The sequence below is a fragment of the Thiohalophilus thiocyanatoxydans genome, from assembly GCF_004366735.1.
GTDB lineage: Bacteria > Pseudomonadota > Gammaproteobacteria > UBA6429 > Thiohalophilaceae > Thiohalophilus > Thiohalophilus thiocyanatoxydans.
On record NZ_SOQX01000006.1, the window covers coordinates 114,351 to 172,021 of the forward strand.

Annotated in this window: 50 protein-coding genes and 2 tRNA genes (1 of these 52 only partly in view); 38 read left to right on the plus strand and 14 right to left on the minus strand. The window is 56.5% G+C overall.

What is annotated here, in order from left to right:
- The 3 genes from EDC23_RS11090 to EDC23_RS14425 form a co-directional block, all read left to right on the plus strand.
- Nucleotides 1–687, plus strand: partial view of an ABC transporter permease gene (locus EDC23_RS11090; RefSeq protein WP_134084529.1) — the final stretch only. 822 nt of this gene lie to the left of the window's left edge; the window shows 687 of its 1,509 coding nt (coding positions 823–1,509); the start codon falls outside the window, past its left edge; its stop codon occupies nt 685–687.
- Nucleotides 688–689: 2 nt separating this feature from the next.
- Nucleotides 690–2,741, plus strand: a complete 2,052-nt coding sequence (locus EDC23_RS11095) for an ABC transporter ATP-binding protein (protein ID WP_134084531.1) — start codon at nt 690–692, stop codon at nt 2,739–2,741.
- 251 nt (nt 2,742–2,992) lie between these two features.
- Entirely contained in the window at nt 2,993–3,109 is a 117-nt protein-coding gene (locus tag EDC23_RS14425) for an ABC transporter ATP-binding protein (RefSeq protein WP_134084533.1), read from the plus strand.
- Nucleotides 3,110–3,425: 316 nt separating this feature from the next.
- Here EDC23_RS14425 and EDC23_RS11105 read toward each other — a convergent pair whose 3' ends face one another.
- Nucleotides 3,426–5,054, minus strand: coding sequence for a LysM peptidoglycan-binding domain-containing protein (locus EDC23_RS11105; protein ID WP_134084535.1), 1,629 nt, complete (start codon nt 5,052–5,054; stop codon nt 3,426–3,428).
- Between the two features lie 165 nt (nt 5,055–5,219).
- Here EDC23_RS11105 and EDC23_RS11110 point away from each other — a divergent pair, with 165 nt between their 5' ends.
- The 3 genes from EDC23_RS11110 to dnaQ all read left to right on the plus strand — a co-directional run bounded on the left by EDC23_RS11110 (nt 5,220) and on the right by dnaQ (nt 7,358).
- Nucleotides 5,220–6,053, plus strand: a complete 834-nt coding sequence (locus tag EDC23_RS11110) for a class I SAM-dependent methyltransferase (RefSeq protein WP_134084537.1) — start codon at nt 5,220–5,222, stop codon at nt 6,051–6,053.
- Nucleotides 6,037–6,522: a ribonuclease HI gene (rnhA, locus tag EDC23_RS11115; RefSeq protein ID WP_134084540.1), complete on the plus strand. Its 486-nt coding sequence runs from the start codon at nt 6,037–6,039 to the stop codon at nt 6,520–6,522. The genes EDC23_RS11110 and rnhA overlap by 17 nt, the downstream gene beginning before the upstream one ends.
- A 119-nt stretch (nt 6,523–6,641) precedes the next feature.
- Entirely contained in the window at nt 6,642–7,358 is a 717-nt protein-coding gene (gene dnaQ, locus EDC23_RS11120; protein WP_134084542.1) for a DNA polymerase III subunit epsilon, read from the plus strand.
- Between the two features lie 212 nt (nt 7,359–7,570).
- Here dnaQ and crp read toward each other — a convergent pair whose 3' ends face one another.
- Nucleotides 7,571–8,251: a cAMP-activated global transcriptional regulator CRP gene (gene crp, locus EDC23_RS11125; protein ID WP_134084543.1), complete on the minus strand. Its 681-nt coding sequence runs from the start codon at nt 8,249–8,251 to the stop codon at nt 7,571–7,573.
- A gap of 414 nt (nt 8,252–8,665) precedes the next feature.
- Here crp and gltX point away from each other — a divergent pair, with 414 nt between their 5' ends.
- From gltX to EDC23_RS11165, 7 genes are all read left to right on the plus strand, one after another.
- On the plus strand, nt 8,666–10,075 hold the full coding sequence (gene gltX / locus EDC23_RS11130) for a glutamate--tRNA ligase (protein ID WP_134084544.1): 1,410 nt from the start codon (nt 8,666–8,668) through the stop codon (nt 10,073–10,075).
- Between the two features lie 27 nt (nt 10,076–10,102).
- Complete coding sequence (locus EDC23_RS11135) at nt 10,103–11,800, plus strand: glutamine--tRNA ligase/YqeY domain fusion protein (RefSeq protein ID WP_134084546.1); 1,698 nt, start codon at nt 10,103–10,105, stop codon at nt 11,798–11,800.
- Between the two features lie 154 nt (nt 11,801–11,954).
- A tRNA-Ala gene (locus EDC23_RS11140) sits at nt 11,955–12,030 on the plus strand.
- 227 nt (nt 12,031–12,257) lie between these two features.
- Nucleotides 12,258–12,334: transfer RNA gene (locus tag EDC23_RS11150), tRNA-Glu, on the plus strand.
- A gap of 406 nt (nt 12,335–12,740) precedes the next feature.
- Complete coding sequence (locus EDC23_RS11155; RefSeq protein WP_134084550.1) at nt 12,741–13,394, plus strand: TetR/AcrR family transcriptional regulator; 654 nt, start codon at nt 12,741–12,743, stop codon at nt 13,392–13,394.
- Entirely contained in the window at nt 13,391–14,824 is a 1,434-nt protein-coding gene (locus tag EDC23_RS11160) for a TolC family protein (RefSeq protein ID WP_134084552.1), read from the plus strand. The genes EDC23_RS11155 and EDC23_RS11160 overlap by 4 nt, the downstream gene beginning before the upstream one ends.
- Nucleotides 14,821–17,931, plus strand: a complete 3,111-nt coding sequence (locus tag EDC23_RS11165) for an efflux RND transporter permease subunit (RefSeq protein ID WP_134084554.1) — start codon at nt 14,821–14,823, stop codon at nt 17,929–17,931. Before EDC23_RS11160 ends, EDC23_RS11165 begins: the two co-directional genes overlap by 4 nt.
- 103 nt (nt 17,932–18,034) lie before the next feature.
- On the opposite strand, the gene EDC23_RS11170 is transcribed toward EDC23_RS11165, so the two are convergent.
- Nucleotides 18,035–18,526 (minus strand): C40 family peptidase, encoded by a 492-nt coding sequence (locus EDC23_RS11170; RefSeq protein ID WP_134084556.1) that lies wholly within the window; start codon nt 18,524–18,526, stop codon nt 18,035–18,037.
- 281 nt (nt 18,527–18,807) lie between these two features.
- Here EDC23_RS11170 and mrcB point away from each other — a divergent pair, with 281 nt between their 5' ends.
- The 5 genes from mrcB to EDC23_RS11195 all read left to right on the plus strand — a co-directional run bounded on the left by mrcB (nt 18,808) and on the right by EDC23_RS11195 (nt 25,030).
- The gene (mrcB, locus tag EDC23_RS11175; protein ID WP_134084558.1) at nt 18,808–21,168 is read left to right on the plus strand and encodes a penicillin-binding protein 1B; all 2,361 of its coding nucleotides are present in this window, start codon (nt 18,808–18,810) and stop codon (nt 21,166–21,168) included.
- Complete coding sequence (locus EDC23_RS11180) at nt 21,165–21,650, plus strand: tetratricopeptide repeat protein (protein ID WP_166668845.1); 486 nt, start codon at nt 21,165–21,167, stop codon at nt 21,648–21,650. Before mrcB ends, EDC23_RS11180 begins: the two co-directional genes overlap by 4 nt.
- A 225-nt stretch (nt 21,651–21,875) precedes the next feature.
- Nucleotides 21,876–23,807 carry an ATP-dependent DNA helicase gene (locus EDC23_RS11185; RefSeq protein WP_134084561.1) on the plus strand — a complete coding sequence of 644 codons (1,932 nt, stop codon included), beginning with the start codon at nt 21,876–21,878 and terminating at the stop codon, nt 23,805–23,807.
- Nucleotides 23,804–24,460, plus strand: coding sequence for a tRNA (adenosine(37)-N6)-threonylcarbamoyltransferase complex dimerization subunit type 1 TsaB (gene tsaB / locus EDC23_RS11190; RefSeq protein ID WP_134084563.1), 657 nt, complete (start codon nt 23,804–23,806; stop codon nt 24,458–24,460). Before EDC23_RS11185 ends, tsaB begins: the two co-directional genes overlap by 4 nt.
- 60 nt (nt 24,461–24,520) lie before the next feature.
- Nucleotides 24,521–25,030 carry a DUF302 domain-containing protein gene (locus tag EDC23_RS11195; RefSeq protein ID WP_134084565.1) on the plus strand — a complete coding sequence of 170 codons (510 nt, stop codon included), beginning with the start codon at nt 24,521–24,523 and terminating at the stop codon, nt 25,028–25,030.
- Between the two features lie 208 nt (nt 25,031–25,238).
- Here EDC23_RS11195 and dapE read toward each other — a convergent pair whose 3' ends face one another.
- The 4 genes from dapE to dapC all read right to left on the minus strand — a co-directional run bounded on the left by dapE (nt 25,239) and on the right by dapC (nt 28,839).
- Entirely contained in the window at nt 25,239–26,366 is a 1,128-nt protein-coding gene (gene dapE, locus EDC23_RS11200) for a succinyl-diaminopimelate desuccinylase (RefSeq protein ID WP_134084567.1), read from the minus strand.
- A 9-nt stretch (nt 26,367–26,375) separates the two neighbouring features.
- A complete protein-coding gene (locus tag EDC23_RS11205; protein ID WP_134084569.1) occupies nt 26,376–26,717 on the minus strand; it encodes an ArsC family reductase in 342 nt (113 codons plus the stop codon).
- 14 nt (nt 26,718–26,731) lie between these two features.
- Nucleotides 26,732–27,553 carry a 2,3,4,5-tetrahydropyridine-2,6-dicarboxylate N-succinyltransferase gene (gene dapD / locus EDC23_RS11210; protein ID WP_134084571.1) on the minus strand — a complete coding sequence of 274 codons (822 nt, stop codon included), beginning with the start codon at nt 27,551–27,553 and terminating at the stop codon, nt 26,732–26,734.
- A gap of 89 nt (nt 27,554–27,642) precedes the next feature.
- The gene (dapC, locus tag EDC23_RS11215; RefSeq protein ID WP_134084573.1) at nt 27,643–28,839 is read right to left on the minus strand and encodes a succinyldiaminopimelate transaminase; all 1,197 of its coding nucleotides are present in this window, start codon (nt 28,837–28,839) and stop codon (nt 27,643–27,645) included.
- A gap of 47 nt (nt 28,840–28,886) precedes the next feature.
- On the opposite strand from dapC, the gene EDC23_RS11220 reads away from it, so the two are divergent.
- Together EDC23_RS11220 and EDC23_RS11225 are read left to right on the plus strand one after the other, a co-directional pair.
- Nucleotides 28,887–29,819 (plus strand): DMT family transporter, encoded by a 933-nt coding sequence (locus EDC23_RS11220; protein WP_134084575.1) that lies wholly within the window; start codon nt 28,887–28,889, stop codon nt 29,817–29,819.
- Nucleotides 29,816–30,187 (plus strand): VOC family protein, encoded by a 372-nt coding sequence (locus EDC23_RS11225; protein ID WP_134084577.1) that lies wholly within the window; start codon nt 29,816–29,818, stop codon nt 30,185–30,187. Before EDC23_RS11220 ends, EDC23_RS11225 begins: the two co-directional genes overlap by 4 nt.
- On the opposite strand, the gene EDC23_RS11230 is transcribed toward EDC23_RS11225, so the two are convergent.
- Nucleotides 30,174–32,090: an LTA synthase family protein gene (locus EDC23_RS11230; protein WP_134084579.1), complete on the minus strand. Its 1,917-nt coding sequence runs from the start codon at nt 32,088–32,090 to the stop codon at nt 30,174–30,176. The two genes, EDC23_RS11225 and EDC23_RS11230, sit on opposite strands and share 14 nt — an antisense overlap.
- Nucleotides 32,091–32,392: 302 nt before the next feature.
- Here EDC23_RS11230 and EDC23_RS14155 point away from each other — a divergent pair, with 302 nt between their 5' ends.
- The gene (locus EDC23_RS14155; protein WP_166668846.1) at nt 32,393–32,566 is read left to right on the plus strand and encodes a hypothetical protein; all 174 of its coding nucleotides are present in this window, start codon (nt 32,393–32,395) and stop codon (nt 32,564–32,566) included.
- A gap of 45 nt (nt 32,567–32,611) precedes the next feature.
- On the plus strand, nt 32,612–33,277 hold the full coding sequence (locus EDC23_RS11235; protein ID WP_134084581.1) for a rhodanese-like domain-containing protein: 666 nt from the start codon (nt 32,612–32,614) through the stop codon (nt 33,275–33,277).
- 109 nt (nt 33,278–33,386) lie between these two features.
- Here EDC23_RS11235 and EDC23_RS11240 read toward each other — a convergent pair whose 3' ends face one another.
- Complete coding sequence (locus tag EDC23_RS11240; RefSeq protein ID WP_134084583.1) at nt 33,387–34,754, minus strand: sigma-54 interaction domain-containing protein; 1,368 nt, start codon at nt 34,752–34,754, stop codon at nt 33,387–33,389.
- Nucleotides 34,755–35,345: 591 nt separating this feature from the next.
- Here EDC23_RS11240 and EDC23_RS11245 point away from each other — a divergent pair.
- Nucleotides 35,346–36,299, plus strand: coding sequence for a porin (locus tag EDC23_RS11245; protein ID WP_134084585.1), 954 nt, complete (start codon nt 35,346–35,348; stop codon nt 36,297–36,299).
- 52 nt (nt 36,300–36,351) lie between these two features.
- Here the strand turns inward: EDC23_RS11245 and glnD are convergent, their stop codons facing one another.
- Both glnD and map read right to left on the minus strand, forming a co-directional pair.
- Nucleotides 36,352–39,003, minus strand: a complete 2,652-nt coding sequence (glnD, locus tag EDC23_RS11250) for a [protein-PII] uridylyltransferase (RefSeq protein WP_134084587.1) — start codon at nt 39,001–39,003, stop codon at nt 36,352–36,354.
- Between the two features lie 2 nt (nt 39,004–39,005).
- Nucleotides 39,006–39,773 carry a type I methionyl aminopeptidase gene (gene map, locus EDC23_RS11255; protein ID WP_134084589.1) on the minus strand — a complete coding sequence of 256 codons (768 nt, stop codon included), beginning with the start codon at nt 39,771–39,773 and terminating at the stop codon, nt 39,006–39,008.
- Between the two features lie 289 nt (nt 39,774–40,062).
- Between map and rpsB the strand changes: the two genes are divergently transcribed.
- The 13 genes from rpsB to lpxA all read left to right on the plus strand — a co-directional run bounded on the left by rpsB (nt 40,063) and on the right by lpxA (nt 52,635).
- Nucleotides 40,063–40,992 (plus strand): 30S ribosomal protein S2, encoded by a 930-nt coding sequence (rpsB, locus tag EDC23_RS11260; RefSeq protein WP_134084591.1) that lies wholly within the window; start codon nt 40,063–40,065, stop codon nt 40,990–40,992.
- A gap of 117 nt (nt 40,993–41,109) precedes the next feature.
- The gene (gene tsf, locus EDC23_RS11265; RefSeq protein ID WP_134084593.1) at nt 41,110–41,991 is read left to right on the plus strand and encodes a translation elongation factor Ts; all 882 of its coding nucleotides are present in this window, start codon (nt 41,110–41,112) and stop codon (nt 41,989–41,991) included.
- Nucleotides 41,992–42,022: 31 nt separating this feature from the next.
- Nucleotides 42,023–42,739: a UMP kinase gene (gene pyrH / locus EDC23_RS11270; RefSeq protein ID WP_134084595.1), complete on the plus strand. Its 717-nt coding sequence runs from the start codon at nt 42,023–42,025 to the stop codon at nt 42,737–42,739.
- Nucleotides 42,740–42,752: 13 nt separating this feature from the next.
- Entirely contained in the window at nt 42,753–43,310 is a 558-nt protein-coding gene (gene frr / locus EDC23_RS11275) for a ribosome recycling factor (RefSeq protein ID WP_134084597.1), read from the plus strand.
- A 42-nt stretch (nt 43,311–43,352) separates the two neighbouring features.
- Nucleotides 43,353–44,129, plus strand: coding sequence for an isoprenyl transferase (locus EDC23_RS11280; protein ID WP_134084599.1), 777 nt, complete (start codon nt 43,353–43,355; stop codon nt 44,127–44,129).
- Complete coding sequence (locus EDC23_RS11285; protein ID WP_166668847.1) at nt 44,122–44,952, plus strand: phosphatidate cytidylyltransferase; 831 nt, start codon at nt 44,122–44,124, stop codon at nt 44,950–44,952. The genes EDC23_RS11280 and EDC23_RS11285 overlap by 8 nt, the downstream gene beginning before the upstream one ends.
- Nucleotides 44,949–46,139, plus strand: a complete 1,191-nt coding sequence (gene ispC / locus EDC23_RS11290) for a 1-deoxy-D-xylulose-5-phosphate reductoisomerase (RefSeq protein WP_134084603.1) — start codon at nt 44,949–44,951, stop codon at nt 46,137–46,139. Before EDC23_RS11285 ends, ispC begins: the two co-directional genes overlap by 4 nt.
- Nucleotides 46,139–47,506 (plus strand): RIP metalloprotease RseP, encoded by a 1,368-nt coding sequence (rseP, locus tag EDC23_RS11295; protein ID WP_134084605.1) that lies wholly within the window; start codon nt 46,139–46,141, stop codon nt 47,504–47,506. Before ispC ends, rseP begins: the two co-directional genes overlap by 1 nt.
- A gap of 18 nt (nt 47,507–47,524) precedes the next feature.
- A complete protein-coding gene (gene bamA / locus EDC23_RS11300) occupies nt 47,525–49,801 on the plus strand; it encodes an outer membrane protein assembly factor BamA (RefSeq protein WP_166668848.1) in 2,277 nt (758 codons plus the stop codon).
- A gap of 29 nt (nt 49,802–49,830) precedes the next feature.
- Nucleotides 49,831–50,367, plus strand: coding sequence for an OmpH family outer membrane protein (locus EDC23_RS11305; RefSeq protein WP_134084609.1), 537 nt, complete (start codon nt 49,831–49,833; stop codon nt 50,365–50,367).
- Nucleotides 50,368–50,378: 11 nt separating this feature from the next.
- Nucleotides 50,379–51,395, plus strand: a complete 1,017-nt coding sequence (gene lpxD / locus EDC23_RS11310) for a UDP-3-O-(3-hydroxymyristoyl)glucosamine N-acyltransferase (protein WP_134084611.1) — start codon at nt 50,379–50,381, stop codon at nt 51,393–51,395.
- 32 nt (nt 51,396–51,427) lie between these two features.
- Nucleotides 51,428–51,865 (plus strand): 3-hydroxyacyl-ACP dehydratase FabZ, encoded by a 438-nt coding sequence (gene fabZ, locus EDC23_RS11315; RefSeq protein ID WP_317622981.1) that lies wholly within the window; start codon nt 51,428–51,430, stop codon nt 51,863–51,865.
- A complete protein-coding gene (gene lpxA / locus EDC23_RS11320; protein ID WP_134084615.1) occupies nt 51,862–52,635 on the plus strand; it encodes an acyl-ACP--UDP-N-acetylglucosamine O-acyltransferase in 774 nt (257 codons plus the stop codon). The genes fabZ and lpxA overlap by 4 nt, the downstream gene beginning before the upstream one ends.
- 183 nt (nt 52,636–52,818) lie before the next feature.
- On the opposite strand, the gene lpxB is transcribed toward lpxA, so the two are convergent.
- Genes lpxB through EDC23_RS11335 form a run of 3 tightly spaced genes read right to left on the minus strand, consistent with a single transcriptional unit; the run spans nt 52,819 to nt 56,025 of the window.
- Nucleotides 52,819–53,940 carry a lipid-A-disaccharide synthase gene (gene lpxB, locus EDC23_RS11325; protein WP_134084676.1) on the minus strand — a complete coding sequence of 374 codons (1,122 nt, stop codon included), beginning with the start codon at nt 53,938–53,940 and terminating at the stop codon, nt 52,819–52,821.
- A gap of 22 nt (nt 53,941–53,962) precedes the next feature.
- On the minus strand, nt 53,963–55,051 hold the full coding sequence (locus tag EDC23_RS11330; RefSeq protein ID WP_134084617.1) for a DegT/DnrJ/EryC1/StrS family aminotransferase: 1,089 nt from the start codon (nt 55,049–55,051) through the stop codon (nt 53,963–53,965).
- Between the two features lie 35 nt (nt 55,052–55,086).
- Nucleotides 55,087–56,025, minus strand: coding sequence for a Gfo/Idh/MocA family protein (locus EDC23_RS11335; protein WP_134084619.1), 939 nt, complete (start codon nt 56,023–56,025; stop codon nt 55,087–55,089).
- A gap of 172 nt (nt 56,026–56,197) precedes the next feature.
- On the opposite strand from EDC23_RS11335, the gene rnhB reads away from it, so the two are divergent.
- Together rnhB and EDC23_RS11345 are read left to right on the plus strand one after the other, a co-directional pair.
- The gene (gene rnhB, locus EDC23_RS11340; RefSeq protein WP_134084621.1) at nt 56,198–56,788 is read left to right on the plus strand and encodes a ribonuclease HII; all 591 of its coding nucleotides are present in this window, start codon (nt 56,198–56,200) and stop codon (nt 56,786–56,788) included.
- Between the two features lie 186 nt (nt 56,789–56,974).
- The gene (locus tag EDC23_RS11345; RefSeq protein ID WP_134084623.1) at nt 56,975–57,544 is read left to right on the plus strand and encodes an HNH endonuclease; all 570 of its coding nucleotides are present in this window, start codon (nt 56,975–56,977) and stop codon (nt 57,542–57,544) included.
- Nucleotides 57,545–57,671 lie beyond the last annotated feature (127 nt).

Below are 57,671 nucleotides of genomic sequence, written 5' to 3' on the forward strand. Positions count from 1 at the left end.
ATTCGCACCGGGCTGGTGATCGGTACCCTGACCACCCTGGTGATGTTGCCCTTCGCCATACTACTGGGGATTATGGCCGGGTATTTTCGCGGCTGGATCGATGATCTCATTCAGTATCTCTATACGACCCTGAATTCCATACCCGGAGTGCTGTTGATCGCCGCGGCGATCCTCTCGATTCAGGTTTATATCGCCAATCATCCGGAATTGTTTGACAGTGCCATGGACCGGGCCGATTTGCGTTTGCTGGCCCTGTGTGTGGTACTGGGAATAACCAGCTGGACCAATCTGTGCCGACTGCTACGTGGTGAGTCGCTCAAGTTGCGCGAACTGGAATATGTGGAGGCCGCCCGGGCTTTCGGAGTACACCATTTCACCATTCTGGGCCGGCATATATTACCCAATGTGTTGCATATTGTTTTGATCGTTGTCGTTCTTGAGTTCAGCGGTCTGGTGCTGGCCGAGGCCGTTTTGTCCTATGTGGGGGTCGGGGTGGATCCCAGCACGATCAGTTGGGGAAACATGATCAATGGCGCCCGCCTGGAGCTGGCAAGAGAACCGGTCGTCTGGTGGTCGTTGGTCGCCGCATTCATCCTGATGTTTGCCCTGGTGCTGGCGGCTAACCTGTTTGCCGATGCGGTTCGTGACGCTTTTGATCCACGCCTTGGCCGGATACCGAGAAACTGATAATGACCCTGGATAACGACACGCCACTGCTTGAGGTTGATAACCTGAAAACCTGGTTTCCCGACGGGGATCGCACGGTGCGTGCGGTTGACGGGGTCAGCTTTACGATTCGGCGGGGGGAGACCTGTGCGATTCTCGGTGAATCCGGGTGTGGCAAGTCCATTACCGCCTTGTCACTGATGCAACTGGTCCCGGCGGGGGGACGTATCGTCTCCGGCGAGATCCTGTTTCATGGTCAGGATCTGTTGCAATATTCGGAACGACAGATGCGCACGGTGCGGGGCAATCGCATTGCCATGATTTTTCAGGAACCGATGACCTCCTTGAACCCGGTACTGACGACGGGCGAACAGATTGCCGAAGTACTGCAGCAACATCTCGGACTCAAGGGCGATGCCTTGCGTCAAAGGGTGGAGGCGTTATTGCATCAGGTGGGGATCCCCGATCCGCACAAGCGTCAGCAGGATTATCCGCATCAGCTCTCCGGCGGGATGAAACAGCGCATCATGATCGCCATGGCGCTGGCCGCCGAACCAGAATTGCTGATCGCCGATGAGCCGACCACCGCACTGGATGTCACCATTCAGGCGCAGGTCCTGGATCTGTTGCGCGAATTACAGCAGCAACACCATATGGCAATGTTATTAATCACCCACGATCTGGCCGTGGTCGCGGATCGCGCAGACAAGGTGGCGGTCATGTATGCCGGACAGATTGTGGAGCTGGCGCCCCGTGAACAGTTTTTCGCCGAACCCCGGCATCCCTATACCCGCAAATTGTTTGCCGCCGTCCCGGGGCGGGGCAAACGTCGACAGAAACTGGAAGTGATCAAAGGCAGTGTGCCGACTCTGGATCGGGAATTCAGCGGTTGCCGCTTCGCCGATCGTTGCGAGGAAGCATGGCCGCTGTGTCGTGAACGTCGCCCGGCATGGACAGTGCTGGATGAAGCCGGGGAGCATGGTGTGCGCTGTCATCGCTATGATCCCGACGTGGATTTCGTCCCCCAGGTCGTCCCGTCACGTGGGGTTCGGGAGGCCGGTGCCGTTGATCAGCCGCCCCTCTCAACCGTGTTGCAGACCCGGGATCTGAAAGTCCATTTTCCCATTCGCAAGGGCCTGTTCAAACGGATCGTCGGTCGGGTGTATGCCGTTGACGGAATTGACCTGAATCTGTACAGGGGCCGCACTACCGCTCTGGTCGGGGAATCGGGCTGTGGCAAAACCACGGTTGGTAAAGCTCTGCTGCAATTGATTGAACCGACCGCCGGCCAGGTTGATTACCTGGGGCAGGAGCTGACGACCCTGGGCGGGGCGCGCCTGCGCCGCATGCGCAAACATTTGCAAATTATTTTTCAGGATCCGTTTGCCTCCATGAATCCGCGGATGATGGTCGGCAACATCATCGAAGAGGGCATGCTGACCCAGGGTGTGATGCCTGATGAAGCCGAGCGGACCCGGCGCATTGATCAACTGCTTGAACAGGTGGGTCTGTCGGCGGAAGCCAGGCAACGCTATCCGCACGAATTCTCCGGCGGGCAACGTCAACGGATCTGTATTGCCCGGGCACTGGCACTGGAGCCGGATGTGATTGTGTGCGACGAGCCGACCAGTGCGCTGGATGTCTCGGTTCAGGCCCAGACGTTGAACCTGCTCAAGCAACTGCAACAGGACTACGCTCTGAGCTATCTGTTTATTACCCATAGCCTGTCGGTAGTTGAATATCTGGCCGACGATATTGCCGTCATGTATCTGGGACGGATCGTCGAGCGTGGGCCGGTGGAACAGCTGATGAGCGATCCCAAACATCCTTACACACAAGCCCTGCTCTCGGCTGTACCGACGATTGAAAAACAGTCCGGGCGGGAAGTGATTAAACTGGAAGGGGAATTACCGTCACCCATCGATCCACCGGGTGGTTGTCATTTCCATCCCCGCTGCCCGCAGGCCATGGCGGTGTGCAAACAGGCTTATCCGGGCGTTACGCAACTGGACGGGGAGCGGGAAGTGCGCTGTTATCTCTATGAAGAAAAGGGACGAGGGACGAGGGACGAGTAACGAGGGAAACGGAATCCTGGTTCAAGAAACGGGATAAAGTTCGAACCCTGCAGGCCGGATCAAGCACCCTGCGGGCATAAACTTCGCAGAACCGGCATCACGCTGGATAGTCTAAACAACTGTTCCGAATTCATGGACACTTTACACTCTGGCTAATCTTGTAGGTCACGCTGGCGATAGCCTGCGTGACACCCTGTCAATACGGAGACTGTCAGGTAGCGCCAAGCGCAACCTGACCTACGCCGCTGGTGATGAACGAAGGCCGAATCGTGGAACGCGGCCCCACCGATCGTATCAGTCGCGATCCGCAACACGAATACACCCGAAAATTACTTTCAGCAGTCCCCCGGATTCAGTTCAGTCGCTGATGTGATTCAGTGGTTATATCCATGTTGGAGGGGCTATTGACGCTTCGCCAGCTATCTCTTCTTTGAGCCAGGCGGAAATAACGCAGAGGACGCGGAGTCGCAGAGACGCGGAGAATAATAATTTAATGATCCCGCGGCTTTGATTCTGTAAGCGGTTCGAGCGTTAGCCGATCCCGCATTACGTTCCGCTGATGAACTGGTCGTACAGGTTAAAGTGGTTCTGCTGAGGCTTGAACCACCCTTAATTTTAAAACTTTCTCTGCGCCTCCGCGCCTCTGCGAACTCCGCGTTAAAACATCGGATCTTGAGAAAAGGATTAGCTCGATGTCTGCATGACATCGACGTAGAGGGTCAGCCGTTGTCCGGGTTGCAGGTATTTGCCCCGGGGCAGGTTGTTCCATTTGCGCAATTGGCCGATGCTGACACGGAATTTTTGCGAAATCCGCGCCAGTGAATCCCCTTTGCGTACGCGGTAGCCGATGCGCCTGGTCATGCTGCGCGTTGGCGGGGCGGCGAGCTGACCGCTGTTGAGGGTGGAGAGCTGTTCGTCGCTGCGTGACCAGATGACCAGACTTTGTCCCGGCTTGAGGGGATCGCCGGGGGCCATGGCGTTCCAGCCGGCCAGGGCGCGGACGCTGACGCCGTGGCGCCGGGCCAGCCCCCAGAAAGTATCACCGGGCTGAACCACGTGGGTAATCTTGTTGCCTTTTCGTGGCCGGTTCTGCTTACGCTGGGTTCGCTGGGCCTGGCTGAGACGGTAGTTTTCGGCCTGCTGGCTCGCCACCGGAATGGTCAGGCTCTGTCCGGCTCGCAGCAGATCGCCGCGCAGCTGATTGATCCGTTTGAGGCTCCGGATACTGGTGTTATATCTGCTGGCGATGCCGCTGAGGGTTTCACCCTGGCGGATACGATGACGTTGCCAGGAGATCATCTGTTCGGCGGGCAGCTCCGCCAACGCGCTCTTGAAGGGCTCAGCCTGTTCCACGGGCAGCAGCAGATAGTGAGGACCATCCGGGGCGGTTGCCCAGCGATTGAAACCGGGATTGAGTCGATACAGCTCGTCCAGTTCCATATTCGCCATTTCGGCGGCTTTGGCCAGATCGATCTGGCGTTCCAGTTCGACTCTGGTGAAGTAGGGCCGGTTCGCAATAGTATCGATTTCGATGCCATAGGCCTGTGGATCGGCGATCAGTTTTTTCAGCGCCAGCAGTTTGGGCACGTAGGCCTGGGTTTCGCGCGGCAGACTCAGTGCGAAAAAGTCGGTTGAGCGGTTACGGGCCTTGTTACGACGAATGGCACGATTGACGTTGCCGAGGCCGGAGTTGTAGGAGGCCAGCGCGTGCATCCAGTCGCCGTCATAATAATCGTTCATGCGTTTTAAAAATTTTGCCGCCGCCCGGGTCGAGGCATAGATGTCACGGCGTCCGTCATACCACCAGTCTTGTTTCAGACCGTAGAGACGCCCGGTGGCCGGAATAAACTGCCAGATGCCCGAAGCCCGGCCGTGGGAATAGGCAAAGGGTTGAAAGGCACTTTCGACGATGGGGAGCAGGGCAATCTCCATCGGCAGATCATGCTGTTCGAGGGTCTCGACAATATAGTACAGATAGGGACGCGCTCGCTGCACCACCCGTTGCATGTATTCGGGATGGCTGGCGTACCAGTTCAACTGTTGTTTAATCTGGGGGTGCTCAATATCCGGCAGACTGAATCCGGCGCGAACACGTTCCCAGAGATCCTCTGGCGTACCCGCTTCGTCCGGGTCCTGTTCAGTGACCGGCTCATTGCGAACAAGAATGGGAAAGGGGGTATCGGTGGCGACACTATCCGCCACTTCCGCCGTTTGTTCCGCCCGGGAGTCGCTACTGTCGGTCGGCGGATTTGATGTGGGCAGCGTACAGCCAGTGATGGCCGCGATCAGTGCAACGAGAAACAATCTGCGCATATTGTTATTATCAATTAATTAAGGTGTTGGCAACTGACTATACTGGACTGGGATAGTAAAAACTGTGAACCAGCCGGTCAAGTACTGCTTCCGGGCGGGCCGGTTTCCTCTTGCCGCGGCAAACGGGCATACTGTCAGCCTGTCTAACCGGAACCCGCGAAAATTATGTTGTTTCGTCGTCAAAAGGCTTCTGCCCGTCAGTTTCATCGCTGTTCTCAGGACAAACCGATCGAGCCTGAGCTGGAGCAGTGGTATGCCGGGCGCCTGGGCGAGCTGATGGCCGAGCAGGAACAACAGCAGCTGGATACGGAACTGGTGGATCTGTTCGGTTATCATCTCCTGCATCTGGGTTCGCCGTCCGGATCCTCGCTATTGCGCGCCAGCCGGGTGCGCCATCGTATGCGCATGCAGCCGGATCCGGATTTGCCGGCGTGCCGGCGGAACGAGAAACAGCTGTGTGCCTCGCCGGTGGCCCTGCCGTTTTTACCCGACTGCCTGGATGTGGTGGTGCTGGCGCATATTCTGGAGTTTTCCAACGACCCGCACACAGTACTGCGGGAGGCCGAGCGCACCCTGATTCCCGAGGGGCATGTGGTCATCCTCGGCTTCAATCCGGTCAGTCTGTGGGGGCTGGCGCGGCTGTTTCGTCTCGGGAAGCGGCGGGTGCCCTGGTGCGGCCACTTTCTGACCCCGACCCGGTTGAAGGATTGGCTGGCACTGCTGGGTTTTGAGATCGTGCGCCAGCGCCGCTATTTTTACCGCCCCCCCTGGCAGCATCCGCGGTTGCTGCACAGACTGGCCTTTCTGGAGCGGCTGGGAAGCCGCCTGTGGCCGATCTTCGGCGGCGGATATCTGCTGGTGGCGCGCAAGCGGGTCAGCACCTTGACCCCGATTCGCCCGCGTTGGCGGGCCCGACGCCGGATGGCCGTGGGCGGTCTGATCAAGCCACTGAATAACGAAAGACAACAAAAAGGAGCCCGTTTTGAGTCAGACCGTTGAAGCCTTTACCGACGGGGCCTGCCGCGGCAACCCTGGTCCCGGCGGCTGGGGCGTGTTGCTGCGTTATAACGGCCACGAGAAACGCCTGCACGGGGGCGAGCCCGAGACCACCAATAACCGGATGGAACTGATGGCCGCCATCCAGGCGCTGGAGAGTCTCTCCCGACCCTGCGAAGTACACCTGACGACTGACTCGACCTATGTCCAGAAAGGCATCAGCGAGTGGCTGGCCAGCTGGAAGGCACGCGGCTGGAAAACCGCCGCCAAAAAACCGGTCAAGAACGTGGATCTCTGGCAGCGCCTGGACGCGGCGGTGCAAAAGCACCCCAGGATTCACTGGCACTGGGTCAAGGGCCACAGCGGCCACGACGAAAACGAGATCGCCGATGAGCTGGCCAACCTCGGGATCGATGAGTTGCTGGGCAACTCATCGATGGGACGAGGGACGAGGGACGAGGGACGAGGCTGATGAAGTTGTTATACTCGGGATCTGGACATGAAAAATTCGGCTTTTTACGATAATCTTGCCAATATGAAACGACTCAACGCTTTTCCTCGTTCCTCGTCCCTCGTACCTCGTACCTGATCATGAGACAGATCGTACTCGACACGGAAACCACCGGCCTGGAACCGTCCCAGGGGCACCGGATTATCGAGATCGGCTGTGTGGAGCTGGTCAACCGGCGGCTGACCGACAATCGCTATCACCAGTACATCAATCCCGAGCGGGAGATCGATGAAGGGGCGGTCGAGGTGCACGGGATTACCACCGCGTTTCTGGCGGATAAGCCCCGGTTCGACGAGATTGCAGCGGATTTTATCAATTTTATCGACGGTGCCGAGCTGATCATTCATAACGCCCCGTTTGATGTCGGCTTCATCAATCACGAGCTGAAACGGCTGGAGGGGGAACGGGCGCCGCTGGAGCGTTTGTGCCGGATCATCGACACTCTGGTGATGGCGCGGCAGATGCATCCCGGGCAGAAGAATAACCTGGACGCTTTGTGCAAGCGTTATACCATCGATAACGCCTCGCGTGAGCTGCACGGCGCCCTGCTGGATGCCGAGATCCTGGCGGAAGTCTATCTGGCCATGACCGGCGGCCAGGTGCGGTTGTCGCTGGAGGGGCGGGATAGCTCCGGGAGCGAGAGCCGCGTCGAAGCGCGCCGGCCGATGGCGGCGGGCCGTCCGCCGCTGAAAATCATCCCCGCCAGCGAGGCCGAGCTGCGTGCGCATCAGGCGCGGCTTGAGGCCATCGACGCGGCCAGCGACGGGCAGTGCCTCTGGCGCAAGAGCGACAGCTGAGACTGGGATCGCGCCAGGCGGCGTTCGATTCGGGCTGGCGGTTTCCGGCTGCTTCAAACCCCTTGTTCAAATAAAGATTTGGGCCCGGCCAGACTGATTCGATCCTTTCCTTGGGGCGCGCTCCATGCGGGTGAACAAGCTGCTGCGTCTGCTGATGAGGGTCATTGCGTCGGCGCCGTCTGCTCTGTCCGGCCAGCCGGAACGAGGCTTGTTCAGCGTTCGTGATAGACGACGATATCCATCCCGTGGACTTCGATGATCTGTTGCTCGGCCATGTTTTTCAGCACCCGGCCGGCCATTTCCCGCGAGCAGCCGACGATCCGGCCCAGCTCCTGGCGCGAGACATGGATCTGGGTCCCCGCCGGGTGGGACATGGCTTCGGGGTGCGAGCACATGTCGAGCAGGGCGCGGGCAATCCGGCCCGCCACGTCCATGAACGCCAGCTGACTGACCTTGCGATTGGTGGTAATCAGCCGTTGTGACAGCTGCAGTCCCACGGCTTTGAGGATATCCGGCTGGGCCTCCTTCAGTTCGTTCTCAAACAGGCGATTGAGCTCGTCATAGCTGATCCGGGCCAGCTTGCAGGCGGTGCGGGTGCGGACCAGCGCCGCACGGCATTTGGTGCGATAAAACAGCCCCATCTCGCCGATGAAATCGCCGCTGTTCAGATAGGCCAGAACAATTTCATGACCGTCATCATCGTCGTCTTCCAGCAGGACACTGGCCGAACCATCGACAAGATAGTAGAGCGTGTCGCTGGGATCGCCGGCCCGCACGATGACGCTTTTTTTGGGCAGAGTGTAAATTGTGCAATATTCCAGAAACCGTTCCAACGAGCGGGGGTTTATCTCGCAGGCGAGGGCCTGTTCATCATCATCCAGTATGATCGTCATAGGGGACTCCAGCTTCTGTCTGCGGGATCGTCGAACAGGCCGTACACAGTGCAAAACATCGAACGACTGTTCCGGGTGGCTGAGCGGGACCGCGGTATCCCGGTTCGGTAATGAAGCGGGCAGATTGTTCCATGGGCAAGTTATGTTGCGCTTTCATCATCCTTCTCCGGCAAATTTTGCTGTCGTTTGCAGGATCGCCTGGAGAGGGCGGTTATTATTTATTATAAATCGGTTCTGATAACAGGGACTTTAATATAATTCGGTGCCACATGGCCAGAGTGACAGGCCTTTGTTCGTCCCACCAGGACATCGCTGCGCCCGAACCGGCGACGGGGACTGCAATTTTACCCCGCGGCGAGTACAATACAGCCCCCTGCGGGGCCAAGATGACTTATTTTTCAAGGATTTGGTTTGATGTCCATTCGTACTCGTTTCGCGCCCAGCCCGACCGGCTATCTCCACATCGGTGGGGCCCGCACGGCCCTGTTTTCCTGGCTCCACGCCCGCAAGCACGGCGGCCGGTTCGTCCTGCGGGTCGAGGACACCGATCTGGAGCGTTCCACGGCCGAGTCGGTCAACGCCATCCTGGAGGGAATGACCTGGCTGGGGCTGGAATACGACGAGGGCCCCTTTTATCAAACCGAGCGTTTCGAGCGCTATAATGAAGTGATCGAGCGTCTGCTTGCCGAAGGCCACGCTTATCGCTGCAGCTGCAGTCGCGAGCGGCTGGAACAACTGCGCGAGGAGCAGATGGCCCGCAAGGAGAAACCCCGCTACGATGGCCATTGCCGTCATCGGGACGTCTCTGCTGATGAGCCGCACGTGATCCGGTTTAAAAACCCGCTGGAAGGCCAGGTGGTGATCGATGATCTGGTTCGCGGCCGGGTGATTGTTCAAAATGCCGAGCTGGATGATCTGATCATTCGGCGTACCGATGGCGCACCGACCTACAATCTGACCGTGGTGGTGGATGATCACGACATGCAGGTCAGTCATGTGATTCGCGGAGATGATCATCTGAATAACACGCCGCGTCAGGTCAATATACTCAAGGCATTGGGCGCTTCTGTCCCGGTTTATGCCCATCTGCCGATGATCCTCGCCGAGGATGGCGCCAAATTGTCCAAACGGGTGCACGGTGAGTCGGTCAGTGTCATGCAGTACCGCGAGGAAGGTTATCTGCCGGAAGCGCTGCTCAACTATCTGGTGCGGCTGGGCTGGTCGCACGGCGATCAGGAGATCTTCTCGCTGGATGAGATGGTGCAGCTGTTTGATCTTGGTGAGGTCAATAACTCCGCCTCCAGTATCAATATCAGCAAGCTGTTGTGGCTGAATCAGCAATACATCAAAAACAGCGATCCAGACTATATCGCCCATCATCTGGGCTATCATCTGGGCAAGCTGAATATCGATCCCAGCGAGGGACCGGATATCGTCGCCGTGGTCGAGGCCCAGCGCGAACGGGCCCAGACGCTGAAGGAGCTGGCGGATATTTGCCAGTTCTTCTATCGCGATTTCGACAGTTATGATGAGAAGGTGGCCAACAAGCAGCTCAAGGCCGCCGCGCTAGAGCCATTACAACTGCTGCGCCGGAAATTGTCTGAGCTGGACGAGTGGCAACAAGGCCCCATCCACGACGCGATCCACAGCACGGCCGGGGAGCTGGATCTCAAAATGGGCAAGGTGGGTATGCCGTTGCGCGTGGCCGTCACCGGCGGTGCGCCGTCGCCGTCACTGGATCTGACGGTGTATCTGCTCGGCCGGGAACGGACCCTGAACCGTATCGATATGGCCCTGGCGTATATTCGCCAGCGCACCGAATAATAACGTTTTTACACGGATTGAATCAGCATGCCCAGTGATACTCCCCGACCGACCAACTTTATTCGTCAGATCATCGAGGCCGATCTGGCCGCCGGGAAACACGACGGCCGGGTGATGACCCGGTTTCCGCCCGAACCCAACGGCTATCTGCATATCGGCCATGCCAAATCGATCGTGCTGAATTTCGGGGTGGCCGCGGATTATCACGGCGCCTGCAATCTGCGTTTTGATGATACCAATCCGCATAAAGAGAACGTCGAATTCGTCGAGGCGATCAAACGGGATGTGCAGTGGCTCGGCTATGAATGGCAGAATCTTTATTTCGCCTCCAACTATTTCGAGCAGTTGTACGCGTATGCCGTCGAGCTGATCAAACGGGGCAAGGCCTATGTCTGCGATCTGACCGGCGAACAGATCCGTGAATATCGCGGCACCCTGACCGAACCGGGCAGGGACAGTCCCTATCGCGAGCGCAGCGTCGAGGAGAACCTGGATCTGTTTGCCCGCATGCGTGCCGGCGAGTTTCAGGACGGTGAAAAAGTACTGCGCGCGAAAATCGATATGGCCTCGCCCAATATCAATCTGCGCGATCCGACCATTTATCGTATCCGTCACGGTGTGATCCATCATCAGACCGGTGAGCAGTGGTGTATCTATCCGATGTACGACTTTACACACTGCCTGTCCGATGCCCTGGAAGGGATCACGCATTCACTGTGTACTCTGGAGTTCGAGGATCACCGGCCGTTGTACGACTGGTTCCTGGACACCCTGCAGACGCCGCATCATCCGCAACAGATCGAGTTTTCACGTCTGACCCTGGAACATACCGTGACCAGCAAGCGCAAGCTGACCGAACTGGTCGAGCAGGGCTATGTGGAGGGCTGGGACGATCCACGTATGCCGACCATCGCCGGTCTGCGCCGCCGCGGCTATACGCCCGCCGCGTTGCGCGATTTCTGCGAGCGCATCGGGGTTACCAAGTCGGACAACTTCGTCGAAATGGGTGTGCTCGAAAACAGTATTCGCGAGGATCTCAACCGCGTGGCGCCGCGGCGCATGGCGGTGCTGCATCCCCTCAAGGTGGTAATTACCAATTATCCGGAGGAACAAACCGAACAACTCGAGGCGCCCAACCATCCGCAGGATGAGAGCCAGGGGAGCAGACAGATTAGCTTCAGTCGTGAGGTCTGGATCGATCGGGATGACTTTATGGAAGTGGCGCCCAACAAGAAATTCAAACGCCTGGTCAGTGGCGGCGAGGTACGCCTGCGCAACGCCTATGTGATCCGTTGCGATGAGGTGATCAAGGACGCGCACGGCGAGATTATCGAGCTGCACTGTAGCTTCGATCCGGCGACCCTGGGCGCCAATCCCGAGGGGCGCAAGGTCAAGGGCGTTATCCACTGGGTCAACGCCGCTGATGCGCTGCCGGCCGAGCTGCGGCTCTATGATCGGCTGTTCAATCATCCCAATCCCGACAGTGCCAAAGACGGCAAGCTCTGGACCGAGCATCTCAACCCCGACTCTCTGCGCACCCTGACGCACAGTCTGGTGGAGGCGAGCCTGGCCTCGGCTGCCCCCGGCGAGGTGTTCCAGTTCGAACGCGAGGGTTACTTCTGTCTCGATGAGGCCCGCCGGGAGGGCGGGATGCCGGTCTTCAATCGCACCGTGACCCTGCGGGACACCTGGGCGAAAATCGAGCAAAAATCCGCGGGGCAGTGAGGGCCGTCGTCGCGCACGGGTCGCGCGACGACTTGATCTATGCAGCTGGCGAAACATTCGGCAAATGACTGAAATTCGGACGGATCCTGGAAAAATCCGCGCCGGATGATTGACATAAGGGGGCCGCTGACGTAAATTGCGCGCTCTCGATTTCGGGGCTATAGCTCAGCTGGGAGAGCGCTTGCATGGCATGCAAGAGGTCGGCGGTTCGATCCCGCCTAGCTCCACCAGAGACCACAGCGGGGTGACGGGTGAAATATATCGGACGCTTTGCTGTGTACCTCGGGATCATACTGATAGTACTGGGTATGATCGCCGGATTCGGTGCGATGCTTGTCAAACAGGACAGCGCGGGCATTCAGTGGCTCGGTGTCGTGCCAGTAGGGTTTGTAGTACTATTGGCGGGCACTGTCATGTCGCAGCTGTCACGTCCCGACGACGAATAACGTAAGTTTTCGTCCCCATCGTCTAGTTGGCCTAGGACACCGCCCTTTCACGGCGGCAACAGGGGTTCGAATCCCCTTGGGGACGCCAAATATAAATCAGCCCGCTTCTGCGGGCTTTTTTATTTGCTGTTAAGAAAGGGTCCTTCATGGGCCCTTTTTTATTGGATAGCATTTTCAGGATCGAAGGTCCCCTCCAGAACGGCCCGCATGCACGGATCTCTTGTTTTGCCTGGCTGGATCCAGACAGCCGGGCAATAGCTGATTGTTTACGCCTTTGACGCCTTGCCACTTCGCATGGCGTGCAGCGGTTCGTCACGGTCATTTTGAACCCGTGCAAGGAATGGCGAGCCGGGTGTTGAACCCGGCCGGGTTTCGGGCGGAGGGCGGTGGCCGGGGTAATGGGGGATCACGACTGCCCCGGCGATCGGCACTGGCTTGCATTTGGCAAAAATCGCCCTATACTAACTGACTGGTCAGTCAGTATTTCAGGGGCAATGGCAAAAACTCTTTTAGAACAGTCGGATAGCAGACGCCATCAACGGCGCAAAGCGGCGCGGCCGGGTGAAATCATTGCCGCGGCGCTGGAGTTGTTTGTCGAGCACGGTTTTGCGGCTACCCGGCTGGAGGATGTGGCGCGCCAGGCGGGGGTCTCCAAAGGCACGGTCTATCTCTATTTTGACAGCAAGGAAGCGTTGTTCGAGGCCGTGGTGCGGGAGATTGTGATTCCCCAGGTCGAGCGCAGCGAACTGCTGGCGCAACAGCACCGGGGCAGTCAGGCCGAATTGCTTGAACAGCTGGTGATGAACTGGTGGCAATCGGTCAGCGCCGGGCCGGTTTGCGGTATTCCCAAGCTGATTGTTGCCGAATCCGCCAACTTCCCGCAGGCGGCACAATTTTTCGTGGATAACGTGATCAACCGGGTACGCGGGATTTTCAACAAGGTCATCGAAAAGGGCATCGAGCAGGGCGAATTTCGCCAGATCGATCCCGAGTATGTGACGCGCCTGTTGATGTCCCCGATGGTTTTGCTGGCTATCTGGCGTCACTCTCTGCAACCCTACGATCAGACCTTTCCGATGGATGAGCAAACCTATTTGCATCAGCATCTTGATCTGTTTCTCAACGGACTGAAAAAGGAGATGCCATGAGTGCGCGCAGCGTGATGGGCGGACTGGTGCTGTTGTTGAGCCTGCCGGTGGCGCAGGCCGAGGAACAGACGCTTGGTTTTGAACGGGTGGTGGAAAAAATCCTGGGTCATTATCCGAGCCTGGAAGTGGCGCGCCTGCAGGTGCAGCGTTCGCGCGAGGAGATCGCCCGGGTGGAAAGCCAGCTGGGCTGGGAAATGGCCAGCGACGGCGGGGTCTCGCATGATGTCTCCGTGTTCGGGACACCGACCGATCGCGCCGATGTGAATCTCTCCCTGGAGCGGCAGCTGGAATCGGGTCATCGGGTCGGGGTCAGCGGTAACTATACCTATGAGGACAGCGCGTTCACGGTCAACCCGGAATTTCCCAATCCCTCGCACTCCACCCAGCTGGATCTCAATTACCGCATTCCCTTGAAGCAGGGTGAGGATAATCCGGCCTACACTGAAAGCCTGGCGGGGGCTGCGGCCGGGGTTGAAGCCGAACGTGCCGCCGCGCAAGCCCTGCGCAACGATATCGCCAATCAGGCACTGGATCTGTTTTATGCCAAGGCGCTGAGCGAGGCGCGACTGAACAGCGCCCGTGAGGCCCTGAACAACGCTCGCCGTCTGCAAGAGTATATTGCCGATCGACGCGAGCTGGGGCTGGCCGAAGAGAAGGATAGCCTGCAGGCCGAGGCCCAGGTCAGGGCGCAGCAGACCGCTCTGGAACAGCTGGAAATGGGCCTGGAACAACAGCAGATTGCGCTTAACCGACTCATGGGCGAGCCCTGGCAACGGCGCTATCGCAGTGTCGTGCAGGTGCAGTCGCAACTGATCGAGCAGAGGGTGGAGGCGCTGGTCGATCAGGCGGAAGCCCGTTATCCCCCGCTACAGCAAAACCGCGCCCGCCTCGAAGTGACCGAAACGGTTCTGCATCGCAGCCGCGATCAGCGCAAGGATCAGCTGGATCTGATCTTCTCGGTGGGCAGCCGTACGCGCAGTGGCGATGCCACGACCGGCAGTGTCAACGAGCAGGATATGGCTGGTCAGATTCGCTTTGAGTACCGTGAATCATTGAACAAGCAGGGTCTGGATGCCGAAGTGCGCCAGGCGCAACTGGATCGCACCATCGCCATCCAGGAGATTCGCCGTGCCCGTGACGAGCTGACCTACGGCGTCGCCAGTCTGGTACAGGAGATCAATGCCGCCCGTCGGGCACTGGATAGCAGCCGCCGGCGTTTGCAAAGCGAGCAGGATAAATACCGTGAGGCCATGCAGCGTTATCGTCAGGGGCGGGAGCAGACCGATCGGCTGATCCAGTTTGATAATGAACTGAACGATGCCCGACTGACGGTGGCCGAACTGGAGGTCGAGCTGGCGCGCCGGCTCAGTGCCCTGCGGATTCTGCATGGCAGCTTCTGGGCCACCCTGGATACCGGGGAACTGCGATGATCCGGTTTCTGGTCGAACACCGCCTGGTCGTCCATCTGATTTCGATCTTTTTGATCGTGCTGGGCATTATCGCGATCGCCAACATCAACCGCGAGGCCTTTCCCAACGTCAATCTCGACAAGGTACAGATCGAGATCGCCTATCCCGGATCCTCCCCCGAGGAGATCGAACGCATCATTATTACGCCCATCGAACAGGAGCTGCGTTCGCTCGATGGTATCGACACCATGACCTCCATTGCCTTTCCCGGTTCGGGGCGCATCAATCTCGAGGTGGATCCCGATGCGACCAATCGGGATCGCATTGTCAGTGATGTGCAGCTGGCGGTGGATCGCGCCACGTTACCCGGTGACATGCCCGAGGATCCCGTGGTGCTGGAAGTGGACGGCAAGATGATTCCGATCATCCAGCTGGCCATCTCCGCGCCGCGCGATGAAGTGGCGCTGAAACGGCTGGTGGATGACATGGAAGACGATCTGCTGAATATCGACGGGATCGCCCGGGTACAGATCCAGGGCGATCGACGGGCCGAGCTGCGGGTGGTGGCCGACCCCGAAAAATTGCGTGAGCACCGCATCTCCATCGGTGAGCTGGCCGAAGTACTGGAGAACTGGAACGTCAACGCGCCGGGCGGCGATCTGGAAACCCCGCAGGGCCAGCGAGCCATTCGAATTGTCGGCGAATATCAGCAGACCCGGGATATCAGCGAGCTGGTGCTGCGCGCCAACGAGCGGGGCGAGGGGATTCGACTGGGTGATATCGCCGAGGTGACCGAGTCACTGGAGGAGGCCGATACCTACTACGATGTCAGCGGTACGCCGGCGCTGAATGTGATCGTGATGAAAAAAGCCGAGGCTGACATCATCGAAGCGGTGGATCGGATCGACGCTTATCTGGCGCAGGTGCCGGAACGTTACGGCGATGATATCGAGATCGAAACCTTCCAGGACTTCTCCTATTTTGCCAAGGTGCGTCTGGGGGTACTGACCAATAACGCCCAGGTCGGGCTAGTACTGGTCTTTCTTTCGCTAATCCTATTTTTACGCCCCTCGGTGGCGTTGACCACCACCTGGGGTATTCCGATCGTTTTTCTGACCGGCCTGTATGTTCTGTACCTTTCCGGTATTACCCTGAACCTGGTTTCCATGCTCGGCTTTATCATGGTGCTGGGAATGCTGGTGGATGATGCCATCATCATCGGCGAGAACATTACCTATCATATGGAGCAGGGACTGTCGCCCAACGAGGCGGCGGTGACCGGCGCGAAAGAGTTGATCGGGCCGGTAACGGCGACCATTTTGACCACGGTTACCGCGTTTTTGCCGATGCTGTTCATGAGCGGCATGATTGGCAAGTTTATCGTCGCCATTCCCATCGTGGTTATTGCCCTGCTGATTTTCTCCTGGCTGGAGTCGTTTTTGATCCTGCCCAGCCATGTCGCGCATGTTACCAACAGTAAAAAACGTCCCGGCGAACGCCGCTGGTTGGTGAAGCTGGAGAATGGCTATGCCTGGATGCTGGACAAGGCGATTCGTCGCCACTGGATCACCTTGCTGATCTCCATTGCGGCACTGGCATTGAGCCTGTTTGCAGCCATGAATGTGCTCAAGTTCCAGCTGTTTCCGCCGGTGGATGTGGATGAATACATCGTGCGGGTAACGGCACCGGCCGGTACCAGTCTGGAAGCAATGCGCGAGCGAATGCGCGCCATCGATGAAACAGTGCGCGAAGGAACCAATCCGGACTATCTGGAAACCACGATTATTTCCACCGGTCAGATTGCGACGGATGCCAATGATCCCCTGATGCAGCGCGGCAGCCGCTTCGGGCAGATCCGGGTCAATTATATACCCGCGGTACTGCGTGAAGATCATGATGTGCTGGATGACATGCGCCGGTTTGAATCCCTGTTAACGGAAAAATTCCCGGACCTGGAGATCACTTTGGGCGAGATCAAACATGGCCCGCCCACTGGTCGCGCATTGGAGGTGGAGATTTCCAGTGACAACAGTGATGTCAACGAACGGGTTGCTTATCGACTGATGGATTATGTGAAAACCCTGCCGGGGATCACCACCATCGAAAGCGGCCTGCAACCGGGCGATCCGGAGCTGCACGTGGTGGTCGACCGGGTCAAGGCGGCCTACGCGGGGATCGACCTGGCGACTATCGCCAGTCACGTGCGCGCCGCGGTCGACGGCTTGCGGGTGACGACTACGCGCAAGGGGACCGAGGAAGTGGATATTACTATCCGACTGGCGAATGACAGCGACGATCCCGTTGGCAGATTGATGCAACTGGATATTCCCAATCGCTCCGGCGGCATGGTGCCGTTGAACCGGCTCGCCAAACTCGAGGAGCATGACGGCTATACCACGATTCGGCATAAACAGGGTGTGCGCGCGGTGACCGTGGTCGCCAATCTCGATAGCAAGCAGACAACCAGTCTGGAGATCAACCGGGCTGTGGAAGAGGGCGAGTCACAGTGGCTGGGTGAGGATGCCGACAAGGTCCGGGTGGTTTACGGTGGCGAGAATGAAAAGAACCAGGAATCTTTTGCGGATCTTAAATGGGCATTTGCCGTCGCGTTGATCGGAATATTCTTTATTCTCGCCATTCAGTTCAATAACCTGGGTTATCCGCTGCTGGTGATGATGGCAATCCCGTTCGGGGTGGTGGGGATTGTGATCAGTTTCCTGCTGCACGATCTGTTCTGGAAAGACATGCCACTGTCGTTTTTCTCGACCCTGGGCATGGTCGCGTTGACCGGGGTGGTGGTCAACAGTTCGCTGATTATGGTGGTATTTATCCAGCGGGCCCTGGAGGAAGGTTATAAGACCTACGAGGCCGTGATGCAGGCCGGCCGCCGACGTCTGCGCGCGGTGATCCTGACCGCCGCCACTACGGTACTGGGCCTGTTACCGACCGCCTACGGCTGGGGCGGTTCGGATCCGTTCGTTGCCCCCATGGCCCTGGCCCTCTCCTGGGGGCTGGCTTTTGCGACGCTGGTGACCCTGTTTACCATTCCGGCCGCATTTGTCGCCGCCGCGCGGGTCAAGCAGGGGGTTGTTCGACTGTTGACCCGATCCACCGGGGCACGCGAATAAATACAACGTTCACGATCCGCGTAGCGTGGATGACTCGCGTTCAATTGGTGTGTTGCCGGAGCGCTTCACGCCGCAGTTCGACGGTTGCGGCTAAATAAGGTTTTTACAGTCGGCCGGCGGAGGCGAAGTGACGTCGCCAGTAGCGATCCTTGAGGTTGGCGATACTGACCTGCTTGCCGCTGGAGGGAGCGTGGATAAAACGGCTGTCGCCCAGGTAGATGCCGACGTGGGAGACAAAGCGGTTAGATTTGCTGCTGAAGAAAATCAGATCGCCGGGGCGCAGGGCGCGGCTGGGGATATGCTGCACACTGCGGTATTGCTGCCCGGTGGTGCGCGGCAGTTCGAGGCCGGCTTTTTGATAGGTATACTGAACGAGGCCGCTGCAATCAAAACCGTGCCGGGGCGAGTCGCCACCGTAGCGATAGGGTGTGCCGAGCATGCTGCGGGCCACTTCCACCAGTTTGTCCCGATCGATCGTCGTGTCGGCCGAGCGATGTAGCGGGACGCCACACCCGTATAGCAGTAACAACGCGAGTCCCGCCGGCCAGAGCCATCCGATGTTGAGCTGCAGGAGGGAGGGATTTGTTTGCTGCATGGGTGTACTCCGTTTGGCTATTTTTAGCCCATCCGGGCTCCCAGGTCAATAATTCGAGAAATATCAGCTATTTCAAAGACTTTCTTTATGCGATTTACAAATCGTGACGGGCGGACGGTGACTCCCGGGAAGAGGGGGACGATTGGCGCGCCGGCAGTTGGGCGGCCTGTGACCGACTCGTCAGCGCCGCCTGGCTGCAGATGCTTTATACTGGCCGCTTTATCCTGACCGGGGCGCTTGTTCAGGCGGGGTCGGTTGTTTTGAAGGAATGTTGATCGGATATGCCAAGTCGTAAATCGGTAACCCCACGCCGCAAGCGCAGTACCCGCCCGCGGCGCGCGGCGCGTAAACCCGCGCGCCGAAAAAAATCGCGCGGCTTTCGCTGGCGTTATCTGTTCGTCGGGCTGGCGCTCGTGGCGGTGGGGTATGTCGTCTATCTGGATTACACCATCCGGGATCAGTTCGAAGGCAAGCGCTGGGCTCTGCCGGCCAAAGTGTATGCCCGCGCGCTGGAAATTTATCCCGGCAAGCAACTGCCCGCGGCACAACTGGTTCAGGAGCTGGAGTTGCTCGGCTACCGCGAAAATCCGGGGCAGCTGACCCCGGGCAGTTATCAGCGGCGGGGTAACCGCCTGCGCTTTACGACCCGGGCCTTTCAATTCTGGGACGGCCGGGAGCGTTCCCGTCAGCTGGAGGCGGTATTCAGTGACGGCGTACTGACCCGTTTGCAGGATCAACACGGTGCTGAGCTGAGCCTGTTGCGACTGGAGCCGCCGGCCATCGGCGGGATTTACCCGGGTCATCGCGAAGAGCGGGTCCTGGTCCGCCTGCTGGAGGTGCCGCCGCTGTTGCAGCAGGCGCTGGTCGCCGTTGAGGATCGCGCTTTTTACGCGCATCCGGGGATTAATCCCAAGGCGATTGCCCGCGCACTGGTGGCCAACCTGCGGGCCGGACGCACGGTACAGGGGGGCAGTACCCTGACCCAGCAACTGGTGAAAAATTTCTTTTTAACCAATGAACGCAGCCTGTGGCGCAAGGCCAACGAGGCGGTGATGGCGCTGCTGCTGGAGTGGCACTACGCCAAAACCGAGATCCTCGAAGCCTATATCAACGAGATTTACCTGGGTCAGGACAAACAGCGAGCGATACACGGTTTTGGGCTTGCCGCGCACTATTATTTCGACAAACCGCTGGCGGCACTGGATGCCGGCGAGATTGCCACCCTGGTGGCGCTGGCCCGGGGGCCGTCCTATTACCATCCCGAGCGTCATCCCCAACGCTTGCGTCAGCGACGTAATCTGGTGATTGACATTCTGGAGCAGGATAACGGGCTCGATCCGGCCCGCGCGCAACGGGCCCGGAATCAACCGCTGGGGATCGTGCGCGGTAAACCGGGGGCCATCTCCGATTACCCCGCGTTCATGGATCTGGTGCGCCGGCAGTTACGCGAGCAGTATCGGGAGGCCGATCTCACCTCCGAAGGGCTGCAGATTTTTACCACCCTGGATCCCGCTATTCAGCGCCGGGCTGAACAGAGCCTGAGTCGCCGCATCACCGCCCTGGATCGCCAGCATGGCCTGGACGGCGGGCTGCAGGGTGCCGCTGTGATCACCAGCACCAGCGGTGGCGAGGTGCTGGCGCTGGTCGGCGATCGGCAGGCCCGTTACGCCGGTTTTAACCGGGCGCTGGAGGCCTCGCGCCCCATCGGCTCGTTGATCAAACCGGCGGTCTATCTGACCGCGCTGGATCGCCCGCAACAGTATACCCTGGCGACGCCTGTCGAGGATGCGCCGATCACACTGGAGGCGGACAACGGGACCCGCTGGTCGCCGCGCAATTACAGCGGCGAGTCGCATGGACGGATCCCGCTGTTCCGGGGGCTGGTCAACTCCTATAACCAGGCCACCGTGCGTCTGGGGATGCAGCTCGGGTTTGAACCCATTGCCGATACCCTGCAGCGCATGGGCGCGCCACGTTCCGTCCCGGCCTATCCGTCAATGCTGCTGGGAGCGGTCAATTTTACGCCGTATGAAGTCGCGGGGATGTACCAGACCCTGGCCGCCGGAGGCTTTCGCAGCCCCTTGCGCGCCATTCGCGAAGTGCTTGGGCCCGGGGGTGAACCGCTGCGCCGTTACCCGTTGAATGTGGAGCAGACCCTGAACGTCGACAGTGTGCAGCTGCTGCACAGTGCCCTGCTGGAAGTTCCGCGCAGCGGCACGGCCCGGGCCCTGCCGGCGATGCTGCCGGCCGGGCAGACGGTGGCCGGCAAGACAGGCACCACCGATGATCTGCGCGACAGCTGGTTTGCCGGCTTTAGCGGCAGTCATCTGGGGGTAGTCTGGCTGGGCCGGGATGATAACGGTGCCACGGGATTGACCGGCGCCAGCGGCGCCATGCGGATCTGGGGTGACATCTTTGCCGAGCTGCCGGGGATGCCGCTGGAGCCGCCGCCCAATCCGGGGATCGAATACCACTGGTTCGATTCGCAGAGCGGTTTGATCAGCCGGCGGGATTGCCCCGGTGCGGCCTATCTTGCCTTTATAAAAGGCACGGCGCCGCAGGAGAAAATCGACTGTGCCGGCGGCGGGGTGCGTGACAAAATGGACAGTACGCTGGATTGGCTGAAAGGATGGTTTCAATGAAGAGTCCGGGTTATTACCGCCAGGCGGGCGTCCTGTTGTTCGGCGTGCTGTTGATGGCGTGCAGCGCGACGCCGGACAGGACCCAGTCTGAGTCCGATGTGGAGCCGGAGAGTGAGGCAATCGCCCAGGTACGCCCGGGGGCGGAGACCAGCCGGCCGGTACTGGCGCTGCTGGAGCAGGCCAATAACGCCTCACGCCGCGGCGATCTGGCTGTGGCCGAATCCCGCCTGGAGCGGGCATTGCGTATCGAGCCGCGCAACGCGGTGTTGTGGTCTTACCTGGCCAAGCTGCGCCTGCACCAGGGGCAGCTGGATCAGGCCGCAGGGCTGGCTGCCAAATCCAACAGTCTGGATCGTTCGCAAAATTATCAACTGCAGGCCGATAACTGGCGCATTATCGCTCACGCCCGATACCACGCCGGTGATTCGGAAGGGGCCAAAAACGCCCAGCAACGGGCCACGACCCTGTTGCAGAAGCAGTGATCCGCCGCAAACGCGCGCGACGCGATTCAGGGGCTGCGCCGGATAGACTTCCGAGCCGGGGCGCGCACCCCGATGCCCTCGAGTGCGGTACAATGACCTCTCTGCTGGGCGGGCGGCCCGGGTGGCTTGTCCGGGGGATTCCTGAACCGCGCCCCGGCCAGGTCGGCATCGCGGCTCCTCAGCACCCGTAACCCGTAACCCGGAACACAGGTACAACACAGCGCAGTGGATTCCCCCAACGAGATTCTAGGTCAACACGGTCCGTTTGCCCGGCAGGTGGCGGGGTTTGCCCCGCGCATCGAACAACAGGCGATGGCCGATGCCGTGCAGGCGGCGCTGGCGCAGGGCGAGCATCTGATCGTCGAGGCGGGCACCGGGACTGGCAAGACCTTCGCCTACCTGGTGCCCGCGCTGCTGTCGGGGCGCAAGGTGGTGGTCTCCACCGGCACCCGCAATCTGCAGGATCAGCTGTTTCATCGCGATCTGCCGGTGGTGCGCAAGGCGCTGCAGGTTCCGGCCAGCGTGGCGCTGTTAAAAGGGCGCAGCAACTATCTGTGCCTGCACCGTCTGCAACTGGCCGAAGAGACGGCCTATCAAAATCCGGCGGAGATGAAAAAACTGCAGCGCATTCGCGACTGGGCCGGGCGCACCCGGCGCGGCGATATCGCCGAATTGCCCGAGGTGGACGAGCAGGACATGATCTGGCCCAAGGTCACCTCCACCGCCGATAACTGCCTGGGGCAGGAGTGCGACTGGTTCGATCGCTGTCATCTGGTGGAGGCCCGGCGCGAGGCGCAGGCCGCCGATGTGGTGGTGGTCAACCATCATCTGTTGTTTGCCGACATGGCGCTGCGCGAGACCGGTTTCGGCGAGCTGCTGCCCTCGGTCGAGGCGTTCATCATTGACGAGGCCCATCAGCTGCCGGACGTGGCCTCCGGGTTTTTCGGCACGGCCCTGAGCGCCAACCAGTTACTGGAGCTGGCACGCGACAGTCGCGATGAATATATCAACGAGCTCAACGAGGATCGCGAGCTGGTGCGCCTGGCCGATGAACTGGAAAAAGCGGTGCGCGACATGCGACTGCTGTTTCGTCAGCCGGGCCAGCGCGGCAACTGGAAGGCGCTGGCCGACCAACCCGATATGCAGGCGGTCACCGCGCAGCTCGGTCAGAAACTGGCGCAGCTGCAGGCGGCGCTGGAACCCTGTGCGCCGCGCAGCAAGGCGCTGGACAAGTGTTACCAGCGGGCCCGGGAACTGGGCAGCCGCTTCGAGGAGCTGGTCGCGGTGCATGACAGTGACGACATTCACTGGTACGAGGTGCATCCGCGCAGCTTTACCCTGCACCTGACGCCGCTGGATATCGCCGCCAACTTCCGCGAGCAGCTGGAAAGCACCTCGGCCAGCTGGGTGTTTACTTCGGCGACCCTGGCGGTGGCCGATCGCTTCGACCATTTCCAGCAACGGCTGGGGCTGGAGCAGGCCGCCACCGCACGCTGGGACAGCCCCTTCGACTTTGCCCGCCAGACCCTGCTCTATCTGCCCGAACAGATGCCGGCCCCCAATGCGCCCGACTATACCGAAGCGGTGGTGGCGCAGGCCCGCCGGGTCCTCAAGATCAGCGGCGGGCGGGCGTTCTTGCTGTTTACCAGCCATCGCGCCCTGCAGGAGGCTGCCGGCCTGCTGCGCGATCAGGTGCCATGGCCGCTGTTCGTGCAGGGCGAGGCGCCGCGCGATGTCCTGCTGGAGCAGTTTCGGCGCGCCGGGAACGGGGTCCTGCTCGGGACCAGCAGTTTCTGGGAAGGGGTGGATGTGCGCGGTGAGGCGCTCTCCTGCGTGATCATCGACAAGCTGCCGTTTGCCTCGCCCGGCGATCCGGTGTTGCAGGCGCGCATCGAGGCGCTGCAAAAGCAGGGGATCAACGCCTTCATGACCTACCAGCTACCCGCCGCGGTGATCAGCCTGAAACAGGGCGCCGGGCGGCTGATTCGCGACGTCAATGACTACGGTCTGCTGATGATCTGCGATCCCCGGCTGCACAACAAACCGTACGGCCGGGTCTTCTTACAATCGCTGCCGCCGATGCCCCGCACCCGCGATCTGGCCCGGGTACGCAGCTTTTTCGAACAACGCGAGCAGGCGGAGGCCGCGCCGGTATGAAGATCCTGGCGCTGGATGCGGTCACCGAGGCCTGTTCGGCGGCGCTCTATATCGATGGGGCCAGCCGGCAGCAGTATGCGGTGGCGCCGCGCGAACATACCCGCTTGCTGCTGCCGATGGTCGATGCCCTGCTGGGGGAGGCGGATCTGACCCTCGCCGATCTGGATCTGATCGCCTTCGATCGCGGCCCGGGATCGTTCACCGGCATTCGGATCACCCTGAGTGTGGTGCAGGGGCTGGCCTTCGCCGCCGATCTGCCCGTGTTGGGGGTCTCCAGCCTGGCCGCGCTGGCCCAGGCAGCGTACCGACAGCGACAGGCCGATTCGGTGCTCAGTCTGATCGATGCTCGCATGGGCGAATTTTACTGGGGCTATTATCAGTGGCAGGGGGATCGCATGCAGTTGCAGGGCGACGAGCAGGTCTCCCGCCTCGGCGCGATCCCGGTGTCGGGCGACGCCCGGGTATTCGGCAGCGGCGTGGCGACCCGGGACGAGGTGCTGCGCGAGCACGGCTTGACCCGCCTGAACGACGAAGCGACCCTGCGTTATCCGCGTGCCGAATACATCGGCGAGCTGGCCGCGCTGAGCCCGGAACAGGCGGAGACGGTGGAGTCGGCACAACCGGTTTATTTACGCAACAAGGTGACCGGCTGACTTGAGCCCGACCCGCCCCCTTGGTAGGCTTGCTGCTTCTTTACTAACAGGGACGCCGTGATGAGAACCTTGTTCACCCGAATGGTCGCTTTTTTACCGGTGCTTGGTCTGTTGGTCTTCTACACCGCCGCGTCGGCCCAGGAATCCGTGATCGAAGGAGACGGATCCCGCATCTATGTCAAAAAGGTCGAAAAGCCTCTTCCCGAGGTCTACAGCAAGGTTTTTACCGCGCTGGAAAACGGCGGTTATTTTGTGCAGTTCGAGCCCAACATCGCCAAGAATCTGGAACACTTCGCCCAGCGCTGGGGGGATGATTACAACCGTAACAAACTCGAAGCGATCCGCAGCCTGGTTTTCAGCAATGCCTGGTATGTGAACCAGATCAGCAATCTCGATCCCGAGTTGCTGGCCATGGTCCCCCTGCGCATGACCTTTATTCATAAAGAAGAGATGACCACGATGCTGTTCGTGCGCCCTTCACGGGTCGCCGCGGACAGCCCCGCCAAAAAAATCGCCACCGAACTCGAAAACGACATCATCAATACCATCGAACGGATCGTCTTCTATTAAATAAAGTTGGCAGTTGGCAGATAGCAGCTGGCAGAGAAAGATGCTTACTGGTAGGTTGCGGGGAATCCGGAGAGGTTGTTTTTACCACGAAGGCACGAAGACACGAAGTGATGAAATTTGGTAACAATGTTTTCTTCGGGCCTTCGTGTCTTCGTGGTTAAAGAAATTTTACTCGGCATTCTCTGTGTCTCTGCGGTATATCTTTTTATTATGTCAGCAGGTTGACCAGGATCTGTTCGTAGATGGCGGAGAGGGTGTCGAGTTCGGCGATGTCGGTATGTTCGTTGATCTGGTGGATGGTGGCGTTGAGGGGGCCGAGTTCGACTACCTGGGCGCCGGTGGGGGCGATGAAGCGGCCGTCGGAGGTGCCGCCGGCGGTCGACAGCGTGGTGGGGTAACCGGTGACATGTTGAACCGCCTGTTGCGTGGCGGCTACCAGCTTATCTTCGGGGGTAAGAAACGGCTGGCCGGAGAGCGTCCAGTTGATGGCATAATCCAGCGCGTGTCCATCCAGGATCGCCTCGACCTGCCGGCGTAATTGCTCGTCGGTCACTTCGGTGGAGAAGCGGAAGTTGAACTGCACCTCCAGCTCGCCGGGAATGACATTGTTGGCGCCGGTGCCGGCCTGGATATTACTGATCTGGAATGTGGTCGGCGGAAAGTAATCATTGCCTTGATCCCACTCGTGACTGACCAGCTCCTGTAACGCCGGGGCGAATTGATGCACCGGGTTACGCGCCAGGTGCGGATAGGCGACATGCCCCTGTTTGCCGCGCACGGTGAGAATGGCCCCCAGCGATCCGCGCCGGCCGTTTTTGATTACATCCCCGACCCGGTCGGTACTGGACGGCTCCCCCACCAGGCACCAGTCGATTGGCTCGTTACGCTGCTGCAGGGTCTCGACTACCTTGACCGTGCCGTTAATGGACGGGCCTTCCTCGTCGCTGGTGATCAAAAAGCCGATGGATCCGACATGATCAGGATGCTGCTGCACGAAACGTTCGCAGGCGGTTACCATCGCCGCGATGGAGCTTTTCATGTCTGCGGCACCCCGGCCGTATAACTGGCCGTCATGCTCGGTGGGGCTGAACGGCGGTGATTGCCACGCCTCTTCGGGACCGGTCGGGACGACATCGGTGTGCCCGGCGAAGACGAACAGGGGGCCGTTAGCGCCACGCCGTGCCCAGAGGTTATCCACCTCCTCGAAGCGCATCGATTCAAGCGTAAACCCGATCGCCTTGAGGCGTTCGCCGAGCAGGGGCTGGCAGCCGGCATCCTCGGGGGTGACAGAAGGGCGTTCGATCAGGGCTTTGGCGAGTTTCAGCGTCTCGGACATGCGCCCAGTCTAACCGAAATGTTGCTCATAGTCGGCTTCCTTAAAGCCGACCAGGAGCTGATCGCCGTGCTGGATGACCGGCCGTTTGATCAGCATGGGATGGTGTTGCATCAGTTCGATGGCCATTGGGGTGTCGAGATCCTGTTTTTGCGCCTCATCGAGCTGGCGCCAGGTCAGACCGCGGCGGTTGAGCAGGGTCTCCCAGCCCACGGCCTGACACCAGCGTTGCAGCTGTGCCTTGTCGGGCGCAGCTTGCTTGAGATCGTGAAAGGCGTAGTCGATCTCGCGGGCATCGAGCCACTTGCGCGCTTTTTTCACGCTGTCGCAGTTTTTGATACCAAACAGTTCCATGATTGTGGTGGCGATCAGATATCGCGCAGCAGTTCGTTGATGCCGACCTTGCCGCGGGTCTTTTCATCCACCTGTTTGACGATCACCGCGCAGTAAAGACTGTACTTGCCGTCTTTGGAGGGCAGGTTGCCGGAGACCACCACCGAGCCGGCGGGAATCCGGCCGAAGGTGATCTCGTCGGTTTCGCGGTTGTAAATGCGGGTGCTCTGACCGAGATAGACCCCCATGGAGATGACCGAGCCCTCTTCGATGATCACCCCTTCGACCACCTCGGAGCGGGCACCGATAAAGCAGTTGTCCTCGATGATGGTCGGTGCCGCCTGCAACGGCTCGAGTACGCCGCCGATGCCGACGCCGCCGGACAGATGGACGTTCTTGCCGATCTGGGCGCAGGAGCCGACGGTGGCCCAGGTATCGACCATGGTGCCGGAGTCGACATAGGCACCGATGTTGACATAGGAGGGCATCAAAACCACGCTCGGCGCGATATAGGCGCCTTTGCGCACAGTGGCCGGCGGTACGACGCGCACGCCGTCGGCGCGAAAATCGCGTGAGTTGTATTCGTTGTATTTGGCGGGAACTTTGTCGTAATAATTGGTAAAGCCGCCTTTCATGAATTCGTTGTCATGGATGCGGAAGGAGAGCAGCACGGCTTTTTTCAACCATTCGTTGACAACCCATTGCCCCTCTTTTTGTTCGGCAACCCGGGCTTCACCCTTGTCGAGCATGGCAATGGCTTCGGTGACCGCTTCCTTGACGATGGTGTCCACGCTGCGCGGGGTGATCTCGGCGCGATTTTCAAAGGCGTTGTCGATGATATTGATAATGTCACTCATGGGTTTCTCCGCATTGATGATTCGGTTGGCGGGCCGCCGGGCCGCAACGAGGGGCAATTATACCGGGCCGCACCGGCTGACGCAGCTGTTCACAGGCTGTCGATGAGATTTTTTATGCGCCCGGCCGCCTCGACGCACTCTTCGAGATCCGCCACCAGCGCCATGCGTACCCGGTTGCGGCCGGGGTTGGTCTGGCGGCTGTTACGCGACAGGTATTGACCGGGCAGCACGGTGACATTCTGTTCGCCGTAGAGGCGCCGGGCAAACCCGGTATCCTCAAGGGGTGTCCGGGGCCACAGATAAAAGCCGGCCTCGGGTCGGCTGACCGACATCACCGGTTGCAGAATCGCCAGCACTGCATCGAATTTGCGCCGATACAACTGGCGATTCTCCCTGACATGCTGCTCATCGGACCAGGCGGCCACGCTGGCGATTTGATGATGGGGGGGCATGGCACAGCCGTGATAAGTTCGATAACGGTGAAACGCGGCGATAATTTCGGCATCACCGGCGACAAAACCCGAGCGCAGGCCGGGCAGGTTGGAGCGTTTGGAGAGGCTGTGAAACACCACGCACTGTTTGAACTGATCATTACCGGCTGCCGCGGCGGCCTGTAACAAGCCGACCGGCGGTTGTGTCTCGTCAAAATAGATTTCCGAATAACACTCGTCGGCGGCGATAACAAAATCATGCCGTTCGGCCAGTTCCATCAGTTTGATCAACGTGGCCTGATCCAGCACTGCCCCGGTCGGGTTGCCGGGGGAACAGAGATAAAGAAGCTGGCAGCGGGCCCAGGTTTGTTCGCTGACCGCGTCGAAATCGGGAATGAATCCGTTGTCCGCCTCGCAGTTGAGATAGCCGGGTTCGGCGCCGGCCAGCAGGGCCGCGCCTTCGTAAATCTGGTAAAAGGGGTTGGGCATCAAAACCAGCGGATCACGGCCACGCTCCACCACCGCCTGGGCAAAGGCGAACAGTGCCTCACGGGTGCCGTTGACCGGCAGGACATGGTGTTCGCTGTCGAGCAGATCGGCGGGCAGTTGAAAACGACGGTTCAGCCACTCGACAATCGCCTCGCGCAGGGCGGGACTGCCGCGGGTCAGTGGATAACTGGCCAGGGTCGCCAGGCTGTCGCGAATTACATCAAAGACGAACGCCGGGGAATCATGTTTGGGTTCACCGATCGACAAGGCGATATGCGCCAGTGACCCGGGCGGGGTGACACCGTCTTTGAGCCGGGCCAGCTTTTCAAAAGGATAGGGGTGTAATTTGTCGAGTTCCGGATTCATACTGTACGCTGCGCTAAACGGGGCGGACCCGGGCCAATGGGGAAAAGATGCGTAGTATAGGGGATTCGGGCGGGGCGGCCAAATGGCAGGCGACCGCGCCGGTTTTCAGTCTGTTACTGGCGGCCACATTGTGGGGCGTGTTCTGGTTTCCGCTACGCTGGCTCGAACAGCTGGGGCTGACGGGGTTGTGGCAGACCTTCTTTATCTATACCGGTACGTTGTGGGTCGTGATAATCCTCGTCTGGCGTCAGGCGCCCAATCTGAAAACGGAGATTGGGCAGGCGCCCTGGGCGTTGTTGTTTATGGCACTGGCCAGTGGCTGGTGCAACACCGCGTTCATTCTGGCCATGCTGGAAGGCGAGGTGATGCGGGTGTTGTTGCTGTTTTATCTCTCACCCCTGTGGGCCACCCTGATAGGCTGGTTATTTTTAAAAGAAGAATTGCACACGCTTTCGATTTTGGTCCTGGTGATAGCGATCGGCGGTGCGGTGGTTATGCTGTGGCATCCCGGCATGGGCTATCCCTGGCCGCATGATACCGCCGACTGGCTGGCCCTGTCAGCGGGGATCATGTTTGCCATTCTCAATTCCCTGGTGCGGTTTACCGATCGGATATCCATACCGGTCAAGACATCCGTGGCCTGGGTCGGTGCGATCGTGGTCTCCGGACTGTTGATTCTGTTCAGTGGTACCGGCCTGCCGGATGTGTCATTTTCCGTGGCAGGCTATGCCTGGCTGGTCGGTGCCTTGTTAATGGTGATCATGACCTTCAGTGTGGTCTACGGTGTGACCCATATGCCGGTGCATCGTTCGTCGGTCATTTTACTGTTTGAACTGGTGGCCGGCGCGGTCTCCTCGCAGTGGCTGACCGAGGAAGTGATTCTGCCCAAAGAGTGGATTGGCGGAGCGTTGATTATTATTGCCGCCTGGTTGTCCGCACGCCGGCAATTACAGCATCCCGAGGAGGAGTGGAGGGTATGAGTAATATTACGGCACTCGATCATGTCAGCCTTCTCGTCAGTGATACCCGACAGGCGTTGGCGTTCTATCAACAGGTACTCGGGCTGATGGTGGATGAGACGCGGCCGGATCTCGGTTATCCCGGCGCCTGGCTGCAACTGGGTGATCGGCAACTGCATTTACTGGAGTTACCCAATCCCGATCCGGTGGTGGGTCGGCCGACCCACGGCGGCCGTGATCGGCATCTGGCTGTTCGTGTGCAGTCGCTGGATACCCTGATTGCCAGCCTGGAACAGCACGGCATCGATTTTACGCTCAGTCGTTCGGGGCGCCGCGCCTTGTTTTGCCGCGATCCCGATGCTAATGCCCTGGAGTTTATCGAGCAGTAAAGCGATGTTCTGCGGGCTGCTCGACGGGCACCAGGCTCAGGGCTTGATTGTCGAACAAATGTTCCTGAGCCGACTTTGTCAGACTGTAAGCACGCCGTATCTGATCATCGCTCCCGTTGCGGCAGGGTTGCGGATTATCCAGCTCCGGATTGCGGCGCCAGTTGTGACAGCGGGCCTGTTCCGGCCTGGCGAGCGGAATTTCAATGACCTGGTCGTCACCCACAAACCAGCCCAGTGTCCCGTTGTGATAATACTCGGCGATTTGCGGTGCCGATTCGTCGAACAGTGAATAACCCAGAGTGTAGGGCATGGGCATATCCAGGATTTCCGCGATGGTGGGTGCAATATCCCGGTGATGGGCAATGCGTTCGGGCGTGCCCGGTTCCACCAGATCGGGCGCGTAGATCGCAAACGGTACCTGATGGCGCTCGACACCGGTGCGGCGGACCCGGGCGGTGTGATCGGCGACCAGCACCAGCATCCACGGATAGTGCCAGTCACGCTTTTCCAGTGCGCTGACAAATTCGCCCAGTTCATGGTCGGCCAGATGCAGGACATTGCGTTCGATATTCAGTCGTGAATCGGGCGCCACCAGCGGAGCAAAATCCTCGCGTAGCTGGATGTCATGGGTGGTATTGGTGTTGATGCCGATATGCACCGGCTCAGGCATCTCGGAGAGTGCACGCAGGACATGTTGATAAAGATCGTGATCATAGACGCCCCAGTTATTCTCCGGATAGTCCCGCCGGGAGATGGCCTGTTTGCCTTCGCTGAGGGCATAGCCCATTGACTGGGCATAGGCACCAACCCCGCTGGTGTTTTCATGTGATCCCTGAAAGTAGGCAGTGGACCAGCCCGCGTCGGCCAGGCGGCGCGGCAGGCAGTCATAGTCGAACAGGGCTTGCGGCGTGCGCGCCAGAGTCTGGCCCAGCGGGTTTTGATAGCTGCAAAGGACGGCGAACATGCCCTCGGTGGTGCGCATGCCGCCGGCAATCATGTCGCGATCGGCAAACGCGCGGGCGGCAAGCGCATCAAAATTCGGTGTGACCGGTGTGCCATCCTCCAGCGGTTGCATATGCCGGGTTGACCAGCTTTCCAGAAAGACCAGGAAGAGATTGATCGGGCGCACCTGGACCTGTTCCGGTATCGCACGTGGTATTGGATAGAGGGCCTGGAGATTGCTTTCGGCTTCCCGGGCGGTGATCCAGTCCAGTGGTTGCCGACGCAGTTCGCCGTGTGTGTTTTGCAGGCCGTGCAGGGCGGAGTAGGCGCCGTTTAAAGCGGCCGCGGTTTCGCTGGCATCGGCCATGCGCATGGCATCGTGCGGCCCCTGGGGGATACCGCTGGCATTACTGCGCACAAACAGGACACTCAGGAGGAGGACGCCCAGCAGACTCAGCTCCGGTCTCAGCCGCTGCCCCGGTTTTTTGTCGACTTCGACCCAGCGCACTGTGAAAAACAGGGCGGTGGCAATTAACAGGCCGATGATCCAGGGCCAGTGTTCGACCAGCATATTTAAAAGACTGTCGAGTGAATTGAACAGTTCGGCGGCTTCGTAGCCGATATGTCGGCCGGTTTCCTGCCAGTAGAGCCAGTCACCCAGGTGGGCGGCCAACAGTACTACCCCGGCAGGTGCCAGCCAGCCACGGCGTGGCACGGGCAGCGGAGAGCGACTGACAAGCCAGAGGCCGATAACCGTCAGACCGGCCAGAAAAGCGGCAATAGCCAGATCGAAACGCAGTCCCCACCACCAGGCCCGCGGCCACAGCGCGTCGGGCACCATCACCGCGCCACTGATCAGACGCAGCAGCCAGGTCATCAGAGCCAGGAGCAAAAAGAATTTAAGCCAGGTCCGCAAAAGTGCCGCCGTCGAGGCGGGCCGATCAGAAATGGAATCACGCATTGTTCAGATTTTTCATCAGGGAAACCGGTTTTCTAATGCTGGATAGTATATATGGATTTTCGCGGGTGATGCACGCTGCTGGGCAGGAATATTTGTTTATGCAACCGACCCCGATCAGTCGCTGTTTCGCCTGGCGGATCATCCGCCAGGTCAGCACCCGCTGTCAGACATGTCATGACCGGCTGTCAGAAATAGCAGGAAGTGACAGTGTCAGACATCAGATATGTGTTGAAAATCAACGGCCTGGAACATGGCATGCGACTTGCTACTCAGTTGTAAGTGTCTAACTCGAGGAGAGATGAATGCGACTGAAGTTGTTAACGCCCCTGTTGCTGGTACTGGGCTTGTGGGGTTGTGGATCGGCACCCGTGGAAGAGAACGAGCGACAGGAAAATGCCAATACGCAAACTGAAACACAACAGAACGATTCGACAGAGGTCAACGAAGAATTATCCGACCTGGAAGATGATTGCTAGATGTTCGGCAATCAGAATAATCACATAGTGAGGAGAAGAGGCATTATGAAAAAAGCAAAACTAATAAGTAATCTGCTGCTGGCCGCGACGATTGGTTTTTCATCCGTTGCGTGCGCGGCGAATGACAAACTGGCGGTAAAAATCACCCCGGAACTCGGTGAGGTGCCGGTCAAACATCATGGCAAGAAGATGGTTATACGCCGTGATCAGGATCAAAAGGCGGTTGTGGACAAGAATTTTTCCAAGACTTCACGCAAGTGTCCGCCATTCTGTATCCAACCGTCGACACTGGCTCCTGGCGTGGAGACTATTGGGGAAGTTGAAATGCTCGATTATCTGGATCGATTGCATAATGAGGGTGACGATTCAATTCTTGTCGTCGATTCGCGGACGCCGGGCTGGGTTGAGAAAGGTACAATTCCCGGATCAGTTAACATTCCCTGGACAAAACTGAATCCGGCAAAAGGGGCTGATCCGTTGACCATGAGTGACATCATGACCAACCAGTTTGGTGCCAAGCAGATCGAATCAGGCATCTGGGATTTCAGTAATGTCAAAACGCTGGTCATGTTTTGTAATGGTATGTGGTGCGGTCAATCACCCGCCAACATCAAGCAATTACTGAAAATGGGTTATCCGGCGCATAAAATCAAATGGTATCGCGATGGTATGCAGGGCTGGTCAATGCTGGGGCTGACAACAGCCAGGTAACCGACAGTCAGGAAAAAGAAACTTATAATACTTTACAACCTGACAATTAACTCCTCCTCGAGAGCTGTATTAACGCGAGACTTTTCTCCCGGTCTCGCGTTCTTTTTTATTACAGGGTATTCTGATCGCCGTTTTTTATCTGACGTAAGTGCCGGTAAAGCGTTCGTTCGCTGATGCCAAGCTCTTGCGCGGCCTTGACACGATGGCCGCGATGTTTTTCCAGGATAGCCAGTATTTCCTGTTTGTTCACGGTAATATTTCGCCGGTTCAATAAGGGGTCGCGTGATAGGTTCTCATCATCGACAACAGCGTTGTGCGGCGCAGTGGATAATGGCTCGTCCAGAAACGAGAAATGTTCGGGCTGGAGGGGGTGCTCATGCGCGAGTATCGAGGCTCTTTCGATAATATTACGCAGCTCCCTGACATTGCCGGGATAATCGTGCTGCATAAGAAGAGTCTGGACCTCCGGTACAAGAGGAAGCTTGCGTTCCCCGCCGGGTATCATGGACAGAAAATATTCGACCAGTCCGTTTATATCTTCCTTGCGTTCGCGAAGTGGCGGGATATAAATCGGAAATGCAGTCAGTCTGAAGTAAAGATCCTCCCGGAACTGATTTTGGCGGACCATTTCACGCAGATCACGATGCGTTGCGGCAATGATCCGAATATCGATATCGGTAAATTCCGTGGCGCCGAGGCGTCGTATCTGGCTGGTTTCCAGCAGGCGTAACAGTTTGGTCTGGAGGCTTGCGGACAACTCGCCAATTTCATCAATAAACAGTGTGCCGCCTTGTGCGGATTCGATCAGCCCCTGCTTGCGTTTGTCGGCACCGGTGAAGGCACCACGTTCATGGCCAAAAAGTTGACTCTCGACCAGGCTTTCGCCCAGGGTCGTGCTGTCAACAACCACCAGGGGACCATTGGCCCGACTGGATTGGCGGTGGATATATTCTGCAACACACTCTTTCCCGACCCCGCTTTCTCCCTGCAAGAGTACCGTAGTCTGGGTTGGTGCAACGCGTTGCAGGATTTCGGTCAGTCTGAGCATAACCGGCGATCGTCCCAGCAGTTGGCGGCCGGTTTCCTCGACACTCGACAGTCTGTTGATGGACTCGCCCATCGACATGATGTTTCCCTGCTCATCAAAGATCGGCATGGCCTCAAGCTGGACAAGTTCCTCATTACCGTCGCAATCATAATGTGTGTGTATGACATGCGTCGGCTTACTTGACTGGAAGACCGTATCCAGAGGGCAGTGCTCTCCGTGCTGTTGGCAGGGTACATCACAATGATGCGATATTTTATAGCAAAAGCTGCCAACCACCTTGTCCCGGGTCGTACGGTAATGTTCGAGGTAATGCCGGTTTGCCGCCTGAATACGATAATCACGTCCTATAATGACAAAGGGTTCGTGATACATATCAATCATTTGCTGACAGGAGGGCAGCAACGTGGATTCAAAATGCTTCTGATCCATCTCTCTCTCCCAATTACACTGACGGGCCAGATTATAGAGTAATCATATCAAAGAGGTATGCATTTGTATCAGTACTATTTATTAATGTTTTCTTATATGTTAATTGTTATGGATCATTTCAGACAGTCTTATGGGACAACTAAACAGGATTGTTCCTGAACCGGCATTCCCAATGCCAATAAAACCACGTCGTTGCCGCGCCTGCCGGAATATACTGTGTATCCCTTATCTGTGAATTCGATGGCTACGTTCGCATAACGACGATCCGGGCAGTCGCGGTAGTGCCGATTAATGCCAAAGTGATCCGAGATGTGGCCCGCCTGAATTCATGTTGATTGCCTGCATGTCATGACGGACCTGTCAATCTGGCAGTTCTGTCAGGTCGGAATGCCCGGGCAGAGGCGAGCTCTATTATGCAGGTGGAATCGTTTACCAGTATCTATCTGCTTAATCTGGAAGGAAAAATTGTTTTTTTTTCGAAGTGGTCCGGGAATAAATCAGGTGTGGCATAACTCTTGCTCCAGTTGTTTCGGTCTGTCTCGTCGAGACAGATGTGAATGAAACTTCGATAACAACATTGTGGGAGCGAGTATGAAACAAGAATTCAAATTAATGACTGCCGCGGCGGCAGTAGCTGCGGTACTGGGTTCGGCACCGGCTGCCGCCAACGAGGTATATGGTGATGTTCGTCTGTCAGTGAACAGTATTGACGACAGTTCCGGAACCTCCAGTGACAGCCAGGACAGCAATGCCTCACGGGTTGGTTTTAAAGGCGGGTATGAGCTCGATGGCGGGCTGAAGGCCCTGTACCACATCGAAGGGGGCGTTAACACGGATGGCGATGATAACAAGGATATGTTTACCAAACGCTTCGCCTTTGCCGGCCTGGCCGGGAACTTCGGCAAGGTGTTATACGGCACGCTTTCCTCGCCCTACAAAATGGCCGGGCTCAAGATCGATCCGTACTATGATACCGCAGCCGGTGACAAGTTAAGTGGCAGGAACTACGGCCTGTCGGATTACACCAACGGCTGGTTTGATAATGTGGTGGCCTATATTACACCGGACATGAACGGGATTCAGGCCAATGCCGTGATGGTGATGGATGACGAGGAGAGCAATGATCATCACTTCAATTACGGGGTTAGCTATAACCAGGCCGGGTTCAGTGCGGGTATCCAGTTGCTGGAAGTCAATACTGTGGGTTCCGAGGTCGATGCCACCCGTGTTACCGCAGGTTATAAAACGGATCAGTGGAGTGTTGGTGCCAGCATGGAAAATGTCGACCCCGAGGCATCGGCTGACACGGATTATCTATATGTCGCCGGTACCTATAACGTCTCCGCGAAAAACACCCTGAAGCTCTCCTACGGGGATGTGGATGATGATGGCACTGGCATGACCGCGGGAGTTTCCCATGACCTGGGTGAAAAGACCGAACTCTACGCCCTCTACAGTGATATAGATTATGATGATGCTGCCAAGGATAACCGCACGGTTATCTCTCTTGGTGTTAGTCACAAGTTCAGTATCGGCGGTAATTAACCACCCTGTAGTGCCGGCCGGCCAGGCTGATCTGGCCTGGTCGGGCGCTCGTTTATTCTTCCAGCTCTTCGAGCGTGCTGAGGCGCAAGGTCTCCTTTTGTTCGGCATTCAATGGCCGATCGTCACTACTTGTGATTTCAAAAATGTCCTCGACTCGTTCGCCGAAGGTGGCGATTTTGGCGTTATGGAGCTGAATGTCATGGGTATAAAAGACCGAGCCGATATTCGATAAGAGTCCCGGACGATCGTAGGTTTTGACCTGCATGATGGTCCGTTCACTGTCGTCCTCAAAGTGAATCTCGGTCGGGATCTTGAAGTGTTTGGCCTGGCGCGGCAGGCGACGGGTGATTTCCGGCGCTTCCTGGCCGGGGTGGCGCAACAGGTGGTAGAGCTTGTTGCGTATCTCACTGTTGCGTTGATTGTCACGCACCGGCTCGCCGCTGCTGTCGAGAAACTGGAACGTGTCGAGCGTGTAGCCGTCACGCGAGGCCAGAATGCGCGCGTCGACGACGGTCATGCCGGCCTGGCTCAGTACCGAGGTGATCAGAGCGAACAGATTGGGATGGTCGCGGGTGTAGATAAAGATCTCGGTACCACCGCGACGGCTTTGTTCGCGGAACAGGATCACCGGCAGATCTTCCAGATCGGTATTGAGAATGGCCTGGGTGTGCCAGACAATCTCGTCGGGGAAATAACGCAGAAAGTATTCATCCCCAAGGTTGTCCCATAACTGGTTGATCAGCACATTGTGTTCATCGTCCGACTCCAGCAGTTCGGCCGCCGCCTGGCGCCGTTCCCGGACCAGTTCGGATTGCACCAGCGGATTTTTCAGGCCGCGGCGCAGGGCGCGTACCGTGGCATGGTACAGTTCCTGGAGCAGGGCGTCTTTCCAGGAATTCCATACGTGTTCGCTGGTGCCGCGAATATCCGCCACAGTCAACAAATACAGATAATTCAAATGCACCAGATCCCCTACCTGTTCGGCAAATTCATGCACAATGTCGGGATCGCTGATGTCCTTGCGTTGCGCGGTGGAAGACATCAAGAGATGGTTTTTTACCAGCCAGACCACCAGTTTGGTGTCATAGTTACTCAGGCCGTGGTTCTTGCAGAATTCACGCGCATCCGCCGCGCCGAGGGTGGAGTGATCTCCGCCCCGGCCCTTGGCCACGTCATGGAACAGAGCGGCCAGGAGTAACAACTCCTGTTTGGGGATGCGTTGCATGATCTCGCTGCACAGGGGGAACTCATGGAAGTATTCGGGCACCGTGAAACGACGCAGATTACGTATGACCATCACTGTGTGTTCATCGACGGTATAGACATGAAACAGATCGTGTTGCATCTGCCCGACGATGCGCCCGAAAACCGGCAGGTAGGCGGCGAGCACCCCGTACAGGTACATACGGCGCAGGGCATGGGTAAAGCCGTGACCGTAACGGAGGATCTCCATGAACAGGGAGCGGTTGCGCAGATCGGCACGAAATTCCGTGTCGATCAAATAAGTATGATCTCGAATCAGGCGTATGGTGTTGGCGCGAACCCCTTTGAGTTCCGGGTGTTGCATCAGCAATAAAAAGATTTCCAGCAGCGCGAAAGGATACTGAACGAAGACATTCTCCTCCTTGACCTCCAGGTACCCCTTGCGGGCCTGAAAGCGCCGGTTGAGTGAGACCGGCTCGGCCTGTTCCTCGGCCAGGAGGATCTCTTCCTTGAACAGCTGCAACAACATCTCATTCAGGCGACTGAGCTCCATGATGGTGCGGTAGTACTGTTTCATGAACTGTTCCACCGCCAGCCCCTTGAAGTTGTCGCGATAACCGAAGTGCCGGGCCAGCTCCCGCTGATGATCGAACAGCAGACGATCCTCGCGGCGTCCGGCAATCAGATGCAGGCCGAAACGGACCTGCCAGAGAAACGCCTGGCCTTCATGCAGGGTCCGGTATTCGTTTACGGTGAGAAAGCCGTGGTCAACCAGCTGACTCAGACTGCCGGCGTTGTAATGGCGCTTGGCGACCCAGCCGATAATCTGAATGTCCCGTAGACCGCCGGGGCCTTCCTTGATGTTGGGTTCGAGGTTGTAGGCCGTATCATTGAACTTGTCATGGCGCTGCTCCTGCTCCCGGAGCTTGGCCTCGAAAAATTCCCGGCTGGGCCAGATCTGTTGCGGGCCGCACAGGGCCTTTTGCTGTTCAAACAATGCTGATGGGCCAATCAACAGCCGGGCTTCCTGCAGGTTGGTGGCAACGGTGATGTCGCGGGCGGCCTCCTGCTGGCACTCATCGAGCGTGCGCACGCTCTGGCCCACTTCCAGACCCATATCCCAGAGAAAGGTGAGAAACCCCTCAATAGCTGTGTGATAGGGCTCGGGTGCCTCGGTCAGTAACAGCATCAGATCCACGTCGGAGGCCGGATGCAATTCGCCGCGTCCATAGCCGCCCACGGCCAGCAGGGCGATACCGGGATCACCCGGTTCGAAATAGAGTGTCCAGGCCCGTTGCAGGAGGGTGTCGATCAGCCCGGCCCGGGAGGTAACCAGTTCGGTGGCGGCACGACCGGCGTAAAAGCGTCGTGCCAGCTCTTCATGGGCGGATTGCAGGGCGTCGCGGAACAGGGGCAGGGGAGAATCTGTTTCCTGCAGCGCCGTATCGAAGGCTTCGGTATTGAACAGGTCCGCGTCAACCGGGACCAGCGAAGCAGTCATGGTTAAAAACTTTCCTCGTTTCGGCGGGTCAGCACTTCATGGCCGTCCTCAGTCACCAGGATGGTATGTTCCCACTGGGCGGAGAGGGCATGGTCTTTGGTGACCACGGTCCAGGCGTCCTTGAGCACCTTGGTCTGGCGCTTGCCGGCATTGATCATCGGCTCGATGGTGAAGGTCATGCCGGTCTCGAGCACCAGCGTGGTGCGCGGATCGTCGTAGTGCAGTACCTGCGGCTCCTCGTGGAAGTTCTCGCCGATGCCGTGGCCGCAATATTCGCGTACCACGCTGTAGTTCTGCTTTTCGGCGTGTTGCTGGATGGCGCGCCCAATATCGCGCAGGGGCAAGCCCGGTTTGACCATATCGATGCCGATTTTCAGACAGTCGTACGCGGTTTGGGCCAGACGCCGGGCCTGAATCGAGGGCTCGCCGACAAAGAACATCTTGCTGGTATCGCCGTGGAAGCCGTCCTTGATGACCGTGACATCGATATTGATGACATCCCCCTTTTTCAGCCGCTTCTCATTCGGAATCCCGTGACAGACCACATGATTGACCGAGGTGCAGACCGATTTGGGGAAACCGTGATAATTGAGGGGCGCCGGGATAGCCTGCTGCTCGTTGACGATGTAGTCATGACAGATCCGGTCCAGCTCGGCGGTGGTCACGCCGGCCTGGACATGGGGTTCGATCATTTCCAGCACCTCGGCGGCGAGACGGCCGGCGATCCGCATTTTTTCGATTTGCTCGGGGGTTTTTATACTGACACTCATTGATTTTCCTCCACGCTACAGGCGTGGGGTGGCTCCTGTCGCAAAAGTCGTGAATGGCGCCCGGTTTGGGGCGGTGGGGGCTTTTTTTAGCGCACAAACCGGGTGGTTTCGTTGTCGTAAACAGCGGTTTATGGTATAAATCGCGCGCTTGTTTAGCAAACCTAACCGGCCGTGGCTTGCCCCGGTCAAAAATGACACACATGTACCGACACATCTGTCCGGGTGCCCGCCAAGGCGGGTTGGCAGATGGGGTACATGGAGGCCTAACCCAATACAAGGAGACACTATAATGGCTGACGTTACGATGCGCCAGATGCTTGAGGCTGGCGTCCACTTTGGTCACCAGACCCGATTCTGGAACCCCAAAATGGCCCCCTATATCTTCGGGGACCGCAATAAAATCCACATTATTAATCTGGAAAAGTCCCTGCCGCTGTACAATGAGGCGATGAACTTTGTCAGCTCGCTGGCCGCCAACAAGGGTTCCATCCTGTTTGTCGGCACCAAACGCGCCGCCCAGAAACTGGTCAAAGAAGAGGCCGAGCGCTGCGGGATGCCCTACGTGAACCACCGCTGGCTCGGTGGTATGCTGACCAACTACAAGACCGTCAAGCAGTCGATCAAGCGTCTCAAGGAGCTTGAATCGATGATGGAAAGTGGTGCGGTCGAAGGCCTGAACAAACGTGAAGTACTCAGTCTGAGCCGCGAGCAGGAAAAACTGGAACGCAGCCTCGGCGGGATCAAGAACATGAACGGCCTGCCCGATGCCATGTTCGTCATCGACGTCGGTCACGAGAAAATCGCCGTCGCCGAGGCGGTCAAGCTGGGTATTCCGGTAATCGGTGTGGTCGATACCAACAACAGCCCGGACGATGTCGATTATGTGATTCCGGGGAATGACGACGCCATTCGCGCGATCACTCTTTATACCCAGGGTGTCGCGGCCGCAGTCCTTGAGGGCAAGGCGACGACCGCCCACATCGGCGAAGGCTCTGCTGACGATTTCATCGAGCTGGATGAAGAAGGGGAAGTGACCCCGGCCAGCAAGAAGAAAACCGCCAAGAAGAAAACCGCAGCCAAGAAAAAAGTTGCCAAGAAAAAAGCCGCCAAAAAGAAAGCGGTCAAGAAACAGGATGACGAATCCGGCACGGACGAGCCGGCAACGGCTGAACCAGCGGCCACACCGGAAGCCGCTTCGGCCGAGGCGGATTCCGAGTAAGGCTCACGTTACTGGCAACCTGAGTAACAATAAAGAAAAAGGGGGCAACGCCCCCTTTTTCGGATTTTCACAAACAGATTTGATCTAACAGCGAATACAGATTAGAGGACAGGGTTCATGGCAATTACAGCTGCAATGGTTAAAGAACTGCGCGAACGCACCGGCGCGGGCATGATGGAATGTAAAAAAGCGCTGGTTGAAACTGACGGCGATCTTGAGGCGGCCGTTGAACAGATGCGTAAATCCGGCATGGCCAAAGCCGACAAGAAGGCCGGCCGCACTGCCGCCGAAGGTCTGGTTGCGATCAAGGTCACCCCCGACAACAAGACCGCCGCGATTGTGGAAGTGAACTGCGAAACCGACTTTGTCACCAAAGGCGAGGATTTTCAGAACCTGGTAAACAACGTGGCGGATCGTGTGCTGGCTGACAAGCCGGCCGATCTGGATGCCCTGATGGCCATGCCGATCAGCGACAATGACAGCACCAGCATCGAAGATACCCGCAAGGAATTGATTGCCAAAATTGGCGAGAATATGGCTGTACGTCGATTCGAAGTTATCGAAGCCCAGGGAACATTAAGCTATTACATGCACGGCAGCCGCATCGGTGTGGTGATTGACCTGGAAGGCGGGGATGAGCAGCTGGGCAAGGATCTGGCCATGCATATCGCCGCCAGCAGCCCGGTCTGCGTCTCCGAGGAAAATGTGCCAGCCGATGTAATCCAAAAGGAAAAAGAAATCTTTTCCTCCCAGGCAGCTGAAAGTGGTAAGCCTGCCGATATTATCGAAAAAATGGTTGAAGGGCGCATCAAGAAGTTCCTCAAAGAAGTTACTCTTCTGGGGCAGCCTTTCGTCAAGGATGCAGACCAGACCGTGGAGCAGCTGCTCAAATCCGCGGGGGCAACTGTACATCGCTTTGTCCGTTTTGAAGTCGGCGAAGGTATCGAGAAGAAACAGGAGAACTTCGCCGAGGAGGTTATGGCTCAGGCGAAGAACTAACCCGCAACCATCAACACAACAACGATAACATATGGCCAAGACACCTATATATAAACGTATACTGCTCAAACTGAGCGGCGAAGCCCTGATGGGCGAGCATGAATACGGCATCGATCCGGCGGTGATTAATAGCATCGCGGCGGATGTCAAGGAAATCAACCAGGCTGGTGTTCAGGTGGCCATGGTTATCGGTGGTGGTAATATCTTTCGCGGCGTCAATCTGGCATCCGAAGGAATGGACCGGGTTACGGCCGATCATATGGGTATGCTGGCGACCGTAATCAATGCCCTGGCGCTGCAGGATGCGATCAAGCGCCAGGAGCTCCAGGTGCGGGTCATGTCGGCCTTGCCTATCCATACGGTATGCGAGGATTACATCCGTTTGAGGGCGATTCGCCATCTGGAAAAAAACAGGGTGGTTGTTTTTGCGGCCGGTACGGGTAATCCGTTTTTTACCACGGATACGGCGGCCAGTCTGCGAGGCATTGAGATCAGCGCGGATGTGGTGGTCAAGGGAACCAAGGTGGATGGCGTCTATTCTTCTGACCCGGTCAAGGATCCGTCCGCCAAACGGTTTGAAAAGCTGGGATATGACCAGGTGATCGAACAGAAACTGGCGGTCATGGACACCACGGCGATTGTTTTATGTCGGGATAACAATATCCCGATTCGTGTATTTAATATGACCAAACCCGGCGCCTTGATGCGTATGGTTATGGGTGAAAGTGAAGGCACGCTGGTAGAATAGGGAGCATCATTGCATGATTAATGACATTAAAAAAGATGCTGAAAGCCGCATGGGTAAAAGCGTCGAAGCATTAAAAACCGAACTGACCAAGCTGCGTACCGGTCGGGCTCATACCAGCCTGCTGGATCATGTCATGGTGGAGTATTACGGCTCGCAAGTTCCCCTTAACCAGGTCGCGAGTATCTCTGTTGGGGATGCGCGAACACTGACTGTTCAGCCCTGGGAAAAACCCATGGTACAAAAGGTCGAAAAAGCCATTCTTGAGTCTGATTTGGGGCTCAATCCGGCAACTTCGGGTGAAGTCATTCGTGTACCGTTACCCGCGCTGACGGAAGAGCGACGCAAGGATATGATTCGTATCGTTCGCCAGGAAGGTGAAAATACCCGGGTTGCAATTCGAAATATCCGTCGCGATGCCATTAGTGATTTCAAAAGTCTTTTGAAGGATAAAGAGATCACTGAAGATGAAGAACACAAGGCGGAAGAAGAGATACAGAAACTCACCGACAAATATATTGCAAAAGTCGATGAAGCGCTGGAAGCGAAAGAAAAAGATCTCATGGAGATCTAAAACGGTCCTGATTTGAGCAGATGACCAGAGTTATATTATTCAATGAGCAGTATGCCCCAGGATATCAACAATGAGGAGCGAGATGGCTATGTAAGCCTGCCTCGTCATATCGCCATTATCATGGATGGTAATGGTCGCTGGGCAGAACAACGCCATTTGCCGCGCTTCGCCGGCCATCGTGCAGGGGTGGAGTCCGTACGCGAGATTGTCCGCAGTTGTGGTGAGAAAGGCATACAGGCTTTGACGCTGTTTGCTTTTTCCAGCGAAAACTGGCGTCGGCCTCAGAAAGAAGTCGGTTTGTTAATGGAACTCTTTCTGACCGCGCTGGAGCACGAAGCCAAAAAATTACACAAAAACGAAGTACAACTGCGCATCATCGGCGACACCAGCGCCTTTCCCGAAAAGATCCGTAAACGCATCCGTGAGGCGGAATCACTCACCGCCAATAACAACCGGCTGATCCTGAATATTGCCGCTAATTACGGCGGAAAATGGGATATTACCCAGGCTGTTCAACATCTGGCCCGGCAGGTACAACAAGGTGAGCTGGCGCCGGAGGAAATTGATGCCGAGCGGATTGCCGGACAACTCAATATGCATGACTTGCCGGAACCCGATTTGTTTATTCGCACCGGTGGCGAGCAGCGCATTAGTAATTTTTTGATCTGGCAACTGGCCTATACCGAACTCTATTTTACCGATGTTCTGTGGCCGGATTTTAATCGCGATCAGTTGGAGCAGGCTCTGTCCTCGTTCGCCGGTCGACAACGTCGTTTTGGGCGTACCGGTGAGCAGGTGGGGAAACTTAAACATGCTTAAGCAGCGGGTTCTGACCGGATTGGTTCTGGCGCCGCTGACGATATGGGCGATTTTCGCATTGCCGGAAACGGGCTTCATTGTCTTACTTCTGGGTATTTTTTCGATCGCCGCCTGGGAGTTGGGTGGTCTGGCCGGGTTATCGCAACCGGGTCCACGTCTGTTTTATGTGGTGGGGATGTTTGCGCTGATGGGCGCAACAGGTTTTTACGCCACATTGCAGGATCGTATTCTGGATGTTCTCTACCTGCTGATTACTGCGTTCTGGTTACTGGCTCTCCTCGGTCTGTTCTATTTTTATCAGCATACAGTAAAACGTTCGGATTTCAGCCTCTTCAGACTGTTAGCCGGCATTGGCATTATTCTTGGGCCCTTTGTTGCCTTGCTGGTTTTACGTCATCGCGATCCCCTGGGCCCGCAATGGGTTATGTATCTGTTACTTCTGATCTGGGTTGCCGATAGCTGCGCGTATTTTACAGGCCGTGCCTTTGGCCGGCACAAGTTGCTGTATAACGTCAGTCCCGGTAAAAGCTGGGAAGGTGTAGTCGGCGCTCTGTTGGGCTGTTTACTGCTGGCGGTAATTGCCGGGTGGTGGTTCGAACTGGTCGTTGCAAATTATTTGTGGTTTATTGCAATCAGCCTGGTGGTGGTCGTGTTCTCCGTAGCGGGTGATCTGGTAGAAAGCCTGTTCAAGAGGCAGGTCGGCGTGAAGGATAGCGGGCACATTCTGCCTGGGCATGGTGGTGTTCTCGACCGCATCGACAGCCTGACCGCGGCAGCTCCGGTTTTTGCCAGCGGTCTCTATTTACTGGAGCTGAGCACATGAAACAGGTGACACTACTTGGTGCGACCGGCTCGATCGGATTGAGCACACTGGATGTTATTGCACGCCATCCGGAGCAATTCTCTGTATTTGCACTTACTGCCAATACCCAGGTTGACCGTTTATTTCAGCAATGTTGCGACTATCAGCCTGAATATGCGGTCATGGCCGACCCGCAGGCAGCAGAGCAATTGGAACAAAAACTGGCCGAGAATGGGCTGGAGACGCAGGTATTGGCCGGTATCGACGGACTGATTCAAGTGGCATCGGATGCGGGTACCGATTATGTTATGGCTGCCATTGTCGGCGCCGCCGGCCTGCAGCCGACACTGGCGGCAGCACGGGCCGGCAAACGAGTACTGCTGGCCAACAAGGAAGCGTTGGTGATGTCCGGCAGATTATTTATGGACGCGATCAAGGAAAATCAGGCGGAATTATTACCCATTGATAGTGAGCATAATGCCATCTTTCAATGTATTCCCGGCAGGCTGAGTGGCAATGTTACTGAGTACGGTGTCAAACGGATTTTATTGACCGGTTCGGGCGGGCCGTTTCGTCAAACGCCCTTGAGTCAACTTGCCAGAGTGACGCCGGAGCAGGCGGTTGCGCACCCGAACTGGGATATGGGCCACAAGATATCTGTGGATTCAGCAACTATGATGAACAAGGGACTGGAGCTTATCGAAGCCTGTTGGCTGTTTGAAGCCAGGCCTGACTTTATCCAGATTGTCGTACATCCTCAAAGCGTCGTGCATTCTATGGTGGAATATACGGATGGTTCGATACTGGCTCAATTGGGTCAGCCGGATATGCGGACCCCGATTGCCCATGCCATGGCCTGGCCGGAGCGAATGGATTCCGGTGTCGACAGGCTTGACCTGTTTGATGTGGCCCGGCTGGATTTCGAACGACCGGATTATGAGCGTTTTCCCTGCCTGCAACTGGCTGAGCAAGCTGCACGGCAGGGTGGCACCGCGCCGGCTATTCTGAATGCGGCCAATGAGGTTGCCGTACAGGCATTCCTGGATGGTGCTCTGGATTTTACCAACATTGCTGTGGTAGTGGAATCGGTGTTGAGTGTTATGAGCAGCCGCGAAGCGGATGATCTGAATACGATCCTGGTGGATGATGAACAGGCCCGGGAATATGCGCAGGAATCGATTCACCAGGCACGTACCAGAGTTGAATAATGTTTGATTTTATTTATTTCACGCTGGCGTTCCTGGTCGCAATCAGTATCCTCATTGCGATACACGAATTCGGCCATTTCTGGGTTGCAAAAAAACTCGGCGTCAAGGTGCTGCGTTTTTCGATTGGCTTCGGGCGTCCCATCTGGCGCACTGTGCGAGGTGAGGACCGTACCGAATATGTGATTTCCGCATTGCCACTGGGCGGTTATGTCCAGATGCTGGATGAGAAAGAGGGGACGGTAAAAGACGAGGAAAAACACCGTGCCTTCAATCGACAACATATCTGGAAACGTTTTGCCATTGTTGCCGCCGGCCCGGCATTTAATTTTCTGTTTGCTGTTGCCGCTTTCTGGCTTATGTTTGTTATCGGAGCCAATGCTCTGAAGCCGGTTATCGGGGATGTGACGGAGAACTCACTGGCGGCGAAAGCAGGTTTCCAATCGGAACATGAAATTGTCGCCATCAACGATAAGCCAACCCCGGTCTGGGAAGTTGCCATGCATCAACTTTTGCCTGCCGTGGTGGATCGTGATTCCATTAACGTTACACTTCGCAGTCCTTCAGGGTCTGATTCGGAGCATAAACTGGCGCTGGATGAAATTCGTGGTGAACTGGATCCGGATAATCTGTTTGAATTACTCGGTTTTGAACCGTGGCGGCCGCGGGTTGAACCCCTGGTGGGGCAGATTCTTGAAGGATCACCTGCAGAACAGGCTGGTTTGCAACGAGAGGATCGTATTCTGGAAATTGACGGGCGGAAAATCACGCAATTTACGGATATGTCTGAATATGTCCGGCAACGTTCCGGTGAGCCGTTAGAGTTCAGGATTTCACGGGGTGACGAAAGCCGCACCTTGACCATTACCCCGCGTATCGTCGAGCAGGATGGAACTGAAATTGGTCAAATTGGAATAGGGCCTCTTGAGCGCGGTGAAATACCCGAGGAAATGATTGTCTATTATGATCATTCAATTTTCGAGGCGATTCCAAAATCAGTAGCCCAGACCGGATCAATGACAGTCCTGACACTGAAAATGCTTGGTAAACTGTTTACCGGTGAAGTTTCCATAAAAAACCTGAGTGGTCCGATTAATATAGCCAAACATGCAGGTCTTTCAGCCAGTGCAGGTTTAAATCGATTTCTCAATTTTCTTGCGATCGTCAGCATTAGCCTGGGGATTCTGAATCTGTTACCGATCCCGATTCTTGATGGTGGTCATTTGATGTTTTATGTGGTGGAAATGATAAAAGGGAGTCCGGTGTCGGCAGAAACCGAAATGACCGGGCGCATGATCGGAGTTTTTCTTCTGGTTATGCTGATGGGGCTGGCATTTTATAATGATATTATGCGACTGGTTGGGAACTAGACTGATATGATGTTTTTAATGAAAAGAATTCTGACCACGTTGTCATTGCTGTGTTTTATGATTCCTGCTATGGCGTTCGAGCCGTTTGTTATCAAGGATATACGCCTTGAAGGGCTGCAACGCATTTCGGCGGGGACAGTGTTTAACTATCTGCCGCTTAAAGCGGGCGACAGGCTTGATGCCGAGTTGAGCAGCCGGGCAATTCGCGAACTTTACCAGACCGGGTTTTTTAAAGATGTGGAACTTGAGCGTGAAGGAGATGATCTGATTGTCTTTGTCGCCGAACGCCCGGCGATTGCTGATATTCGTATCGAAGGCAACGATAGCATTCCCGATGAGCAGCTTGAATCGTCATTGCAACAAATCGGGCTGGTCCGGGGACAGGTCATGGATCGCTCCACTCTTGATAAGGTTACTCAGGAGTTAGAGCGACAATATTATGGACAAGGTAAATACGGCGTTGAAATTGAAACCGTCACAACCCCATTGGAACGAAACCGTGTCGATATAGAGATCAATATTGCAGAAGGCGTTGCCGCAGAAATTTTTTCAGTTAACATCGTGGGCAACAAAAAGTTTGATGACGAAGAACTGCTGAAGAATTTATCTCTTGCCGATAGTTCATATTTCGGCCGTAATAAATATTCTCGACAGGAACTAAGCGGTGACCTGGAAAATTTACGTTCTTATTATCTCGACAGGGGATATATAAATTTTAATATTGATTCAAGCCAGGTTTCTCTGACCCCTGACAAGCAGGAAGTCTATGTTACGGTTAATGTCAGCGAAGGTGAGCAGTACACTGTTAGTGATATAAAGGTGACTGGTGAAACGATTATTTCTGAAGAAGAGGTTGACGAGCTGATAACCCTCGAAGTAGGCGAGGTCTATTCGCATAGAAAGAGCACGGAGACAACAAACAATATTAGCGATAGATTGGCTGAAAGTGGGTACGCTTTTGCTAACGTCAACCTTATCCCCGATCTTGACAAGGATGCCCAAACTGTTGATTTGACTTTGTCGGTTGATCCGGGAAGGCGTGTTTATGTTCGTCGTATCAACATTACAGGGAACGATAAAACCCGAGATGAAGTGATCCGACGCGAAATGCGTCAGCATGAAGGTGACTGGTTATCCACCAAGAAAGTGTCCCTGTCACGTGAACGTCTGAACAGGCTTGGTTTTTTTGAACAAGTCTCGGTTGAAACACCTTCTGTCAGCGGGACGGATGACCAGGTTGATGTCAATATTAATGTTAAAGAACGTCCAACTGGCTCCTTGTCAGCTGGTATTGGCTATTCGGATACCGATGGAGCATTGGTGAATTTCGGTTTGACCCAGGAAAACTTCCTGGGTACAGGCAAGCGACTTGGCCTGAACATAGATAACAGTAGCGTTACTAAATTCTATAATGTCTCCTATACAAATCCCTACTATACTGATGATGGCGTCAGCCGCGGTTTTAATCTGTTCTGGCGGGAAGTGGATGCTGAAGCGGCGGATCTGACCAGCTTTACTACCAATACCAAAGGGATTTCAATGAATTATGGTATTCCACTGTCTGAAATTACCCGAGCCAGTGTCAGTTTTGGCGTGGAGAGTACGGAAATTGTCCCGGGCAGTAATGTGGCACAGGATATACTTGATTTTATAGATCAAAATGGTAGTGTTTATGATGATTACGAAGTGTCACTGGGCTGGCGTCGAGATAGCCGAAATCGGGCAATTCTCGCTGATTCGGGTTCGGTAGCCTCCCTGTCATTGAGCTCAACAACTCCTGGCAGCGATCTGGAATATTATAAACTCAATGGCCGTTTTCAGAAATATTTCGGTCTTACTGACAATATCACCCTCTCTACTGAATTGAATCTGGGGTATGGTCAGAGCTATGGTGATACTGATATAGACGGATTACCGCCGCATAAGAATTATTATGCGGGCGGGAGTCGTTCTGTTCGGGGCTATGACAGCAACAGCCTGGGGCCTCGCGATGAAGGAGGGACCAATGATCCGCTCGGTGGTAACAGGAAAGTGGTGGGAAGAATGGAACTGATATTACCGAATATATTTGCTGAACAGAGTCGATCCACGCGGATCGCGGCATTCTTTGATGCAGGTAATGTTTTCGGCGCGGATGAAAAAATTGAATCGAATGACTTGCGGACTTCAACCGGCCTTGCGTTTATGTGGCTGGCACCGATTGGTACGTTACGCTTCAGTTATGCAGTGCCATTGAATGATAAGCCGGGTGATGATGTGCAAAACTTCCAGTTTACTATGGGATCGAGTTTCTAATTTTATTGATCGTGTTAAGGTGATTAACATTGCTTAAAAAATGGCTACAATATCTCACCCTGATTCTGCTTCTCCTGTCAGGATTCTCCGTTGCCAATGCGGAAGCCCGGATCGGTTTTGTCGATATTTCGCAGGTGCTCAAGGAGGCTCCTCAAGCTGACGCGGCTCGAAAGAAACTTGAAGAGGAGTTTGCTCCGCGGGATGATAAAATCGTTGCGATGCAAAAGAAATTAAAACAAATGGAAGAAGAGATGGCTACGGATGCCGACATTATGAGCGAGGAAGTACGCAAGAAAAAAGAGCGGAAAATCGTTCTTGAAAAGCGTGAAATAAAGCGGACTCGCGAAGAATTCAATGAAGATTTGAATATACGTCGTAACGATGAGTTGAATAAGCTGCAAAAACTGGTCTATGACACTATTGTCACTCTTGCCAAAGATAAGGATTTTGATATCGTTTTTGGTGATAATGTTATCTACGCTTCTGAGAAGGTAGACCTGAGTGAGAAAGTACTTGAGCGCCTGAACGCACAATACAACTCAGAGACTGACGATCAGCGGAACTGACGGGATACTACGTGAAACTGACTTTGCAACAACTTGCCAGGCATGCTGGAGGGCGGGTTGTCGGTGATGATGATATCGTCATCGATAGCGTTGCAACACTGAATAATGCACGTCCTGGCAGTATTACTTTTTTAACCAGCCCTTCTTATCGACAATACCTTGGCGATACCCGTGCTTCGGCGGTCATTCTAAGTGAGTCAGATCTTGAGCATTGTCCGGTAAGTGCTTTGGTCGTCGATGATCCTTATGTATCATACGCCAGACTGGCCAACCTGTTATATCCTGCAGAACGTCCTGCTTTAGGCGTACATCCTGCTGCGGTAATTGATAAGTCAGTTCATATTCCCGATTCGGTTTCCATTGGGCCTCATTGTTATATCGGACCGTCTGTCAAATTGGGTGAAAATGTTTCTCTTGGACCCGGATGTGTGCTCGAATCCGGTGTTGAAATTGGCGAGAAATGCTACTTGCACGCAAATGTGACTGTTCAACGTGACTGTGTAATTGGCAAGCAGGCGGTGATCCACCCCGGGGTGATAATCGGAAGTGACGGTTTTGGGCAGGCAAACGATAACGGAATATGGATAAAAATCCCCCAGATCGGCAAGGTGGTAATCGGTGATGACGTTGAAATCGGCGCCAACACCACGATAGACCGTGGCGCAATCGACGATACTATTATCGGAGATAACGTCAAGCTCGATAATCTGATACAGGTAGCGCATAATGTCCGGATTGGCGCATATACGGTGATAGCTTCCAGTACCGCTATTGCCGGCAGTGTACAGATTGGGTGCCATTGTATGATTGCCGGGGCCGTTGCTATTGCCGGGCACATAGAAATTGCGGACAATGTCACGATTACCGGTATGTCGCTGGTTACCCATACTATCCGCGAACCCGGAGTTTATTCCTCCGGCGTACCACTGGATTTGAATCGCCAGTGGCATAAAAATGCTGTCAGATTCAAGCAGTTGGACGAGATGGCCAAACGGATTAAAAAACTGGAATCCCGGCTGGGAAAATAAGCTATTGATATAGGGGTTGAATCTTGGTCTCGTTGAATATTTATGAAATTCTTGAACATTTGCCGCATCGCTATCCGTTTCTGCTGATTGACAAAGTCCTGGAATGCGAACCTGGAAAATCGCTCGTTGGCATTAAAAATGTCAGCCACAACGAGCCCTATTTTCCGGGCCATTTCCCCAATCATCCGATTATGCCGGGGGTGTTGATCCTCGAGGCGCTGGCTCAGGCGACCGGGATCCTGGCTTTTCAGACCGTGGGGCGTAAACCGGACGGTACTTCGCTTTATTATTTCGTCGGTATTGATAATGCCCGCTTCAAACAGCCGGTCATTCCGGGTGACCAAATCCGCCTTGAAGTTGACTATATCCGCAAAATGCGGGGAATCTGGAAATTTAACGGCCGCGCCCTGGTCGATGACAAGGTGGTCTGTAGCGCCGAACTGATGTGTGCTGAACGTGAGATAGAATGAGCATCGATCAACGCGCAGTCATTGATCCTTCTGCCAATATTGCTGATGACGTCAGCATCGGTGCGTTCAGCATTATCGGTGCGGATGTCGAAATCGGGACGGGTACTGTCATTGGCCCACATGTCGTGATCACCGGCCCGACCCGCATCGGCCGTAATAATCGTTTTTTTCAATTCAGTTCCATCGGGGAAGTTCCGCAGGATAAAAAATACCATGGCGAGGACTCACGCCTGGAAATCGGTGACGGGAATACTATCCGCGAGTTTGTTACCATCAATCGCGGGACCGACGACGGTGGCGGGGTTACCCGCATAGGCAACGACAACTGGCTGATGGCCTATATCCATATTGCCCATGACTGCCTGATCGGGAACAACACGATCTTCGCCAATGGTGCCTCACTTGCCGGCCATGTGGAGATCGAAGATTATGTGATTCTTGGGGGCTTTACCCTGGTGCATCAGTTTACCAAAATCGGCATGGGTGCTTTCTGTGGCATGGGCAGCACGGTTAGCAAGGATATTCCGCCCTATGTGATGGTCAGCGGCAATCCCGCGAGCCCTTACGGCATCAACAGTGAAGGCCTGAAACGACGTCAACACAGCAAGGAAGCGATCAAGGCCGTCAAAGCCGCCTATAAAACCCTCTACCGCTCGGGACACACCCTGGATGAAGCCAAGCAACACCTCCGGCCGCTCGCCGAACAACACCCCGAAGTTCAGCCCATGCTCGACTTCCTCAACCGCTCCAAGCGGGGAATTCTTAGATAGAATTGGGGTGAGTAACGCGGAGTTCGCAGAGGCGCGGAGACGCAGAGGATATAACAATGTTAAATTTTGAATTAGTCAAGTACAGGTAATTCAAAACTCACAATTCAACATTCAGAATCATTTCAGTTTTGCGTTCTCCGCGACTCTGCGCCTCCGCGTCCTCTGCGTTTATTATCAGAAAATTTAATCAGTAAGCATACCCAAGGTGACGCTGGCGATGTCGGTGATGTGGCTGTCGTCTTCCAGTTGTTGCCGCACTTCGGCCAGTCCCTGTTTGATTTCCCGGCGGTAGTTTTCATCATCCAGCATGCGCAGCAGATCATCGGCGATCCCCTCGGGCGTGGCATCATTCTGGATCCGTTCGGGAACAATACGACGCTGGGCGACGATGTTGCACAGCGCCAGGTGGTCGATTTTCAGCATGCGTTTGACGATGTGGTAGGTCAGCCAGGCGACGCGGTTGATCACAACCATCGGCGTGCCGATCAGGGCAATTTCAAGTGTGACGGTGCCGGAGACGGTGACGATCGCGTCACTGGCCTGCATGGCGTCGTACGGCCGGTGTTCGATATAGTGAATATCGAGTTCATGTTCGGGCATGTTCTCCCGGATCAGCGCCGGATTCAGGGTCGAGGCGATCGGCAGGACAAATTGCAGTTGTGGGCGCCGCTGCTGTAAAAGACGGGCGGTATCGATAATAATCGGTAGCAGACGTTTGATTTCACTGCGCCGGCTGCCGGGAAACAGTCCCACGACAGGCCGATGCGGATCCATATCGAATTCCCTCAACAGCGTGTCGCGATCGGCACTGGCTTTCACCTCGTGGGCGAGGGGATGCCCCACATACGTGACCGGCACGCCGTGACGGGCATAAAAGTCGACCTCAAAAGGGAACACCACCGCCATTTTGTCGACCAGCTTCTGGATCTTTTTCACCCGACCCTGGCGCCAGGCCCAGATTTGCGGGCTGATGTAATAAAGCACCCTGACACCGCATTCTTTGGCGGTGCGCGCCAGGCGCAGGTTGAACTCGGGGTAGTCGGTCAGAATCAGCAGATCCGGCGGATCGTTGCGCAGAATGTCACGCATTTGATTGAGCGCGCCGAAGATGACCTTGCGGTGAGCCAGTACCTCGATCAGGCCGACCACGGCCAGTTCGGCCGAATCCACCAGAATGTCCACTCCGGCCTTGCGCATGGCGCTGCCGCCGATACCGAAAAACGTGCTCTCCGGCAGGCGCTGTTTGACGCCTTCAACCAGTTTGGCGGCATGCAGATCCCCGGAGGCTTCCCCGGCGATGATCATTATCCGTTTCAATGCGGTGCTCTCAGATTGACTGGATCACATCGACGATTTGATCGATCTGTGCGTCCTTCAGCTCCGGATAAACCGGCAGGGACAGACAACGGCCGGCAATTTCCTCGGTGACCGGCAGGCTGACATCCTTGCAGACGTCGGCAAAAACTTTTTGTTGATGCAAGGGGACGGGATAATAAATGGCCGAGCCGATCTGGTTATCCGCCAGTTTTTTCATCACCGCATCCCGTTGATCACTCAATACGGTGTATTGATGATACACGTGGGTCCCCAGGCCATCTTCGTGCGGCGGGGTCACGACGCTGCCGGCCAGACCCGCTGAATAACGATGTGCCACACGCCGGCGTTGCTGGTTGTATTGCGGCAGACGTTTGAATTTGGCGCGCAGAATGACCGCCTGCAGCTCATCCAGCCGGCTGTTGTAGCCGACCACCTCGTGATAATAGCGCTCCTTGCTGCCGTGGTTGCGCAGCATCAGCAGCATCTCGGCGACAGCATCGTCATTGGTGGTGATCATGCCGCCGTCGCCATAGCAACCCAGGTTCTTGCTGGGAAAGAAGCTGTGTGCACCGGCCAGACCGATACTGCCGGTCATTTTGCCGTTGATATCGGCGCCGAAGGACTGGGCGCAATCCTCGATAACCTTCAGGTTATGTTTGTCGGCCAGAGCCATAATCGAGGCCATGTCGGTCGGCTGGCCGAACAGATGGACCGGCAAAATGGCGCGGGTCTTGTCTGTCATCGCCGCCTCGATCAATCCGGCATCCAGGTTATAGGTATCCGGGTGTATATCCACGTAAACCGGGATCGCGCCCACATAGCGTATGGCTTCGGCGGTGGCGATAAACGTGAACGAGGAGGTGATAACCTCATCCCCCCGTCCGATGCCGGCGGCGACCAATGCCAGATGCAGTGCATCGGTGCCCGAGGCGCAGCTGATGGCATGTTTAACCCCCAGATAGTCGGCCACTTCGGACTCGAAGCTTTTGACGTTGGGGCCGAGGATAAAACTGGTGTTTTCGAATGTTTCGGCAAAACCCTGTTCGATTTCCGCTTTCAGGGTCTGGTATTGCTCTTTCAGATCAACCATCGGGATCATGTTGGTGCTACCTCAATAGTGCAAATACGGGGCAATTAACCTTCGGTCAATTGCCGATTGATTTCAAAGGCGGTTTCCAGGGCACGCAAACCATCGGCACCACTGACAACTGGTCTGGCGCCGGTATGAATTGCCTGAAGAAACGCGCCGATTTCACTCAGCAGGGCATCACCCTGGTCAAAGGCATGCTCCTCGCTGTCGATTTCGGCAACGCCCGGATACATCTCGCCTTTGCCCTTGCGATGAATACCGAGCTGTTTGTTCTGAAAATCGATAGTGATATAGGCGTCGGACTGAAAGATGCGCATCCGGCGCTCGCTTTTCATGCTGATGCGACTGGCAGTGACATTGGCGACACAGCCGTTTTCAAATTCCAGACGGACGTTGGCGACATCGATTTCGTTAGAGAGTACCGGCACGCCGCTGGCGTGAATCGCCTTGACCGGTGAGCCGACAAAATCGAGAATGATATCGATATCGTGAATCATCAGATCCAGAATCACATTCACATCGGCGCCGCGCGGGTTGAACGGGGCAATCCGATGGCTCTCGATAAACAGCGGTTCGACCAGGACATTCTCCAGCGCCATGATGGCGGGATTGAAACGTTCCAGGTGTCCGATTTGAAATTTCAGATTATTGCGTTCCGCCAGCGCCACCAGCTCCCGGCCCTGTTCCAGCGTCGAGGTGATCGGCTTTTCCAGCAGCACATGCACGCCATTTTCCAGAAAGACTTTAGCGACTTCGTAATGCTTCTGGGTGGGGACCACGATACTGACCGCGTCCACCTGGCCGATCAGATCATGATAATCGCGGTAGACTTCGACATCATGTTCGGCCGCAATCGTTCGGGCGACCTCCTGATTGCTGTCGCAGACGCCGACCAGTTGCGAGGCGGGCAGTTGGGCGTATTTCTGGGCGTGAAACTTTCCGAGATAACCGACACCAATGACGGCGGTTCTGAGTGTTGTCATTAAAATAACTCTGTTGCGGTTGGCAGGTCAGCGGTTCGGGGTAAAATGGCGCGGCGCGAGTGAGGCGGCGCTCTCCGAGCCGGAGGCATAAACAAAATAATCGCATTTTTAGCCTGTAAATTCAATTACATAACCCGCCATTTACGGTGACCGACAGAAGGATAATTTGCACTTGGACACAGATTGGACATTTACCCTGCAAAAAGAACGTCTGGCCGGTCTGGATGAGGTCGGCCGCGGTCCGCTGGCGGGGCCGGTGGTCGCCGCGGCGGTGATGCTGGATCCGGCCCGTCCGATTGCCGGCCTGCTCGATTCCAAACGGCTGAGCGAGGCGCGCCGGGAACAGCTGGCGGCACAGATTCAGGAGCAGGCGCTGGCCTGGGCCGTGGCGCGGGCCGGGGTGGCCGAGATCGATCGGCTCAATATCCTGCAGGCCAGTCTGCTGGCGATGCAGCGGGCGCTGGCCGCGCTGGAACCGGCGCCACTGGAAGCGCTGGTGGACGGCAACCGCTGCCCCGAGCTGCCCTGTCCGGCACAGGCCGTGATCAAGGGGGATGATTGCGTACCGGCGATCATGGCCGCCTCGATCCTGGCCAAGGTCAGCCGCGACCGGGAGATGATCGCCCTGGCCGAGCAGTATCCCGGCTACGGTCTGGAAAAACACAAGGGCTATCCGACCAAAGCCCACATTGCGGCGCTGCAGGAGCGAGGGGTGAGTGAGATCCACCGGCGCAGCTTCGGACCGGTGCGCAAGCTTTTGTAAACAAAGTTGGCAGATGGCAGATGGCAGATGGCAGTTGGCAGTCGGCGGTTTGGGGCCGTTTTTCCTCGTCCCTCGTCACTCGTTCCTCGGCCCTGGTGTTCTAAACATTTGTTTTCCTGCTAAAAAGCGGGTATAAAATTAAGTCAGTCAAAACATATGAAAATGGGTGAGAGGCAGGAGAACGTCATGTCGTCGTTACCATTGATTCTCAGACTGGATATCAACGGCCAGCCAGTTAACTGGATTCCCTGGCAGGAGGCCGCCTGTATCTATTCCCGCGACCGGGTTGCCTGGACGGCCGGGGATCACATGTTCCAGCTGCACGGCGGCCACAGTCGACTGACGGGTGAGCAGAGCCTGCTGGAGATTAACTCCATCATCGCCGTCAAGGGCGAAAACCGGATTACCCGGCGCCACAGCACGCCGCCGCTGAGTAACCGCGAGCTGTTCCGCCGCGATCGCCATACCTGTCTCTATTGCGGCCATGAGTTTCGCGATCCGCTGCTGACCCGGGACCACGTCAAACCGCTCTCCCGCGGCGGGCGCGATCACTGGCGCAATGTGGTCACCGCCTGCAAGCGGTGTAACGCCCGCAAGGGCAGCCGTTCCCCGGAACAGGCCAACATGCCGCTGCTGGCCATCCCCTACGTCCCCAACCTGGCCGAGTATCTGGTGCTGCGCAACCGCCGCATTCTGGCCGATCAGATGGAATTTCTGCGGGTCCAGTTCAAACAGATGGCCAGGGACTGGATGTAGCCTGCTGAAGCTGCTGCTTCCCGGCCACCGACCACCCCGGTTCCAGCACAAATGAACAATCGGCCCTGACGAACGTCTGTGTTCGGTGGTGTCACGGTTTTCGCTGTTTCGGTGGTCTCCTGCGTAA

What these genes read in the sequence shown, in the direction of transcription:
- EDC23_RS11235 (WP_134084581.1), top strand. Translation starts at nt 32,612, where the DNA reads ATGAAAAAAGCAAAACTAATAAGTAATCTGCTGCTGGCCGCGACGATT.
- rpsB (WP_134084591.1), top strand. Translation starts at nt 40,063, where the DNA reads ATGGCTGACGTTACGATGCGCCAGATGCTTGAGGCTGGCGTCCACTTT.
- EDC23_RS11195 (WP_134084565.1), top strand. Translation starts at nt 24,521, where the DNA reads ATGAGAACCTTGTTCACCCGAATGGTCGCTTTTTTACCGGTGCTTGGT.
- frr (WP_134084597.1), top strand. Translation starts at nt 42,753, where the DNA reads ATGATTAATGACATTAAAAAAGATGCTGAAAGCCGCATGGGTAAAAGC.
- tsaB (WP_134084563.1), top strand. Translation starts at nt 23,804, where the DNA reads ATGAAGATCCTGGCGCTGGATGCGGTCACCGAGGCCTGTTCGGCGGCG.
- EDC23_RS11110 (WP_134084537.1), top strand. Translation starts at nt 5,220, where the DNA reads ATGTTGTTTCGTCGTCAAAAGGCTTCTGCCCGTCAGTTTCATCGCTGT.
- gltX (WP_134084544.1), top strand. Translation starts at nt 8,666, where the DNA reads ATGTCCATTCGTACTCGTTTCGCGCCCAGCCCGACCGGCTATCTCCAC.
- lpxB (WP_134084676.1), bottom strand. Translation starts at nt 53,940, where the DNA reads ATGATCATCGCCGGGGAAGCCTCCGGGGATCTGCATGCCGCCAAACTG.
- EDC23_RS11220 (WP_134084575.1), top strand. Translation starts at nt 28,887, where the DNA reads ATGCGTAGTATAGGGGATTCGGGCGGGGCGGCCAAATGGCAGGCGACC.
- EDC23_RS11280 (WP_134084599.1), top strand. Translation starts at nt 43,353, where the DNA reads ATGAGCAGTATGCCCCAGGATATCAACAATGAGGAGCGAGATGGCTAT.
- EDC23_RS14425 (WP_134084533.1), top strand. Translation starts at nt 2,993, where the DNA reads ATGAACGAAGGCCGAATCGTGGAACGCGGCCCCACCGATCGTATCAGT.
- EDC23_RS11345 (WP_134084623.1), top strand. Translation starts at nt 56,975, where the DNA reads ATGTCGTCGTTACCATTGATTCTCAGACTGGATATCAACGGCCAGCCA.
- EDC23_RS11105 (WP_134084535.1), bottom strand. Translation starts at nt 5,054, where the DNA reads ATGCGCAGATTGTTTCTCGTTGCACTGATCGCGGCCATCACTGGCTGT.
- EDC23_RS11155 (WP_134084550.1), top strand. Translation starts at nt 12,741, where the DNA reads ATGGCAAAAACTCTTTTAGAACAGTCGGATAGCAGACGCCATCAACGG.
- EDC23_RS11095 (WP_134084531.1), top strand. Translation starts at nt 690, where the DNA reads ATGACCCTGGATAACGACACGCCACTGCTTGAGGTTGATAACCTGAAA.
- dapD (WP_134084571.1), bottom strand. Translation starts at nt 27,553, where the DNA reads ATGAGTGACATTATCAATATCATCGACAACGCCTTTGAAAATCGCGCC.
- glnD (WP_134084587.1), bottom strand. Translation starts at nt 39,003, where the DNA reads ATGACTGCTTCGCTGGTCCCGGTTGACGCGGACCTGTTCAATACCGAA.
- dapC (WP_134084573.1), bottom strand. Translation starts at nt 28,839, where the DNA reads ATGAATCCGGAACTCGACAAATTACACCCCTATCCTTTTGAAAAGCTG.
- EDC23_RS11245 (WP_134084585.1), top strand. Translation starts at nt 35,346, where the DNA reads ATGAAACAAGAATTCAAATTAATGACTGCCGCGGCGGCAGTAGCTGCG.
- ispC (WP_134084603.1), top strand. Translation starts at nt 44,949, where the DNA reads ATGAAACAGGTGACACTACTTGGTGCGACCGGCTCGATCGGATTGAGC.
- mrcB (WP_134084558.1), top strand. Translation starts at nt 18,808, where the DNA reads ATGCCAAGTCGTAAATCGGTAACCCCACGCCGCAAGCGCAGTACCCGC.
- dapE (WP_134084567.1), bottom strand. Translation starts at nt 26,366, where the DNA reads ATGTCCGAGACGCTGAAACTCGCCAAAGCCCTGATCGAACGCCCTTCT.
- EDC23_RS11180 (WP_166668845.1), top strand. Translation starts at nt 21,165, where the DNA reads ATGAAGAGTCCGGGTTATTACCGCCAGGCGGGCGTCCTGTTGTTCGGC.
- EDC23_RS11160 (WP_134084552.1), top strand. Translation starts at nt 13,391, where the DNA reads ATGAGTGCGCGCAGCGTGATGGGCGGACTGGTGCTGTTGTTGAGCCTG.
- EDC23_RS11330 (WP_134084617.1), bottom strand. Translation starts at nt 55,051, where the DNA reads ATGATCCCGATGGTTGATCTGAAAGAGCAATACCAGACCCTGAAAGCG.
- EDC23_RS11230 (WP_134084579.1), bottom strand. Translation starts at nt 32,090, where the DNA reads ATGCGTGATTCCATTTCTGATCGGCCCGCCTCGACGGCGGCACTTTTG.
- EDC23_RS11135 (WP_134084546.1), top strand. Translation starts at nt 10,103, where the DNA reads ATGCCCAGTGATACTCCCCGACCGACCAACTTTATTCGTCAGATCATC.
- crp (WP_134084543.1), bottom strand. Translation starts at nt 8,251, where the DNA reads ATGACGATCATACTGGATGATGATGAACAGGCCCTCGCCTGCGAGATA.
- EDC23_RS14155 (WP_166668846.1), top strand. Translation starts at nt 32,393, where the DNA reads ATGCGACTGAAGTTGTTAACGCCCCTGTTGCTGGTACTGGGCTTGTGG.
- EDC23_RS11225 (WP_134084577.1), top strand. Translation starts at nt 29,816, where the DNA reads ATGAGTAATATTACGGCACTCGATCATGTCAGCCTTCTCGTCAGTGAT.
- EDC23_RS11165 (WP_134084554.1), top strand. Translation starts at nt 14,821, where the DNA reads ATGATCCGGTTTCTGGTCGAACACCGCCTGGTCGTCCATCTGATTTCG.
- rseP (WP_134084605.1), top strand. Translation starts at nt 46,139, where the DNA reads ATGTTTGATTTTATTTATTTCACGCTGGCGTTCCTGGTCGCAATCAGT.
- EDC23_RS11205 (WP_134084569.1), bottom strand. Translation starts at nt 26,717, where the DNA reads ATGGAACTGTTTGGTATCAAAAACTGCGACAGCGTGAAAAAAGCGCGC.
- dnaQ (WP_134084542.1), top strand. Translation starts at nt 6,642, where the DNA reads ATGAGACAGATCGTACTCGACACGGAAACCACCGGCCTGGAACCGTCC.
- EDC23_RS11335 (WP_134084619.1), bottom strand. Translation starts at nt 56,025, where the DNA reads ATGACAACACTCAGAACCGCCGTCATTGGTGTCGGTTATCTCGGAAAG.
- EDC23_RS11285 (WP_166668847.1), top strand. Translation starts at nt 44,122, where the DNA reads ATGCTTAAGCAGCGGGTTCTGACCGGATTGGTTCTGGCGCCGCTGACG.
- EDC23_RS11240 (WP_134084583.1), bottom strand. Translation starts at nt 34,754, where the DNA reads ATGGATCAGAAGCATTTTGAATCCACGTTGCTGCCCTCCTGTCAGCAA.
- EDC23_RS11170 (WP_134084556.1), bottom strand. Translation starts at nt 18,526, where the DNA reads ATGCAGCAAACAAATCCCTCCCTCCTGCAGCTCAACATCGGATGGCTC.
- map (WP_134084589.1), bottom strand. Translation starts at nt 39,773, where the DNA reads ATGAGTGTCAGTATAAAAACCCCCGAGCAAATCGAAAAAATGCGGATC.
- pyrH (WP_134084595.1), top strand. Translation starts at nt 42,023, where the DNA reads ATGGCCAAGACACCTATATATAAACGTATACTGCTCAAACTGAGCGGC.
- bamA (WP_166668848.1), top strand. Translation starts at nt 47,525, where the DNA reads ATGAAAAGAATTCTGACCACGTTGTCATTGCTGTGTTTTATGATTCCT.
- lpxA (WP_134084615.1), top strand. Translation starts at nt 51,862, where the DNA reads ATGAGCATCGATCAACGCGCAGTCATTGATCCTTCTGCCAATATTGCT.
- tsf (WP_134084593.1), top strand. Translation starts at nt 41,110, where the DNA reads ATGGCAATTACAGCTGCAATGGTTAAAGAACTGCGCGAACGCACCGGC.